General features: G+C 43.7%; 63 protein-coding genes, 1 riboswitch and 1 other annotated feature (2 of these 65 running past the window's edge). Of the genes, 39 read left to right on the top strand and 24 right to left on the bottom strand.

What is annotated here, in order from left to right; translation table 11 throughout:
* Positions 1-124, bottom strand: the 5' end (the start) of a protein-coding gene (locus tag ACH6CZ_RS06735) for a VOC family protein (RefSeq protein WP_374096662.1). 248 nt of this gene lie to the left of the window's left edge; the window shows 124 of its 372 coding nt (coding positions 1-124); it begins with the start codon at positions 122-124; the stop codon falls past the left edge of the window.
* Positions 125-370: 246 nt separating this feature from the next.
* On the opposite strand from ACH6CZ_RS06735, the gene ACH6CZ_RS06740 reads away from it, so the two are divergent.
* From ACH6CZ_RS06740 to rbsB, 6 genes are read left to right on the top strand one after another with little or no spacing between them, the layout of a single operon-like run.
* Positions 371-1342, top strand: a complete 972-nt coding sequence (locus tag ACH6CZ_RS06740) for a LacI family DNA-binding transcriptional regulator (RefSeq protein WP_374096663.1) — start codon at positions 371-373, stop codon at positions 1340-1342.
* An 11-nt stretch (positions 1343-1353) separates the two neighbouring features.
* The gene (gene rbsK, locus ACH6CZ_RS06745) at positions 1354-2229 is read left to right on the top strand and encodes a ribokinase (protein ID WP_374096664.1); all 876 of its coding nucleotides are present in this window, start codon (positions 1354-1356) and stop codon (positions 2227-2229) included.
* Positions 2216-2605 carry a D-ribose pyranase gene (gene rbsD, locus ACH6CZ_RS06750; RefSeq protein WP_374096665.1) on the top strand — a complete coding sequence of 130 codons (390 nt, stop codon included), beginning with the start codon at positions 2216-2218 and terminating at the stop codon, positions 2603-2605. The genes rbsK and rbsD overlap by 14 nt, the downstream gene beginning before the upstream one ends.
* Before the next feature lie 17 nt (positions 2606-2622).
* Entirely contained in the window at positions 2623-4092 is a 1470-nt protein-coding gene (locus tag ACH6CZ_RS06755) for a sugar ABC transporter ATP-binding protein (protein WP_374097441.1), read from the top strand.
* 1 nt (position 4093) lies between these two features.
* On the top strand, positions 4094-5026 hold the full coding sequence (locus tag ACH6CZ_RS06760) for an ABC transporter permease subunit (RefSeq protein ID WP_374096666.1): 933 nt from the start codon (positions 4094-4096) through the stop codon (positions 5024-5026).
* A gap of 33 nt (positions 5027-5059) precedes the next feature.
* Positions 5060-5995 carry a ribose ABC transporter substrate-binding protein RbsB gene (gene rbsB, locus ACH6CZ_RS06765; protein ID WP_374096667.1) on the top strand — a complete coding sequence of 312 codons (936 nt, stop codon included), beginning with the start codon at positions 5060-5062 and terminating at the stop codon, positions 5993-5995.
* A gap of 126 nt (positions 5996-6121) precedes the next feature.
* Here the strand turns inward: rbsB and ACH6CZ_RS06770 are convergent, their stop codons facing one another.
* Complete coding sequence (locus tag ACH6CZ_RS06770; RefSeq protein WP_374096668.1) at positions 6122-6697, bottom strand: TetR/AcrR family transcriptional regulator; 576 nt, start codon at positions 6695-6697, stop codon at positions 6122-6124.
* Positions 6698-6710: 13 nt separating this feature from the next.
* Complete coding sequence (locus tag ACH6CZ_RS06775; protein ID WP_374096669.1) at positions 6711-7430, bottom strand: MBL fold metallo-hydrolase; 720 nt, start codon at positions 7428-7430, stop codon at positions 6711-6713.
* A 143-nt stretch (positions 7431-7573) separates the two neighbouring features.
* Positions 7574-7786, top strand: a binding site (T-box leader).
* A gap of 48 nt (positions 7787-7834) precedes the next feature.
* On the opposite strand from ACH6CZ_RS06775, the gene argS reads away from it, so the two are divergent.
* The 3 genes from argS (at position 7835) to ACH6CZ_RS06790 (ending at position 10490) form a co-directional block, all read left to right on the top strand.
* Positions 7835-9523 carry an arginine--tRNA ligase gene (argS, locus tag ACH6CZ_RS06780; RefSeq protein WP_374096670.1) on the top strand — a complete coding sequence of 563 codons (1689 nt, stop codon included), beginning with the start codon at positions 7835-7837 and terminating at the stop codon, positions 9521-9523.
* A 110-nt stretch (positions 9524-9633) separates the two neighbouring features.
* Positions 9634-10032, top strand: coding sequence for a HipA domain-containing protein (locus ACH6CZ_RS06785; RefSeq protein ID WP_374096671.1), 399 nt, complete (start codon positions 9634-9636; stop codon positions 10030-10032).
* Positions 10029-10490: a hypothetical protein gene (locus ACH6CZ_RS06790; RefSeq protein WP_374096672.1), complete on the top strand. Its 462-nt coding sequence runs from the start codon at positions 10029-10031 to the stop codon at positions 10488-10490. Before ACH6CZ_RS06785 ends, ACH6CZ_RS06790 begins: the two co-directional genes overlap by 4 nt.
* Here the strand turns inward: ACH6CZ_RS06790 and ACH6CZ_RS06795 are convergent.
* Together ACH6CZ_RS06795 and ACH6CZ_RS06800 are read right to left on the bottom strand one after the other, a co-directional pair.
* Entirely contained in the window at positions 10474-10776 is a 303-nt protein-coding gene (locus ACH6CZ_RS06795; RefSeq protein ID WP_374096673.1) for a hypothetical protein, read from the bottom strand. The genes ACH6CZ_RS06790 and ACH6CZ_RS06795 overlap by 17 nt on opposite strands.
* A gap of 92 nt (positions 10777-10868) precedes the next feature.
* The gene (locus ACH6CZ_RS06800; RefSeq protein ID WP_374096674.1) at positions 10869-11681 is read right to left on the bottom strand and encodes a GNAT family N-acetyltransferase; all 813 of its coding nucleotides are present in this window, start codon (positions 11679-11681) and stop codon (positions 10869-10871) included.
* A 140-nt stretch (positions 11682-11821) separates the two neighbouring features.
* On the opposite strand from ACH6CZ_RS06800, the gene ACH6CZ_RS06805 reads away from it, so the two are divergent.
* The 5 genes from ACH6CZ_RS06805 to ACH6CZ_RS06825 all read left to right on the top strand — a co-directional run bounded on the left by ACH6CZ_RS06805 (position 11822) and on the right by ACH6CZ_RS06825 (position 19097).
* On the top strand, positions 11822-12280 hold the full coding sequence (locus tag ACH6CZ_RS06805; protein WP_374096675.1) for a DIP1984 family protein: 459 nt from the start codon (positions 11822-11824) through the stop codon (positions 12278-12280).
* 348 nt (positions 12281-12628) lie between these two features.
* Positions 12629-13024, top strand: a complete 396-nt coding sequence (locus ACH6CZ_RS06810) for a VOC family protein (protein ID WP_374096676.1) — start codon at positions 12629-12631, stop codon at positions 13022-13024.
* Between the two features lie 83 nt (positions 13025-13107).
* The gene (locus ACH6CZ_RS06815) at positions 13108-14145 is read left to right on the top strand and encodes a DmpA family aminopeptidase (protein WP_374096677.1); all 1038 of its coding nucleotides are present in this window, start codon (positions 13108-13110) and stop codon (positions 14143-14145) included.
* Between the two features lie 151 nt (positions 14146-14296).
* Entirely contained in the window at positions 14297-16207 is a 1911-nt protein-coding gene (locus ACH6CZ_RS06820; protein WP_374096678.1) for a 3'-5' exonuclease, read from the top strand.
* Positions 16208-16223: 16 nt separating this feature from the next.
* Positions 16224-19097, top strand: a complete 2874-nt coding sequence (locus ACH6CZ_RS06825; protein ID WP_374096679.1) for a DEAD/DEAH box helicase — start codon at positions 16224-16226, stop codon at positions 19095-19097.
* Between the two features lie 27 nt (positions 19098-19124).
* Here the strand turns inward: ACH6CZ_RS06825 and ACH6CZ_RS06830 are convergent, their stop codons facing one another.
* Positions 19125-19526, bottom strand: a complete 402-nt coding sequence (locus ACH6CZ_RS06830) for a (deoxy)nucleoside triphosphate pyrophosphohydrolase (protein ID WP_374096680.1) — start codon at positions 19524-19526, stop codon at positions 19125-19127.
* A 120-nt stretch (positions 19527-19646) separates the two neighbouring features.
* On the opposite strand from ACH6CZ_RS06830, the gene ACH6CZ_RS06835 reads away from it, so the two are divergent.
* The gene (locus ACH6CZ_RS06835) at positions 19647-20123 is read left to right on the top strand and encodes a hypothetical protein (RefSeq protein WP_374096681.1); all 477 of its coding nucleotides are present in this window, start codon (positions 19647-19649) and stop codon (positions 20121-20123) included.
* A 16-nt stretch (positions 20124-20139) separates the two neighbouring features.
* On the top strand, positions 20140-20529 hold the full coding sequence (locus ACH6CZ_RS06840) for a VOC family protein (RefSeq protein ID WP_374096682.1): 390 nt from the start codon (positions 20140-20142) through the stop codon (positions 20527-20529).
* 46 nt (positions 20530-20575) lie between these two features.
* Here ACH6CZ_RS06840 and ACH6CZ_RS06845 read toward each other — a convergent pair whose 3' ends face one another.
* Genes ACH6CZ_RS06845 through ACH6CZ_RS06855 form a run of 3 tightly spaced genes read right to left on the bottom strand, consistent with a single transcriptional unit; the run spans position 20576 to position 22273 of the window.
* Positions 20576-21331 (bottom strand): alpha/beta hydrolase, encoded by a 756-nt coding sequence (locus tag ACH6CZ_RS06845; protein ID WP_374096683.1) that lies wholly within the window; start codon positions 21329-21331, stop codon positions 20576-20578.
* Between the two features lie 25 nt (positions 21332-21356).
* On the bottom strand, positions 21357-21662 hold the full coding sequence (locus tag ACH6CZ_RS06850) for a nucleotide pyrophosphohydrolase (RefSeq protein ID WP_374096684.1): 306 nt from the start codon (positions 21660-21662) through the stop codon (positions 21357-21359).
* A 47-nt stretch (positions 21663-21709) separates the two neighbouring features.
* Positions 21710-22273, bottom strand: a complete 564-nt coding sequence (locus ACH6CZ_RS06855; RefSeq protein ID WP_374096685.1) for a sugar O-acetyltransferase — start codon at positions 22271-22273, stop codon at positions 21710-21712.
* A 140-nt stretch (positions 22274-22413) separates the two neighbouring features.
* Between ACH6CZ_RS06855 and ACH6CZ_RS06860 the strand changes: the two genes are divergently transcribed.
* The 9 genes from ACH6CZ_RS06860 (at position 22414) to ACH6CZ_RS06900 (ending at position 31511) form a co-directional block, all read left to right on the top strand.
* Positions 22414-23481 carry a M42 family metallopeptidase gene (locus tag ACH6CZ_RS06860; protein WP_374096686.1) on the top strand — a complete coding sequence of 356 codons (1068 nt, stop codon included), beginning with the start codon at positions 22414-22416 and terminating at the stop codon, positions 23479-23481.
* Positions 23482-23862: 381 nt separating this feature from the next.
* On the top strand, positions 23863-25014 hold the full coding sequence (locus tag ACH6CZ_RS06865; RefSeq protein WP_374096687.1) for an MFS transporter: 1152 nt from the start codon (positions 23863-23865) through the stop codon (positions 25012-25014).
* A gap of 158 nt (positions 25015-25172) precedes the next feature.
* Positions 25173-26162, top strand: a complete 990-nt coding sequence (locus ACH6CZ_RS06870) for an ABC transporter substrate-binding protein (protein ID WP_374096688.1) — start codon at positions 25173-25175, stop codon at positions 26160-26162.
* 62 nt (positions 26163-26224) lie between these two features.
* Positions 26225-27229 (top strand): FecCD family ABC transporter permease, encoded by a 1005-nt coding sequence (locus ACH6CZ_RS06875; RefSeq protein WP_374096689.1) that lies wholly within the window; start codon positions 26225-26227, stop codon positions 27227-27229.
* Positions 27226-28260 (top strand): FecCD family ABC transporter permease, encoded by a 1035-nt coding sequence (locus ACH6CZ_RS06880; RefSeq protein WP_374096690.1) that lies wholly within the window; start codon positions 27226-27228, stop codon positions 28258-28260. Before ACH6CZ_RS06875 ends, ACH6CZ_RS06880 begins: the two co-directional genes overlap by 4 nt.
* 36 nt (positions 28261-28296) lie before the next feature.
* The gene (locus tag ACH6CZ_RS06885; RefSeq protein WP_374096691.1) at positions 28297-28944 is read left to right on the top strand and encodes an IucA/IucC family C-terminal-domain containing protein; all 648 of its coding nucleotides are present in this window, start codon (positions 28297-28299) and stop codon (positions 28942-28944) included.
* Positions 28945-29055: 111 nt separating this feature from the next.
* The gene (locus ACH6CZ_RS06890) at positions 29056-29559 is read left to right on the top strand and encodes a hypothetical protein (protein ID WP_374096692.1); all 504 of its coding nucleotides are present in this window, start codon (positions 29056-29058) and stop codon (positions 29557-29559) included.
* Positions 29560-29592: 33 nt separating this feature from the next.
* Complete coding sequence (locus ACH6CZ_RS06895) at positions 29593-29775, top strand: hypothetical protein (protein ID WP_374096693.1); 183 nt, start codon at positions 29593-29595, stop codon at positions 29773-29775.
* 149 nt (positions 29776-29924) lie between these two features.
* The gene (locus ACH6CZ_RS06900; protein WP_374096694.1) at positions 29925-31511 is read left to right on the top strand and encodes a malate:quinone oxidoreductase; all 1587 of its coding nucleotides are present in this window, start codon (positions 29925-29927) and stop codon (positions 31509-31511) included.
* A gap of 248 nt (positions 31512-31759) precedes the next feature.
* Here the strand turns inward: ACH6CZ_RS06900 and ACH6CZ_RS06905 are convergent, their stop codons facing one another.
* Both ACH6CZ_RS06905 and ACH6CZ_RS06910 read right to left on the bottom strand, forming a co-directional pair.
* The gene (locus ACH6CZ_RS06905) at positions 31760-32653 is read right to left on the bottom strand and encodes a fructose bisphosphate aldolase (RefSeq protein WP_374096695.1); all 894 of its coding nucleotides are present in this window, start codon (positions 32651-32653) and stop codon (positions 31760-31762) included.
* Between the two features lie 131 nt (positions 32654-32784).
* On the bottom strand, positions 32785-33627 hold the full coding sequence (locus ACH6CZ_RS06910) for an aldo/keto reductase (protein ID WP_374096696.1): 843 nt from the start codon (positions 33625-33627) through the stop codon (positions 32785-32787).
* Between the two features lie 371 nt (positions 33628-33998).
* On the opposite strand from ACH6CZ_RS06910, the gene ACH6CZ_RS06915 reads away from it, so the two are divergent.
* The 3 genes from ACH6CZ_RS06915 to ACH6CZ_RS06925 all read left to right on the top strand — a co-directional run bounded on the left by ACH6CZ_RS06915 (position 33999) and on the right by ACH6CZ_RS06925 (position 36300).
* Positions 33999-34688, top strand: a complete 690-nt coding sequence (locus ACH6CZ_RS06915; protein ID WP_374096697.1) for a hypothetical protein — start codon at positions 33999-34001, stop codon at positions 34686-34688.
* An 86-nt stretch (positions 34689-34774) separates the two neighbouring features.
* A complete protein-coding gene (locus ACH6CZ_RS06920; RefSeq protein WP_374096698.1) occupies positions 34775-35686 on the top strand; it encodes an HD domain-containing phosphohydrolase in 912 nt (303 codons plus the stop codon).
* A 161-nt stretch (positions 35687-35847) separates the two neighbouring features.
* Complete coding sequence (locus tag ACH6CZ_RS06925) at positions 35848-36300, top strand: GNAT family N-acetyltransferase (RefSeq protein WP_374096699.1); 453 nt, start codon at positions 35848-35850, stop codon at positions 36298-36300.
* A 33-nt stretch (positions 36301-36333) separates the two neighbouring features.
* Here ACH6CZ_RS06925 and ACH6CZ_RS06930 read toward each other — a convergent pair whose 3' ends face one another.
* Positions 36334-36894, bottom strand: coding sequence for a DUF2179 domain-containing protein (locus ACH6CZ_RS06930; RefSeq protein ID WP_374096700.1), 561 nt, complete (start codon positions 36892-36894; stop codon positions 36334-36336).
* 166 nt (positions 36895-37060) lie between these two features.
* Between ACH6CZ_RS06930 and ACH6CZ_RS06935 the strand changes: the two genes are divergently transcribed.
* The 3 genes from ACH6CZ_RS06935 (at position 37061) to ACH6CZ_RS06945 (ending at position 38681) form a co-directional block, all read left to right on the top strand.
* Entirely contained in the window at positions 37061-37513 is a 453-nt protein-coding gene (locus tag ACH6CZ_RS06935) for a nucleoside deaminase (protein WP_374096701.1), read from the top strand.
* Positions 37514-37578: 65 nt separating this feature from the next.
* The gene (locus ACH6CZ_RS06940; protein ID WP_374096702.1) at positions 37579-37968 is read left to right on the top strand and encodes a hypothetical protein; all 390 of its coding nucleotides are present in this window, start codon (positions 37579-37581) and stop codon (positions 37966-37968) included.
* 209 nt (positions 37969-38177) lie between these two features.
* Positions 38178-38681 (top strand): LURP-one-related/scramblase family protein, encoded by a 504-nt coding sequence (locus ACH6CZ_RS06945; RefSeq protein WP_374096703.1) that lies wholly within the window; start codon positions 38178-38180, stop codon positions 38679-38681.
* 42 nt (positions 38682-38723) lie between these two features.
* Here the strand turns inward: ACH6CZ_RS06945 and ACH6CZ_RS06950 are convergent, their stop codons facing one another.
* A complete protein-coding gene (locus tag ACH6CZ_RS06950; protein WP_374096704.1) occupies positions 38724-39590 on the bottom strand; it encodes a pirin family protein in 867 nt (288 codons plus the stop codon).
* 156 nt (positions 39591-39746) lie between these two features.
* Here ACH6CZ_RS06950 and ACH6CZ_RS06955 point away from each other — a divergent pair, with 156 nt between their 5' ends.
* On the top strand, positions 39747-40187 hold the full coding sequence (locus ACH6CZ_RS06955) for a DUF2243 domain-containing protein (RefSeq protein WP_374096705.1): 441 nt from the start codon (positions 39747-39749) through the stop codon (positions 40185-40187).
* Positions 40188-40979, top strand: a complete 792-nt coding sequence (locus ACH6CZ_RS06960; RefSeq protein WP_374096706.1) for a cytochrome c oxidase assembly protein — start codon at positions 40188-40190, stop codon at positions 40977-40979. It abuts the gene before it with no gap.
* A gap of 187 nt (positions 40980-41166) precedes the next feature.
* On the opposite strand, the gene phnC is transcribed toward ACH6CZ_RS06960, so the two are convergent.
* From phnC to ACH6CZ_RS07005, 9 genes are all read right to left on the bottom strand, one after another.
* Positions 41167-41907, bottom strand: coding sequence for a phosphonate ABC transporter ATP-binding protein (gene phnC / locus ACH6CZ_RS06965; protein WP_374096707.1), 741 nt, complete (start codon positions 41905-41907; stop codon positions 41167-41169).
* A 12-nt stretch (positions 41908-41919) separates the two neighbouring features.
* Positions 41920-42672 carry a phosphonate ABC transporter, permease protein PhnE gene (gene phnE, locus ACH6CZ_RS06970; RefSeq protein ID WP_374096708.1) on the bottom strand — a complete coding sequence of 251 codons (753 nt, stop codon included), beginning with the start codon at positions 42670-42672 and terminating at the stop codon, positions 41920-41922.
* An 11-nt stretch (positions 42673-42683) separates the two neighbouring features.
* On the bottom strand, positions 42684-43586 hold the full coding sequence (phnD, locus tag ACH6CZ_RS06975; protein WP_374096709.1) for a phosphate/phosphite/phosphonate ABC transporter substrate-binding protein: 903 nt from the start codon (positions 43584-43586) through the stop codon (positions 42684-42686).
* A gap of 265 nt (positions 43587-43851) precedes the next feature.
* On the bottom strand, positions 43852-44547 hold the full coding sequence (locus ACH6CZ_RS06980; protein WP_374096710.1) for an energy-coupling factor transporter transmembrane component T family protein: 696 nt from the start codon (positions 44545-44547) through the stop codon (positions 43852-43854).
* The gene (locus ACH6CZ_RS06985) at positions 44519-45871 is read right to left on the bottom strand and encodes an ABC transporter ATP-binding protein (protein ID WP_374096711.1); all 1353 of its coding nucleotides are present in this window, start codon (positions 45869-45871) and stop codon (positions 44519-44521) included. Before ACH6CZ_RS06985 ends, ACH6CZ_RS06980 begins: the two co-directional genes overlap by 29 nt.
* A gap of 19 nt (positions 45872-45890) precedes the next feature.
* On the bottom strand, positions 45891-46463 hold the full coding sequence (locus ACH6CZ_RS06990; protein WP_374096712.1) for an ECF transporter S component: 573 nt from the start codon (positions 46461-46463) through the stop codon (positions 45891-45893).
* Positions 46456-47046 (bottom strand): YkoF family thiamine/hydroxymethylpyrimidine-binding protein, encoded by a 591-nt coding sequence (locus tag ACH6CZ_RS06995; protein WP_374096713.1) that lies wholly within the window; start codon positions 47044-47046, stop codon positions 46456-46458. The genes ACH6CZ_RS06990 and ACH6CZ_RS06995 overlap by 8 nt, the downstream gene beginning before the upstream one ends.
* An 81-nt stretch (positions 47047-47127) precedes the next feature.
* Positions 47128-47231: riboswitch (TPP riboswitch) on the bottom strand.
* A 287-nt stretch (positions 47232-47518) separates the two neighbouring features.
* Positions 47519-47701, bottom strand: a complete 183-nt coding sequence (locus ACH6CZ_RS07000) for a helix-hairpin-helix domain-containing protein (protein ID WP_374096714.1) — start codon at positions 47699-47701, stop codon at positions 47519-47521.
* 17 nt (positions 47702-47718) lie between these two features.
* Positions 47719-48219 (bottom strand): hypothetical protein, encoded by a 501-nt coding sequence (locus tag ACH6CZ_RS07005; protein ID WP_374096715.1) that lies wholly within the window; start codon positions 48217-48219, stop codon positions 47719-47721.
* A 161-nt stretch (positions 48220-48380) separates the two neighbouring features.
* On the opposite strand from ACH6CZ_RS07005, the gene ACH6CZ_RS07010 reads away from it, so the two are divergent.
* Both ACH6CZ_RS07010 and ACH6CZ_RS07015 read left to right on the top strand, forming a co-directional pair.
* Entirely contained in the window at positions 48381-49358 is a 978-nt protein-coding gene (locus tag ACH6CZ_RS07010; protein ID WP_374097442.1) for a ring-cleaving dioxygenase, read from the top strand.
* A 336-nt stretch (positions 49359-49694) separates the two neighbouring features.
* A complete protein-coding gene (locus ACH6CZ_RS07015) occupies positions 49695-51236 on the top strand; it encodes an esterase/lipase family protein (RefSeq protein ID WP_374096716.1) in 1542 nt (513 codons plus the stop codon).
* Positions 51237-51240: 4 nt separating this feature from the next.
* On the opposite strand, the gene ACH6CZ_RS07020 is transcribed toward ACH6CZ_RS07015, so the two are convergent.
* Together ACH6CZ_RS07020 and ACH6CZ_RS07025 are read right to left on the bottom strand one after the other, a co-directional pair.
* Positions 51241-51669 carry a hypothetical protein gene (locus tag ACH6CZ_RS07020; protein ID WP_374096717.1) on the bottom strand — a complete coding sequence of 143 codons (429 nt, stop codon included), beginning with the start codon at positions 51667-51669 and terminating at the stop codon, positions 51241-51243.
* Positions 51670-51683: 14 nt separating this feature from the next.
* On the bottom strand, positions 51684-52028 hold the full coding sequence (locus tag ACH6CZ_RS07025; RefSeq protein ID WP_374096718.1) for a hypothetical protein: 345 nt from the start codon (positions 52026-52028) through the stop codon (positions 51684-51686).
* A gap of 186 nt (positions 52029-52214) precedes the next feature.
* On the opposite strand from ACH6CZ_RS07025, the gene ACH6CZ_RS07030 reads away from it, so the two are divergent.
* The 4 genes in view from ACH6CZ_RS07030 to ACH6CZ_RS07045 are tightly spaced (at most 40 nt apart) and all read left to right on the top strand, a layout consistent with a single transcriptional unit that may run on beyond the window.
* Positions 52215-52880 carry an LSm family protein gene (locus ACH6CZ_RS07030; RefSeq protein WP_374096719.1) on the top strand — a complete coding sequence of 222 codons (666 nt, stop codon included), beginning with the start codon at positions 52215-52217 and terminating at the stop codon, positions 52878-52880.
* Positions 52881-52920: 40 nt separating this feature from the next.
* Positions 52921-53211, top strand: a complete 291-nt coding sequence (locus ACH6CZ_RS07035; protein ID WP_374096720.1) for a hypothetical protein — start codon at positions 52921-52923, stop codon at positions 53209-53211.
* Between the two features lie 16 nt (positions 53212-53227).
* On the top strand, positions 53228-53530 hold the full coding sequence (locus ACH6CZ_RS07040; protein ID WP_374096721.1) for a hypothetical protein: 303 nt from the start codon (positions 53228-53230) through the stop codon (positions 53528-53530).
* Positions 53527-55880, top strand: partial view of a multicopper oxidase domain-containing protein gene (locus tag ACH6CZ_RS07045; RefSeq protein WP_374096722.1) — the 5' portion only. 1303 nt of this gene lie beyond the right edge of the window; only the first 2354 of its 3657 coding nucleotides appear in the window; the start codon lies at positions 53527-53529; the stop codon falls past the right edge of the window. Before ACH6CZ_RS07040 ends, ACH6CZ_RS07045 begins: the two co-directional genes overlap by 4 nt.

Genomic DNA, 55880 nt, shown 5'->3' on the forward strand with positions numbered 1-55880 from the left:
TTAAAATCAGCCAGTTCTGTTCAATGTCGCCGCCCAACGCCTGAAAACCCAGTTTTTCATAAAACTCTTTTGACGCGTGAATATCTTTTACAGCCAAACTCATAGAAAATGCACCTAATTGCATATAATCGCCCCCATCTTAAATGATTTTGTGTTCTATACTATAAAGGTTTCGACAACAGGCGTTGGAAGTCCTTTCGTAATCAGGCTAATCATTGTCCAAATACAAATTGTAAATATATTCCCCTCTTGACACTTCTGAAAAGCCCTTATACAATACGTGTAACCGGTTACATAAAAACTCTTTTCAAGTAACCGGTTTTCTAAAACCAAACGTGTAACCGATTACATAAATTCGGGGTGTGGTGAAATGGCAACGATTAAACAGGTAGCTCAGCATGCGGGTGTATCAGTCGCAACGGTTTCAAGAGTGCTGAATGATAAAGGATATGTGCATGAAGATACGCGGAAGGCAGTGCTGAAAGCGATCGAGGAACTTCAATATAATCCGAACAGTGTGGCGAGGAGCCTTTTTAAGAAATCCTCGAACACCATTGGTCTTTTAATTCCTGACATCACAAACCCCTTTTTCCCTCAGCTGGTCAGAGCGGTTGAAGATGTGATGTATCCAAAAGGGTATACGACGATCCTTTTTAACAGTGATGAGAATATCCAGCATGAGCTTGATTATCTAAAAGGCATGACATCGAAGTATATTGATGGTGTCATTGTCGTTTCTAACACGCTGAAGTGGGAGCACCTGGAGTCACTTACCGTGCCAGTCATCGCACTTGACCGTCATATAGATGACAGAATTGCCTCTGTCACCATTGATAACTATGAAAGCAGTTTTAAAGCACTTGAATTTCTGGTTGAAAGGGGCTGCCGGAAGATTGCGCATTTAGCCGGTCCATCCCACGTTTTTACTTCAAGTGAAAGATTAAGAGCATACAAGGATTTCACACAGAAACGTGGTCTTGAAGAAATGATTCAGGAAGGTTCCTATGAGCTTCAGAGCGGGATGCTGAACACGATGCAGCTGCTGACAAAGCACCAGCAGGTCGATGCGATTTTTGCAGGGAATGATGTGATGGCAATCGGTGCACTGAAAGCGGCTGCCAAGCTTGGAATCGAAGTACCTAAAGAACTTTCAGTGATGGGCTTTGACGGTGTGGAATGGGGTACAGCGGTTACGCCGGAACTCAGCACCATGCAGCAGCCGATCTACCAGATTGGGAAGAAAGCAGCTGAGATGTTGCTCCAACGACTTGAAAATCCGGGATTGGTACCCGAGCATATTAGACTGAATGCAGAACTAACAGTCAGACAGTCAACGAAATAAGGAGTGATCACATGATTACAGTAGCAGGCAGTTTGAATATAGATCTTGTGACAGAAGCTGAGCGTTTTCCGCTTCCTGGAGAGACCATTTTAGGTACCGGTTTCTCCACTGTGTTTGGTGGAAAAGGCGCGAATCAGGCCGTTGCGGCAGCAAGGCTTGGTGGACAGGTGAAGATGACTGGGAAGGTTGGAAATGACCTTTACGGAGAAAGTTATCTTGAGTATTTAAAGAAAGAACGTGTTGATGTATCAAATGTGAAACCGGTTACACATTTACCTACAGGCACTGCATCGATTGTGGTGGCAGAGCAGGATAACCAGATTATTGTGGTGGCCGGGGCAAATGGAGATGTAGATGGAGACTTTATAAAAGAAGAAATGACCGGTTCAGAAAAAGGTGTTCTGCTGGTTCAGCTCGAGATTCCGGATGAAGCGGTTGAAGCAGCGATGAAGACGGCGAAAGAAAATGGCAGCATCGTGATTTTGAATCCGGCACCATTCAAACCGCTGCCTGCAGCATGGTGGGAGCTTGCAGACTATATCACACCAAATGAACACGAGGCAGCTGCCCTTAAGAAGGAAAGTAACTTTCATGAAGCATACAGAGAAAAGTTAATTGTCACGCGAGGCAGTGAAGGCGCAAGCTTTTTTGAAAACGGTGAAGAAGTGATGGTACCGGCACCAAAAGTAACGCCGGTTGATACAACAGGAGCTGGCGACACATTTAACGGAGCGCTTGCAGCATTTCTGGATCAGGGGCTTTCACTTAGGCAGGCTGTTGAAAAGGCAGTAAAGGCAGCGAGTATGTCAATTGCAGCGCTTGGTGCACAAAGTGCGATGCCAACACTCGAGCAGCTTGAAGGAGGCACGGATCATGCGGAAAAGTAACTTTTTAAACAGTGAGATTACGAAAGTGCTGGCTGATCTTGGTCATACAGATACAGTCGTCATTGCTGACTGTGGTCTTCCAATCCCGGATCACGTGAAAAGGATTGACCTGTCTCTCACACTTGGAATCCCAGATATCGAAACGGTTTTAAAAGCGGTCAGCAATGAGATGGAAGTTGAGTCGGTAACGATTGCTGAAGAGGCAGACGCTCAAAATCAATCATTTAGCCATTTAGTAAATGAACAATTCAAGTCAATAGAAAAAGTATCACACGAAGAATTCAAACAGCAGACCGCTTCAGCAAAAGCAGTCATCAGGACAGGAGAACATACGCCATACGCAAACATTATCTTGCACGCGGGGGTGATCTTTTGAGTAAGCCAATCATTGAAATGTCGGATATTCACAAATCCTTTGGGCCGGTTGAGGTGCTGACCGGTGTCTCGTTTGACCTGAAGCCTGGTGAAATTCACGCGCTGATGGGTGAAAACGGGGCAGGAAAATCAACATTGATGAAAATTCTCACAGGTATTCACCCGAAAGATAAGGGAGAAATCATTTACAAAGGAAAGAAAACAGCTTTTAAAAATCCAAAAGAAGCTGAAAAAGCGGGCGTCAGCGTGATTCATCAGGAGCTGAATATTATTCCTGAGCTGACCGTTGCAGAAAACTTCTTTTTAGGAAAAGAAAAAACGGCCGGTAAGACAGGTGTTTTGAGAAACAAAGAAATGAATGAAGAAGCAAAAGCGTGGCTGATGGAGCTTGGGATCAAGCTAGATCCTAAGAAATCGGCTGCTGAATGTTCAGTTGGTCAGCAGCAGATGATCGAGATTGCAAGGGCTGTATCTGCTGACAGTGAAGTCCTGATTATGGACGAACCCACAGCTGCGCTAACAAAAAAAGAAATTGATGTCCTGTTCAATGTGATGAATGGTCTCAGAAAGAAAAACGTCGCAATTGTGTACATTTCTCACCGGATGGAAGAGATCTTCAGTATGTGCGACCGGATTACTGTACTGAGAGATGGCGCTTCTGTTGGCACCAGAGTCATTAAAGAAACGAACTTTCAGGAAGTTGTCAAGATGATGGTTGGACGCGAGCTTGGTGAACAGTTTCCTGAAAGAAAGGTGACACCGGGTAAAGTGCGGCTGACGGTTGAAAACCTGACGTCATCCACCGGAGTCAAATCGGCATCATTTGATTTGAAAGAAGGAGAAATCCTTGGCGTTGCCGGACTCATGGGTGCCGGAAGAACAGAACTGATGAGAGCGCTGTTTGGTGCTGATAAAAGCTCAGGGCTCATTCAGATTGAAGGAAAAACGCTGAGTAAGCCGACGCCCAAAAAGTCAATCCGTGCCGGAATGGCATTTGTCACAGAAGACCGTAAAGGTGAGGGGCTGATTTTGAATCAGACAGTCAGAGAGAACCTGTCAACTGCTCAGTTCAACAATATTTCCAAATGGAGCCTGATGAACGCAAAGAAAGAACAGACTTCAGCTGTTGAACTGATTGAACGGCTCCGAATCAAAACTTCAGGGCCGGAGCAGGAAGCGAAGTCGCTCAGTGGAGGTAATCAGCAGAAGATCGTCATCGGCAAATGGCTTGCGACGAACCCTTCCGTACTGATTCTTGATGAACCGACAAGAGGTGTGGATGTCGGGGCGAAAAAAGAGATCTATCAGATTATGAATGATCTGACTGCAAAAGGTGTGTCTATCATTATGGTGTCATCAGAGCTTCCTGAAATCCTTGGTATGTCAGACCGGATCCTCGTGATGCATGAGGGGAAAGTGACCGCCATCATGAACCGGGCTGATGCGGATCAGGAAAAAATTATGACAGCAGCAACAGGAGGAGAGTAAATTGAAAAACTCAGGTATTATCCAAAAAATCGGTCCTTTCCTTGGATTGTTACTGATCGTTGTCGTGCTATCCATTTTAAGCCCGAACTTCCTTGATCTTAACAATATCCTGAATATTTTAAGACAGGTATCGATTAACGCACTAATCGCATTTGGCATGACGTTTGTTATTTTAACCGGTGGAATTGACCTGTCAGTCGGCTCGATGCTTGCGCTTGGTGCAGCACTCACTGCGGGTGCAATGACGTCAGGTTTTGATCCGATTCTGGCTATTTTAATCGGTTTACTGATCGGTGCAGCAATGGGTGCCTTTAACGGAATCATTATTACAAAAGGTAAGGTTGCGCCGTTTATTGCAACACTCGCAACAATGACGATCTACCGCGGGCTGACGCTTGTGTATACAGAAGGCCGTCCTGTGACGGGACTTTCAGATGCATTCTCTTTCCAGATGATTGGTAAAGGATATGTCTTCGGGATTCCATTCCCGGTTATTACGATGTTTTTAGCGTTTGGTGCTCTATGGTTCATCCTGAAGAAAACAACATTCGGCCGCGGTGTGTACTCAGTCGGCGGTAACGAAGAAGCTTCAAGGCTTGCAGGGTTAAATGTAGATCGCATCAAAATCGGTGTCTATACGCTGACAGGTGTGCTGAGCGTGCTGGCAGGAATTATCCTCACATCACGTCTGAACTCAGCGCAGCCGACAGCCGGTACTGCATATGAACTGGATGCGATTGCTGCTGTTGTATTAGGCGGAACTAGCCTGACTGGAGGCCGCGGGTGGATTGTCGGTACGTTAATCGGTGCTTTGATCATTGGTGTCCTGAATAACGGACTCAATCTAATGAATGTATCTTCTTTTTACCAACAAGTTGTAAAAGGCGGCGTGATTCTGCTGGCGGTACTGCTGGACCGGAAAAAAGCTGCTTAATTATAAAAACTATTTTAAAAGGAGTGTTTGAAAATGAAGAAAAGATTATTTCTAACGTTGATGCTGATGATGTCACTGGTTTTGGCTGCATGTTCTCTGGACTCTCCAGGTTCTGAAAGTGAAGGTTCAGGAAGCGATGAAGGTGGCAGTGAAGGAGCAGGCACAATCGGATTTTCGATTTCAACTTTAAACAACCCGTTCTTTGTGACATTGGCAGAAGGTGCTGAAGCCCAGGCTGAAGAAGCTGGTATGGAGATTACAGTGGTAGATGCACAGGACGATCCGGCAAAACAGGCGAGTGATATCGAAGACCTGATTCAGCAGGGAGTAGACATCATTCTTGTGAACCCGACTGATTCTGCAGCAGTAGCAACAGCGATTGAATCAGCAAACAATGCTGATATTCCGGTCATTACAGTAGACAGAAGTGCTGAAGGCGGAGAAGTTGTGACACACATCGCCTCTGATAACGTTGAAGGCGGACGTCTTGCAGGGAACTTTATTATTGAAGAGCTTGGCGGATCAGGTAACGTTGTAGAGCTTGAAGGAATTTCAGGATCTTCAGCAGCACGTGAGCGTGGAGAAGGTTTCAACGAAGTAATTGGTGAAAGTGATATTGAAATTGTTGCGAACCAGACAGCAAACTTTGACCGTGCAGAAGGACTTTCTGTTATGGAAAATATTATTCAGAGCGGTGCGGAATTTGACGCAGTATTTGCCCACAATGACGAAATGGCACTTGGTGCTGTAGAAGCACTTGAAGCAGCAGGCATGTCTGATGTGATGGTTGTCGGCTTTGATGCGACAAATGATGCAGTAGCTGCAGTAGAAGAAGGAACAATGGCAGCAACAGTTGCACAGAAGCCGAACGAAATCGGAATCAGCGCGATTGATACAGCACAGGCTGTTCTTAATGGTGAAACGGTAGAGGAATTTGTACCGGTTGAGCTTGAGCTTGTGACACAGTAAAGATTTGACCCCTTACATTCGTTTGGATGTAAGGGGGTTTTTGATACTGAAGACTGAGATTAGTGTTTTCTAAAAGTGATTCTTCTGTGTATAGGGGCAGGACTTATACAGAAGAATTAACCTGACTTATTTACTTTTCACTTTATCAATTCCTGCTATAAAAACGTCTATCATACGTTTTATGCTGATATCCAGATCAACCGGCAAACCAAACCCATGATGTTGATCTAAAGAAGCGAATCCATGCAGGATACTCCGTAAACCACGCGCTGCATGAATAGCGTCCTCACCCTCCAGTTGATAATCATTCAGCAACTTAACAGCCATGTCTACGATTCTGGTAGTGACTTTTTCAGCTTCGGGACTTACAAGGCCTTCTCCCGCCCAAAGCGTAGCCTCATATAAGCCAGGGTGTGTTCTGACAAATTGAATATAAGCCAGGCTGAAAGCGTGAATAGCATTATCACCTGACTGATCACCGAGTGAATGGGTGAGGTGATGGTGTAACGCTTCTAATCCATGAACGGCTAAAGCTTTTCGCAGTGCTGTCAGGCTTTCTATGTGATTATATAAAGATGGCGTACGAATACTGAGTTTTTTTGCAACTGTCGCCAACGTTAAAGCGTGTATGCCTTCTTCATCAACAATTTCTCTGGAAGTTTGTATAATAGACTGCAGTTCAATTCCCGGTTTCCGAGCCATAAAGGTCCTCCGTTTACGATTTCCTCAAAGTTTTTTCAAATGCAATGATCGCACGGTCAATCTCATCAGCAGGTTCTATCAACATAGGTCCGTGACCAACTGCTAGAAGGGATGGGTTCAGACTGTGGATCTTAACCGCACTAGCTAAAGCCTTTTCTTTACTCCAGGTAGCTAGTGCAGGAAACGGAAATAAGGGCTTTAAATGACCGGATACAGCAATTCCTCCCCGGGTTTGAAATGCGTCACCGGCAATGATTGCACCAGTCCGTTCATCAATCAATGATGTCGACCCTGGTGAGTGTCCTGGGGTTTGAATTGCCCTGAGTGAGCCGATTTTATCCCCTTCCTTTATAAGGAAATCAGGGTGTGTACGAATTTTCCCTGCCTTTGGAATGCCACCTTTTACCGGATTTTGTGTTTCATTTTCAACTGAAGAACGGTCCCCTGCCAGCAGTCTGCTTTCTTGTTCAGACATATACACTTTTGCATAAGGCAGGCTCTCCTTTAATCGATCCAGCGAACCAATGTGATCGCTGTGAGCATGGGTTAACACAATCTGTGAGATTGGCTTTCCGATTGACTCAGCTGCTTTTAAAATGGTTGAGCTGCTGTTTGGTAATGCTGTATCAATTAGTGTCAGTTCATCAGACTCTTCGATCAGATAACAATTAACCGGGAACAGATTCGGGTAAAAACTTAGCTGGTGAATAAACCCCTTACTGGTTAGTTTCATCTGTTTCTCCCCTTTAACTAATGGTATTAGTTCTATGTTAACTAATATCATTAGTTAACGCAAGTTAAAGTTTCTGATTGGTGTGGAAGTTATTTCAATTCAGGTATTGTTTTTCTTCTGTTTATGTCTATAATAGGTAAAAACAAACGTCAATGACAAAGAGAGTAGCTTGCTGTGGGTATGAAGCGAACCGGGGGTGGTGGGAGCCTGGTTGTGAAGCAGGGAGTGAAGCGCACTTTGGAGATGTAGGTCTGAAACAGAAGTAGGAGCTGCCGGGGAGAACCCCGTTATCAATTTGAGTGGTTGTGAAAACAATGAGAGTGGTACCACGGACGAATCAGACGCCCGTCTCTTTTCCTGTATGGAGAAGAGACGGGCGTTTTTTATTTTGAGGAGGAATGTTGATGGACTATCAATCGTTATTTGCAGCAGCGTTATACAAACAATTAAAGGAGCAGCTGGATCAGGAAAAGATCTGTCAGCTGATAGAAAAGCCTAAATATAGTGAGATGGGTGATTTTGCATTTCCGTGTTTTGAACTGGCGAAGATTTTCAGGAAGTCGCCTAATCAGATTGCGGGCGAACTGGCTGAACAGCTTGAATGTCCACCTCTTTTTGAAAAAGTTGAGGCAGTCGGGGGCTATGTGAATGTGTTTTTAAATCAAATGGAGGTATCAGCTTCAGTCGTTGCAAAAGTAATTCAGCGAAAAGAGCAATACGGCAGTCTAAATCATGGAAACGGGGAAGTCATTACAATTGATTTCTCTTCACCGAATATTGCAAAGCCCTTTTCAATGGGCCACCTGCGCTCAACGGTGATCGGTCATTCGCTTGCACGGATTGGTGAGAAGAATGGATTTGGTGTTGTGCGGATTAATCATCTCGGTGACTGGGGAACGCAGTTTGGCAAGCTGATTGCGGCTTATAAGCTCTGGGGAAATGAAGAGAAAATCCGTGTAAATCCAATTAAAGAGCTTCTGACGCTCTATGTAAAGTTTCATGATGAAGCGGAGCATGACGCGTCACTGATTGATGAGGGTCGCCTTTGGTTTAAGCGTCTGGAAGATGGTGATCAGGAAGCACGCGAACTCTGGAAGTGGTTCAGAGAGGAGTCACTGAAGGAGTTTAACAGTATTTATGAGCTACTCGGCGTGACGTTTGATTCAACGCAGGGAGAGGCTTTTTATAACAATAAAATGGAACGAGTTGTGCAGTTGCTTGAGGAGAAACAGCTTTTGAAGGAGTCGGATGGTGCGCTGGTTGTGGAGTCGGCAGAAGAAATGCCGCCTTGTCTGATTAAAAAGAAGGATGGTACGACGCTTTATGCGACGCGTGATCTGGCAGCAGCGATTTATCGTCACGAGGCTTACGGGTCATCCCGGTCGCTCTATGTCGTCGGCAATGAGCAGACGCTGCATTTCAAACAGCTGTTTGATGTGCTTGGAAAAATGGATTATGAGTGGAGTCAGGGTCTGAAGCATGTTCCGTTTGGCATGATGCTGAAAGACGGAAAGAAGATGTCTACGCGAAAAGGGAAAGTTGTGCTGCTTGAGGAAGTGCTGAAGGAAGCGGTAGACCTTGCGCGTCAGAATATTGCAGATAAGAATCCTTCTCTGACTGACAAAGAGCGGGTTGCATACCAGGTAGGAACGGGCGCTGTCATGTTTCACGATTTGAAAAATCACCGCCTGAATGACGTGGAGTTTTCACTTAATGCAATGCTTAAATTTGAAGGAGAGACAGGACCTTACGTTCAATACACGCATGCGCGGGCTTCTTCTATTTTGAGAAAAGGTGGCTATGAGGAAAACACTGAGGCATTGGCTTTTGTAGATGATCAGGCATGGCGAGTGGTTAAGGGTCTGATGGATTTTCCGGAGGCGGTCAAGCGTTCATTTGATGGGAATGACCCTTCTCAGGTAGCGAAATATATACTGGATTTAGCAAAATCGTTTAACCAGTATTACGGCAATGTGCGGATTCTGGATGCAGTTGAAGGAAGACAGGAGAAGCTGTCGCTGGTTCATGCTGTAAAGGTTGTCTTGAAAGAGAGTATGTATTTACTTGGGCTGGAGGCACCTGAGGAGATGTAAGGCTTATTCACTTTTAATTACTATTAAAAATTATTCTCGGTGGGAATATATGTTCTCATCAGAGGGAATTAAAGTAGTACTTATGAATTTTAAAGGAGGATGCGTGACATATGAAAGATGTATCAAGCTGGCCGATCATTGGTTACGGTGAGAATAGTACATTAGAAAAATTTGAAATCGTTTCTCCTGATGAGCGGTTGAAATCAATTATGAATTCTCCAAAATTGATGCACAACTTATATAAAAATACTCTGCTGAAAATTGGTTTAGATAATAATCAATCTCCAAAAATTAAAGTGTCTACGATTTTACATGCGTTGAAAACCAGTTATCCAGAGTTCTCAGGCTGCTTTGCGAAAAAATTAGAGAACTTTGACATGGAACAATTAAAAGGATATTGTGCAAACCTTCCGTTGATATCAGACGTTAGGAAAAAGTTTATCTTTGAATTTATATCATATAGACGGCAACAATTATTAAGTGAATTGAAGGGGGTGACTGAGAAATGAACAAAATTAAGTCCTTATTATTAGTCTGGAAAAACCATAAAAACGATTTGTATTATCATATCGGGACGCTATCGTTTAATGGTGAAGTGTACACATTTGAATATTCTTTCAATAGTGACTCCACCAGAAATGTAAAGGCTGCTATTGATAACGGGTATACTGGTCACCCTGCATTTCCATCTTTAGATAAGGTTTATACTTCCGATCATTTATTTGAGGCATTTAATCGCCGGATTCCAGATCAGTCGCGAATTGGATATGAGAATTTATTATCTGACCTTAATTTGACAAACGAAGCAGATCGTATGGATATACTTAAGGCTACCAGAGGTGCATTAGCCAATGATCCTTATACATTAATCACCTTCTTCATAAGGAATCAGCTTAGATATTTTGACCTTAATACAGGAAAGACAGAGTCAAAAATGCTCTGTCCTTCCTTTATGGATTCGTCTTAATCTTATCATTAAACAAATTCGGTTCGTCAGTCTGTACGATTTTATGACGGTTCGTTTCTTTTATAAAAATGCTTTTATACCGAACTTCACCGCCGTCATCTTTGAACAGAATGACACGTTCCCCGGTATTGTCCTCTGCAACTTCCGCCTGAACATGTTCCATATTTATGTACTGCGTCAGGTTTTCATATTCTGGAAAATCATTTAAGTCTCCTTCGCCTGCTGATGAGCTGCAACCGGCAATGAATAGTATACTGAATATGAACGCTAATACTAATTTTCTCATCGTTTCTCTCCTTTTAATCTCTCTCACTCTGTATATTAGTCTTCTATTATAAGATTAAACTGGGAATAAGATTAGAATTTGATGAGAAACCATCATTTGTATGTGTAATAATCCTGCGCATGATAAACCTGAAATCCACATGATTCGTAAAGCTTCAAAGGGCCTTTATTTTCTGCTTCCACTTCAAGGTGGATCTCGCGTCCGTCTTCCTGAAGCAGATGCAGCACGCTTAATAACGCATTTTTGCCAATGCCTTTCCCTCTTAATGAATTAGACACAACAAAACCGTAGAGCCAATACTGATCATTCATGACATGAACTCTAAGCTTACCTGCAGGCTGTCCTTCCCATTCAATCATATAGGAAGTGGTTGATTCATTTGCAGACTCTCCATCAAAGAACTGTTCGACTTCTTCACGCGGGATTGAAAAGCCGTCTGCGTCCAGGTCGATCTGGAATGCCCGGTCAGCTGGCTGCGCCTTACGCAAAGTGAGTTTTTCAGATGGAACAGCTATCACTGTTTGATCCCATTTCATCTGGTATTCTGTCATTTTGTATACAGCATCCGTTTTTTGAATAAATGCCTGTCCGGAAGCTGATGAAGCGGGTGTATTCAGTAAAACAGTCTTATATCCTGCTTCGCTCATAAACCTGAATGCTTTTGTCAAAAGGGCTGTGAAAATCCCCTGTCTTCTGAAATCAGGATGAACCATTCCGCACACTTCAGCAGTCGCACCAAGTTCATATACACCGAGAAATCCGATTAGCTGCCCACTTTCGGTATGGAGAAAGATTTTTACACCCTGCCCGCTTTCAATCGTATTTTCATTGAGCTTCAGCTGGACCCCATCGAATTGCTCGCATATCGTTTTCAGTACTGTGACTTCTTTCAGTATCTCTGACATGTGATCACTTCTTTTCTTTATAAAATACTCTACGTGGTCATTTTATTATACTTTGAAAATTGCCGGAAGATTTTTGTACTTATAAATGACATAATGCTAAAATAAGGGAATACATAATCAATGCTGAAGGAGAGATTCCGATGAAACTCGCAGAAGCACTTATTACCCGTGCGGATTATCAAAAGAGAATTGAACAATTAAGGCACCGTCTGATCCAGAACGCAAGAGTGCAGGAGGGTGAGGAGCCGAATGAAGATCCGAAAGAACTGCGGCAGGAGCTCGAACAGATCCTGAAACAGCTGAAAACGCTCATCCAGGACATCAACCGGACCAATTTACAAACACCATTTGATGACAAGCGATCACTGGCTGATGCACTGACAGAACGCGAGCTGATCGGACAGGAACGGCGTATTTTCAGTGAGCTTGCTGAGCAGGCTTCCGTGCGTCATGACCGTTATTCACGTTCAGAAATCAAATCGGTTTCTACCATCAATGTGAAGGAAACGCAGAAGCGTGTTGATGATCTTTCTCAGGAATATCGAAAGCTTGATACGAAAATTCAGGAGCTGAACTGGCTGACTGAATGTGTGAAATAAATGGTAGCAGGTAACGATTGAAAAGGCGAGTACCAACCCACCAATGGGTAAATTGGAAGCTCATTTTAATGGTACGGGTTCAGGGGCAGCCCTAATGGTTCGAGTCCTGTGTGACAATTCAAGCCCAGTACAATGTACATGATGACAATAACAATATACAAATCACTACCAGGTGCTGATTTTCATATCGTGAGGGTGGGTATGGGGCATAAAACTTCCGGCAGTTTCCGGGAGTTTTTTTATGTCTTAAGGGCTTTTTAGCGCTTGGAACATAGCTGATCACCAGGTATGATTAGAACGGAACTGATTTTACTGAAAAATCAATCAATTATCATCGGAGGTATAGGGATGGGAAGACTTGTACATTTTGAAATTCACGTTGAAGACATGGAAAGAGCAAAAAAGTTTTACGGTGAAGTGTTTGGATGGACATATCAGGACTGGAGTGAGTATGCGGGGATGCCTTACTATGGTGCTGTGACCGGTGATGATCGTGAGCTTGGGGTAAATGGTGCACTCATGCAACGCCAGGGTCCTGCGCCGGAACCGAACCAGCCGGTAAATGGCTTTACGTGTACGATGAATGTAGAGGATTTTGATGCCACTGAGCAAAAGATACTTGGTAACGGAGGCACGGTTGCCCTTGCGAAACATGCATTACCAGGAATGGCATGGCAGGGGTACTATAAAGATACGGAAGGCAACATTTTTGGCGTTCATCAGCCTGACGAGCAGGCACAATAACATAAGGGGGCTGTCTTTGATTAATCAGAGATGGTCCCTGATTTATTTTACAAAAGTTACTTTTAAATGATGAGGTGTTACATATGAAAATCCGAGAAAAAGGGGTTAATATCGGCAGGCTACAGGTTGGTAGGAAAAACTGTATCACAGATGTTAAAGGGATAAAAGTTGGTCACGTTACACTCGATCATGAAATAGGCGATAGAGGTGATCGCGCCTGTACAGGAGTGACCGCAATTCTTCCGCGCGAAGGCAACCTGTTCCGGGAAAAAGTAACGGCTGCAAGCTATGTCCTGAACGGCTTTGGTAAAACAACCGGACTAGTACAGCTCAATGAACTGGGCGTGCTGGAGTCACCCATCATGCTGACCAATACATTCGGTGTTCCAGCAGTCACTCAAGGAACGCTTGAATATATGCTTAATGAGAGTCCTGAAATCGGTGATACTACTGGCACTATTAATGTCGTAGTCGGTGAATGTAATGACAGCTACCTGAACTCGATTCGGAAGTTTCCGGTTAAGCCTGAGCACGCAATTGAAGCGCTTAGGCGTGCTTCTGCAGAACCTGCTGAAGAAGGTGCTGACGGAGCCGGAAAAGGAATGGTCTGCTTTGGTTATAAAGGTGGTATCGGTACTTCTTCGAGAGTTGTGCAGGAGGCGGATAACTCATACACGATTGGCGTGCTGGTCCTCAGTAACTTTGGTCAAAAAGAAGAATTCCTAAGTGGAAAATATGGAGTTTCATCAAAAGGAGAGGGCATAGTTGAAACACCAGACGGCTCCATTATGATTGTCCTTGCAACAGATGCACCACTCAGCGACAGACAGCTTCAAAGAGTAGCGAAGCGCTGCGGGATCGGTCTTGGCAGAACAGGCAGTTATTTTAGTCATGGCAGCGGGGATATTGTCATCGCCTTTTCAACCGCACATAAGATTCCGCATGAATCAGCTTCAGCCGTGGAGACAAGAAAGCAGCTGAGGGAAGATCATCCGGTGATGAATCAACTATTTACTGCGGCTGCAGAAGCGACAGAAGAAGCGATTTTGAATTCACTTTGTCAGGGCGAGACGACGCGGGGAAGAGATGGGCGTGTGGTTGAGGGGTATGAGTTTACATAAGGAATCATCAGTCAGTTCGAACAATCGAACTGGCTTTTCTTTTATATAAATAACGCTTAAGAAGTAATAGGTATTAAATCCAAAAATATGTAAAATAGAATCGGTTTATATAGTATAATAGACACAAATGTCGAAAAGTGGAGGGTTTCAAATGGCATATACAGTACCGGAAACGATTAGATCAACAGCGACTGCGGGCGAACGGCTGCTGTTCAGAACGTTAAAAGATTACCTGCCTGACGATTATATTGTGTACTACGAACCGAACGTGTTCGGACGCCGACCTGATTTTGTCATTGTGGGTCCGGACCTTGGGCTGGTTGTGCTCGAAGTGAAGGATTACACGAAAGGAACATTGTTTCAGCTGAATCAGGATGAGTGGATCATTGTATCTTCTTCAGGTGAACAGGTGAAAACAAAAAGTCCAATGCTGCAGGCACGGGAGAATATGTTTCATCTCGTTAATGCGTTAAAAAAGGACAAAAGTCTGCTTCAGCTGGAAGGGAAATTTGCGTCTTACTTAAAGTTTCCGTATGGATCAGGTGCTGTATTTACACGTTTGACCCAAAAAGATTTTATTCAACATGATCTATACCGTGTTGTAGATCCATCTCTTTCATTAACAAGGGATGAAATTAATCCGGATGATGAATCATTTTCAGAGGAAAATCTGATTGAAAAGATTTTAAATATGTTTACCGTACCTTATCGTCTGCGGGAGCCGTTATCGAAAGCAGATATTGATGCCATTCGCTATCACCTGTTTCCTGAGGTGCGGATCAGCGCAGAGTTTAAGCCGGCCTCACCGTATCAGGATCAGCTCCTGTTATCTTTACACAATGTAAAAGCAATGGACCTGCACCAGGAAAATATGGCCAAGCAGATTGGGGATCAAAACAGGCTGATCCGAGGTGTGGCGGGAAGCGGTAAAACGCTGGTACTCGCAAGCCGCGCAAAGCTGCTGACCAAAGATCATCCTGACTGGAAGATTCTCATTCTATGCCACAACATTTCACTCTCACGCTTTATTGAGCAAATGGTTTCTCAAATGATGACAGAACCGGATAACCTGTTTGATTTTGATGAAGAGTCTGATCGTACAAAACATCAGATTGAAGTGAGGAATTTCCATGCCTGGCTGAAGTATGATGTGAAGTGCAAAGAACAGGAGATTCCTGAACTGGTTAAGAAGCTACGGAATAAAGAAGCGATTTTACCAAAATATGATGCGATTTTGATTGACGAAGGACAGGATTTTGAGTCGGAATGGTTTGAGTTGGTCAGTGAGCTGTTGAATCCTGACACGAAGTCACTATTGCTGGTTGAAGACCGTGCCCAGTCCATTTATAAAAGAAAGCGCAGTTACGTTCAGGATACCGGCCTGGATTTTCGCGGTCGTTCAAAGATCCTGAGTATTAACTACCGTAATACTGCTCAGATTGTAAAGTTCGCCTGGGATTTTTATCAGTCCCAGTCTGCATTGAAAAATAAAGTCGTGGCAAAGGAGCTAGACGGTGAAATTATCGCACCGCAAAGCACAAAACGAAAAGGATTTGAACCGGCCATATTAAAAACAGATTCTTTTCAAAAGGAAGCAAATATTGTAGCAAGGCAGATGAAAAAGCTACATGAACAAAAGAAAATCCCTTATTCTGAGATGCTGGTGCTGTATCGTGTGAAGAAAACGTACGCGATGAACTACGTCGATGTTCTCAAGCATGAGCTCAAAAAAGCAGGTATCAGCTACTACTGGCTCACTGAAAACAGTGAATCCAAGCGCAATTTTCAAAAAGACGATCAAATGGTCAAAATCAGCACCATTGAAAGCAGCAAAGGACTCGACTTTCAGGCAGTATTCATTGTAAACGTTGATAATATGCCATTTGTGCTGCAGGACGATGTCGAGCGGGAGGCATCGCTTCTCTATATCGGGATGACGAGAGCAAAGGAGTATTTGTGTCTGTCTTATTCAGGTGAGTCAGTGTTTACAGAGTATTTTGATGAGGTGTTGACTGAACGTTCATCTCCTTTAACAACAAATAATAATGATGTGATCAATTAAGAAAGGGTGGCCGGATATGAATCAGATGATTAAGCAGCTGCAGCATTCACTTGAAAAAGGGTTTATAGATAAAAATCATACACAGTTCAGCCGCTTTAAACCGGAGCTTCTTGTGAATCAGCCTGGGAAGCGTCAGGATGTGCTGACTTCACTGACAGATGAACTGAAGTCATGTCAGTCGTTTCTGTTTTCAGTGGCATTTATAACAGAAAGTGGACTCGCGACACTGAAAGCTTATTTGCTAGATCTTCACGAAAAAGGGATACAGGGGAAAATCCTTACCTCCACTTATCAATATTTTAATCAGCCAAAGGTTTTCAGAGAGTTATTAAAGTTAAAGAACGTTGAAGTGAAAATTGCGGAAGTGGATGGTTTTCATTCAAAAGGATACATATTTCAGCACGATCAGTATTATTCTCTAATTGTCGGTAGCTCAAATCTGACGGCCAACGCATTAAAAGTAAACTATGAGTGGAATGTAAAGATGACTTCCCACGAAAATGGAGATATTGTTCATCATTTCAGACATCAGTTTCAGGATATGTGGGATCAGGCCATTCCTTTGAATGATCAGTGGATTGACCAGTATGAAAAAGCTTTTCGTGAAAAATTACCTGACCAGGTTGCGGATTTTCCTGGCAGTTATACAGTCAATAGGTTAAAGGATGCCCTTAAGATTGAGCCGAATAAGATGCAGGAGGCAGCGCTCCAGGGAATTGCGGATATTAGAAGCGCAGAGGAAAAGCGGGCACTGATTGTGTCAGCCACCGGTACGGGAAAAACGTACCTGGCTGCATTTGACGTCAGAAGAGTACGTCCAAAAAGAATGCTGTTTGTTGTACATAGAGAACAGATTCTGAAAAAGGCGAAAGCAGACTTTCAGCGGGTTCTGGGTGGAACTGACGACGAGTTTGGCATTCTTTCAGGCACAAGCCGCGATACGAATGCGAGATACTTGTTTGCTACTGTTCAGACAATGTCCAAGAATAAAACACTGAAACAATTCGAGCAGGAGACATTTGATTACATACTTATTGATGAAAGTCACCGTGCAGGCTCTGACACGTATCAGCGAATGATTGATTACTTTAAGCCTGCCTTTTTACTTGGCATGACTGCAACACCTGAGCGAACGGATGGATACGATCTTTTTAAGTTATTTCATTACAACATTGCCTATGAAATAAGACTTCAGGAAGCACTGGAAGAAGACATGCTCTGCCCTTTTCATTATTTTGGCGTAACAGATTTAGTGATCGATGGAAAAGAAAGCACAACTGAACTGTTTAATCACCTTTTATCTGAAGAACGAGTGAATCAGATTATTGAAAAGACAAATTATTATGGGCATTCAGGTGAGCGTGTCTGTGGATTGGTATTTTGCAGCTCAAAGCGTGAGGCATATGCATTGTCCCTCGAACTAAATAAAAGGGGTTTCAGAACTGTTGCCCTCACTGGTGATGATTCTCAGGAAAAACGATCTGAAGAAGTGACTAAGCTTGAAGAGGGACAGCTGGATTATATTTTGACAGTTGATATTTTCAATGAAGGTATTGATATCCCTAGTATTAACCAGGTTGTGATGTTAAGGCAGACGGAATCCAGTATCATTTTTATCCAGCAGCTCGGACGTGGTTTAAGAAAGCATGATACAAAAGATTATGTGACAGTCATTGATTTTATCGGAAACTATCAAAATAACTATTTGATCCCAATTGCGCTGTCAGGAGACCGCTCACAGAATAAGGATGCTGTTAGAAGAAAGATGATTGATCGAAGTTATATTAAAGGTGTTTCGACCATCAACTTTGAAGCCGTTGCAAAAGAAAGGGTCTACGCTTCTATTCAGCAGGCAAAGCTGACACATTTATCTGTAATGAAGGATGCTTATCAGGAGCTTAAAAACAGAATTGGGCGGATGCCAATGATGGAGGATTTTTATGATCATCATTCAATAGACCCGGTTGTCATTGCCGATAAAAAAGATCATTATGGAGCGTTTTTGACTGTAATGAAAGAAGAAACACCATCACTTTCACAGGTTCATCAGCGCGTGCTTACTTTTTTATCGAAAGAAATATTGTCGGGTAAAAGGATTCATGAGGCATTGTTGATTTTAAATCTGACTAAGTTGGGAACTCTCAGCCATGAAACTTTCCAGGCAATACTTGAACAAGAAGGCGCAAGGTCTGATCGTGACACTTTAAAATCAATGGAGAGAGTATTAAACCTTTCATTCTTTAAAACTGCGGATCAAGAAAAATATGGCGGTAACTCTCTTGTTGAAAGGGATGAAGAAAATTATCACCTTTCAAATCATATGAAAGAATTATTAACAGATAAATGGTTCCGCACACTTTTAACAGACGTCTTAATGGTTTCTTTGAAAAGAGGAAGGCGCTATGATCAAAGCGTGCCGTTGACCAGACTTGAGAAATACTCCCGTAAAGATGCGTGTTGGCTGCTGAATTGGGATAAAGATGAGCAGTCGACGATTTATGGATATAAAACGAAGCATAATACCTGTCCTATTTTTGTTACTTATCATAAACAGGAGGATGTTGAAGATAGTGTGAACTATGGTGATACATTTATTAATCCTGAAGTCTTTCACTGGTACACAAGAAGCCGTAGAAAGCTAAATTCAAAGGAAGTGTTAGATATCACTGAGTCTCAACAAAGAGGAAATAAGCTTCACCTGTTTGTGAAAAAAGACGATGATGAAGGTGGAGATTTTTACTATGCGGGTGAAGTGACACCTGATCAAGACTCAATAGAGGAAACCGTGATGCAAAGCGGAAATGAAAATTTGCCGGTGGTCACAATGAACCTGATGCTAAATGAAAGCATTGACCGCCAAATCTATGACTATCTCCATGAACAAGTATAAAAGCAAAGAGCTCATCGTTCTTTGCTTTTATACGTTCACCTGATTCATCACATCTTTAACTGCAGGAATATCAGCTGGTGCCCACACCAGTGATTCAAGGTGTTCACGTGGCATCCAGATTAACTTAGCGTGCTCTGTTGCTACAGGTACTCCTTTTACAAGTTCAGCTTTTAGTGAAATTAGCTCAATAATAAATGACTCATATTCATGTGTGTTTTTATTGATAACATCATAAGCTTTAATCTCGCATTCTAGTTCTTCAGCAATTTCTCTTTTAAGTGCCTCCTGTAAGTTTTCTCCTTCTTCAACTTTTCCGCCGGGAAACTCCCACATGTTCGGGATTGCCATATTGTGAGCACGTAAAGCACATAGTATCTCGTTGTTTTCATTTTCAATTACAGCGGCAACGACTTTTACTTTCTTTTTCATACTGACAACTCCTAACCCATATATTCATAAATTCATTTTAACATAGCGCACAGGTCATTAATTCCCAATCCATTCCTGTTATAATGAAAGCAATGATCTATCAAAAAAGGAGCCCATAACATGAAATCCCTCATCTCCTATCTCAAACAAAGAAGATTTCGCAACAAATTCATCAATACATTATATGAATTTCATAATCTATTACTATCAAACATAAATGAAAAAAAGATCAAAAAAGCGCAGAAGCAGAATAAGCCGATTGAGCCGCATGTGCTGACGATGATCAGAACAGCCCGGATTGTGTCAAAGGTGCAGAAGATTTCCGGCACGCGGGACGGGGCAGAGCTGCTTGCGAATCTGCTGTATTCTGAAACGATTCTGATGAGGCAGGTGCTTCAGGCGAAAAAGGATGGACTGTCGATCAGAAATGAGACGATTCAGGAGTCAATTGAGGAAATCGCGATTGGTTTTGAGAAAACGGTCGATCATTTTTATGAGCTGCGTACTGAGGGCATGAGAGAGGAAATGATGATCAGTCGTGAGCTGAGGGCGCAGCGGGAACGGATGACAGCCCACAAAAGATTAGATCATAAGTGAAAAGGGGAACAGTTTGATGTTGCATCATGTTGAACTATACGTATCAGACTTAAAAAAATCCACTGAATTCTGGGGCTGGCTGCTTGAGGAGCTTGGCTATGAATTGTATCAGGAGTGGGAGAGCGGGAGGAGCTGGAAGTACGGGGAGACGTACCTGGTGTTTGTGCAGACAGAAGACGCGTATCTGGACGTTCCTTATCATCGCAAGCGCACCGGATTGAATCACTTGGCTTTTCACGCAGATTCACGCGAGCATGTGGATGAGCTGACGGAGCAATTGAAGGCTAAGGGCGTCCGGGTTTTATATGAAGACCGGCATCCTTTTGCAGGCGGAGAAGATTACTATGCAGTATTTATGGAAGACCCGGACCGAATAAAAGTTGAAATCGTAGCGCCGAAAAATTGAAATATAAGTAGTAATCCCCTGTCTGCTTCAGACAGGGGATTACGATTCACAGCCACTCCAGTACCCGCGGAATCTTCATATCCCAATAAGCCCAGTTATGATCACCCGGCTCTTCTTCATAAGTCAGATTAAGGCTGTGCTCTTCAGCAAGCTTTTTAAAACGAATATTATCCTCATAAAGAAAATCTTCAGTCCCACACGCCTGAAACAGCCTTGGTAGCTCACCTTCAGCCGTCGTCATTAAATGAAACAAGTCGTTTTCCGTTCCATCAAGCATGGCATGATCGCCAAAAGCATTGTCATACTTACGGTCCTTCCGCACGCGGTCTGCCATATCAAGAGCGCCTGACAGGGAAGCTGCTGCCGCAAACTTTTCAGGCTTGCGCAGTGCAAGCTTAAACGCACCATATCCACCCATTGAAAGGCCTGCAGCAAAAGTGTCTTCTCTTTTAGTGGAAACGGGAAATGTCGCTTCTATAAAAGCGGGTAATTCTTCGCTAATATACGTCCAGTAGTTGTGACCATGCTTCATATCAGTATAAGCACTCAGGTCCGCACTCGGCATCACCACAGCAATTCCTTTTTCATTCGCATAACGTTCAATCGAAGACCAGCGCATCCAGCAGGAGTAGTCATCTGAGGCACCGTGCAAAAGATAAAGTACCGGGAATTTTGTGCTGCCGTACGAATATGTATCACCTTCTGATAAAGCTTTCTGATCTACGCTGATTGGCAACACAACATTCACAGCTGTCTGGATGCCCAGGGCTGCTGAAGAAAGGTTGATTTCAAATAAAGGCATTGTGATCGTTCCTCCCTGGTAAAAGCTACTTTTTAACCGGATACTTGATTCCGTTTTTCTTAATCTTTTCCCTGATAATCTCTTCAACATCCAGCTCAAGCACACTGCTGAGTGTAAGTGCATAGATCAATACATCCGCAATTTCATCTTTAATGTTCTCGATGTTTTGTTCAATCGCCTGCTCACTGCTTTTCCACTGGAAGTCCTCTAGCAGTTCAGAAGCTTCAATAGACAGAGAGATCGCTAAATCTTTTGGGTTATGAGCCTTTCCCCAGTTTCTTTCTTCACGGAAGTCATTAATAGATTGAATGATTTCATCGATTTGAGTCAACTTTGTCAGTCCTTTTCTCTTAATACTATCATATCGGCAACATGTTTCTATTTTACATCAATTTCCTTAATCACCCGCGCAGGATTGCCCCCAACCACCACATTTGCCGGAACATCCTTCGTTACAACAGCACCTGAAGCAATCACTGCATTATCACCAACCGTAATCCCGGGATTAATCACTGCATTGCCGCCAATCCAGACGTTATGTCCAAATGTAATCGGCTTGGCATACTCTCTTCCTGAATTTCTTTCAACCGGATCAAGTGGGTGAGTGGCTGTATAGATCTGAACGCCCGGCGCAAGCATACAGTTATCACCAAAGCGAACCTCACATACATCTAAAATCGTACAGTCAAAATTAGCGAAAAAATTTTCTCCGACGTGCGTATTGTAACCATAATCAAAGCGGATATTTGGCTCCATATAGACGTGACTGCCAGTTGAACCAAGAAGTTCTTTCAGCATTTCAACACGCTGCGCCCCTTCAGCTTCAGTCGTCAGGTTAAATAGTCGGACCTTCCTTCTTGCTTCTTCACGCTCTTTCATTAACACCGGGTCTGCAGGATCGTACATGTCACCTGCGAGCATTTTTTGTTTTTCAGTTTTCATTTAAGTCACCTTTTCTTGATAGCATTTCTTTTAGTTTCTCATTTTGGGGGTTGAGTGGCTAGTGCGATCTCCTATAAATCTTTCGCTTATCTAAATAAAAAGGTATAATACACCATAACAAACACAAAGGAGGAATCAGCATGCAGCAGCTTTTAGAACAGTTAACAGCCTTGCACGGCCCATGCGGCCATGAGCAGCCGGTCAGTAAATGGGTAAGGGATACAGTAAAAACACTGGCAGACGAGGTGAAGGTGGATTCGCTTGGTAATGTGATAGCAACGAAGAAGGGAACGAAGCCCGGTCCTGTGATGGTGATGACTGCTCATATGGATGAGGTCGGATTTATTGTGAAAAAGGTTGAAGAGAACGGTCTGCTTCGTTTTGAAAAGCTTGGGGAAAACGATGACCGTCTGCTGTTAACGCAAAAGGTACAACTGCGCACACGCACCGGGCTTTTAACTGGTGTAATTGGCAGTATTTCTGCACACTATTCAAAGTTTGATGACGCCGCAAAAGTACGTAATCATCGTCAGCTATACATAGATATCGGCGCAAAAAGCAAAGCACATGCGATTGAACTTGGTGTGGAAGTCGGAACGCCTGTTACGTGGAAGCCGGATATGGAGTTTTTGGGAAATGAAACGACAGGACGTTTTGTCGGCAAAGGTTTCGATGACCGAGCAGGCTGTGCGGTGCTGATTCAGACTTTGCAGGAATTGCAGAATGAACGTTTTGCCGGGACGCTTACAGCCGTTTTCACAGTTCAGGAGGAGGTAGGCTTACGCGGCGCACAGGTAGCTGCCAGACAAGTAGAGGCAGACGTAGCGATTGCCCTTGATACAACAGCAGTGAGTGATACACCTGAAGAAACCATGGATGCATCACTTGCACTCGGTGCCGGCACAGGCATTAAAGTTCTCGATTTCAGCCTGATTTCACACCCGGCTGTAAAAGAGAAGCTGATTCAATTGGCAAAAGAACAAAAAATCACCTACCAGCTTGAAGTTTTCCCGGGCATCGGAACAGATGGCGGGGCAATGAGCTTAACTAACTATGGTACTCCTACTGGTGTCCTGTCGATTCCTTCACGTTATGCGCATTCACCGGTTGAAGTGATTGATATGGAGGATTTGACTGCCACAAAGGAATTGCTGAAGGCGTTTGTTTTGGATTTGAGTGAGGAGAGTGGGTTTGAATTTATTGATTGATGGGTTTTATTAGGCGGCACACTGGGGTCAGAGTTAAGTGGTTCACTTTTAGAATCACTCTAAAAGTGGAGCAGTCAATTTGATGTGATCATGTTACTATTCGCCCTCGCTACTTTTTTAAAAATAAGGCTTTGAACAAGACGGGTACTGATTTACGCTCCAATCATTTCAACGATACTGACCATGTAATTAATCATAGAATCACTGTAATATTAAAAAGTCTGAATGTTTTGTCATTACTGGTATAATAGAAAGTAGTACTCACATTTAAAAGGAGGCACACTATATATGAACACACTACCGCGTCCACCCAGTTAAATAACAGCACGTGATCCGCCAGTCAGCCCTTCTCGCCATATTAAGAGAGGAGGCAACTGAGCGATGCACGCAAAACGGAATATAAAGGTTTTATATGTAATCAGTTTTTTCTTTTCATTAATCCCTGCCTATGTCATTGAACGATTGTTCTGGGAAATGCGCGGGATGTCAGTGCTTGATGTGGTACTGACCGAGATTATTTTTGGTTCAGTTATGCTGTTGCTCGAGGTACCATCAGGTGTTTTGGCTGACCGGATCGGACGAAAACCGCTGATTATAACGGGCGTTTTATTCGAGGGTTTGATGTTTGCCATTCTGATAACAGCAGATTCATTCTGGGAGTTCGGACTGGCAGTTGCATTTGCCGCGGCAGGCGCAGCGTTATTAAGCGGAGCTGAAAACGCCCTGTTATACGATTCGCTGGCAGCGGTTCATCAGGAAGAGCGCTTTGATGGGCATATTGGCAGACTGCAGGCAGTCAGAATGGTGTCATTGTTTATTGCCGCTATGTCAGGAAGCTTTTTAGCAGCGCGTGTGCCACTTGAGGTCAATTACTGGCTGTCACTAAGCAGTACACTCATCGCTTTTTTACTGACGCTTTTGTTAAAAGATGTCGAACAAAAAGGTGAAGAACCAGAGTATGCCATATCAGATCAGATCATTGAAGCGGTCAGGTTTTTCAAAAGGCAGCCTGCTTTAGTATACGTTCTATTTTTAGGAATCTCTGTCGGGCTTGCTGCTGGTTTTGTTGAAGAGTTCTGGCAGCTTTATCTTGTAGATGCAGGGATCAGTGTTTCATTCTTCGGTTTGTTTTATGGTGTCATCCTGATCGCACAAATACCAGGTGCGCTGGCTGCCCATTCTCTGAGAAACAGGTTTGACCGTGAAATACTGTTGAAAGGTGTGATCCTCATAGGGGCGTCTGCACTGACTCTATCAGCACTTCAGGTGAATTGGATAGGTGCTTTAGCCATCATCCTCTTTTTACTCGCTGCAGGCATGACAGAGCCATTAATCATGGGTGCTCTTCACGAAAAAGCAGACAGCAGGATCAGAGTCACCCTTGAATCATTCCAATCGCTCGTTTTCAATGCCGTACTGATTAGTGCAGGAATGGGGTTTGGCTACATCGCCACCAGTTTTACCCTTGCATCAGGCTTTCTGTTTCTTGCGGTTTTTAGTGTAGCTCCTATTTTGAGTAAATTAAAAAATTGATTAAAAAAGCAGTCTTCGGGCTGCTTTTTTCTATGGCAACACAGCTATGCTAAAAAGTACAATTGAAAATATTTCTCAATTAGCTATTGATAATGGTTTTCATTTATAATACAATCATATTGCAAATGAAAATCATTATCACTAAAGGAGATTGAAAAATGAATAAAAAGTTATTGTTATTGATTGTTGCATGTCTGGTTTCTGCTTTCGTACTGGCAGCTTGTGGCGGCAGTGAGGAAGAATCAACGGATGCAACTGAATCAGATAATGGCACTGCTTCAGAAGAAACGGAGTCTGAAGGCGGAGCGATTGAAGTTGAGCATGCAATGGGTACGACTACTTTAGAAGAAAAGCCGGAGCGTGTTGTATCACTTTATCAGGGAGCGACTGATACTGTGCTTGAGTTCGATGTAACGCCAGTTGGTGTTGTTGAATCATGGGTACAGGTACCAATGTATGATTACATAAAGGAAGATCTTCAGGATGTTACTTATGTGGGGCAGGAAACACAGCCTAACCTTGAAGAGATCGCTGCTTTAGAGCCGGATGTGATTTTTGCTTCTCAGATCCGTCACGAAGAGATTTATGAGCAGCTTTCTGAAATTGCACCAACGATTGTAAATGAAACGATTTATGATTTTAAAGAAACAACAAACCTGATTGGACAGGCTCTTGGAGAAGAAGAGAAGGCTGAGACGCTTCTATCTGACTGGGAAAGCCGTATTGCTGACTTCCAGGAAAAAATTAATGGTGATGAAAACTGGCTGATGAGTGCGGCTGTACTGAATTATCGTGCAGATCACGCGCGTATTTATGTAACTGGTTTTGCAGGTTCAATTCTTCAGGAAGCAGGTTTCCAGGAGCCAATCGAACTTCAGGGTGAAAATGAAGAAATCGTGATGTTAAATGATAAAGAAGCAATTCCGCAAATGAATGCAGATGTATTCTTCCAGTTCATGGAGGATACACCGGATGTGCAGAAGACATTTGAAGAGTGGACGGCTCACCCGCTTTATCAAAATCTTGAAGCTGTGAAGAACGACAATGTATTTACAGTAGATGAAGTTGCATGGAACATGGCTGGCGGTTTGCAGGCTGCAAACCTGATGCTTGATGATATGTACGAATATTTTGAGCTTGAGCAATAAGAATTGAGTGAAGGGGGAGGCATATTGCGTCCCCTTTTTCTCATGAAAGAAGAGGCGTTAAAATGTTACGTTCTACTATGTTAAAAATCACCGGTTTAATCAGCTTAATCGGAGCAGTTGTGCTTCTGTTTCTGACAAGTCTGGCAGTTGGACAGACTGCAATTCCTCTGTCAGAAACGTGGGAAGCGATTGTCAGCTATGACCCGAATAATACAAACCATCTGATTATTGGTACCTCACGGCTTTCCAGAGGACTGATTTCATTAGTGATTGGTATGAACCTCGCACTGGCAGGGGTTTTTGTACAGGCGTTAACTAGAAACCCGCTGGCCGCGCCTGACCTGCTTGGTATCAATGCAGGGGCCATTTTCTTTATTGTTTTTGCCATTACCTGGCTTGAAGTCTCTTCACTTTCAGGCTACATGTGGTTTGCGTTTCTCGGTGCTGCCATTGCCGGAGGAACTGTATTTTTCCTTGGGAGTCTTGGGCGTGATGGGCTTACACCCATTAAGGTGATTCTTGCAGGCGTTGCGCTCTCAGCACTGTTTGTATCATTTACTCAGGGAATGCTTGTGTTAGATGAACAATCGATTCAAACGGTTCTATTCTGGATCTCAGGGTCTGTTGCCGGGCGTGATCTCGACATGCTGTTATCCGTGTTGCCTTTTCTACTTGGTGCGCTGGTCATCAGTCTCTTTATGGCCCGTCCGATGGGTATTTTTTCATCAGGAGACGATGTAGCAAAAGGACTTGGTCAAAAAGTGTGGCTGACAAAGCTTGTCATGGGGATGCTGGTCATTATTCTTGCAGGCGGATCCGTTGCAGTTGTCGGCTCAGTCGGATTCATCGGTCTGATTGTGCCTCATATGGCTAAAAGTCTCGTTGGGAACGATTACCGCTGGATCCTTCCTTACAGCGGCCTTCTAGGTGCTGCTGTCTTACTTACATCAGATATTATTGCCCGGGTCATCATTGCACCGCAGGAAGTACCAATTGGTGTGATGACGGCTTTTATAGGCGGACCTTTCTTTATTTATCTTGCTAGAAAAGGAGTGTCGAAAAAATGAAACAATGGACATTCCGATTATTTAACGACCATGTATCAATTCAGCTTTCAGCACGCTGGCTGATTGTAACAGGCATCTGGTTACTGGCAGTTGTATCAGTCTTTTTATTAAGTCTCTCATCAGGAAGCAACTGGATTCCACTTACTGAAGTATTTATGCAGATCACAGGACAGATTGACCAGCATTCGTTTGTCGTAGAAACGCTCCGTTTACCGCGTGCGCTGATGGCGATCTTAGTTGGAGCGGCACTTGGTGTGGCAGGCTTGATCTTACAGAGTCTGGTCAGAAATCCGCTCGCTGCACCTGATATTATTGGGATCACAAGTGGTGCATCCCTTGGTGCTGTTACATTTATTTCTTTTGGTGCAGGGGTTATCAGTATGCAGTATCTGCCGCTTGCAGCAATTGGAGGAGGCTTGCTGGCTGCGCTTTTGATTTACCTGATCTCATGGAATAAAGGGGTCACCCCAATCAGGCTTGTGCTAATTGGGGTCGGATTATCCGCGATCATGAAGGCATGTGTGACGTTTATGCTGGTAATGGGTGATACGGCGACTACCACACAGTCCTACATATGGCTGACTGGCAGTATTTACGCAGCTTCCTGGAGTGAGGTCACTTCAATGATTTGGTGGCTGCTCATCCCGATTCCGTTTCTGATCGTATTTGGAAGAGGACTGAACGTAACAGAGCTGGGAGAAGATTTTTCTGTCAGTGTCGGAATACGTGTACAGCTCCAGCAATTTATCTTTTTAATGTGCAGTGTGATGCTCGCAGGAACGGCAGCCGCTTTTGCCGGGGGCATTGAGTTTGTCGGACTGATGGCGCCTCATATCGCAAGACGTCTCGTTCACCGCTCATTCCCGGGACTCGCTGTATTAACTGCTTTGATCGGTGCATTCCTTGTTCTTATTGCAGATCTTGTGGCACGTACAGTGTTTCTGCCGCTTGATATCCCGGCCGGCGTATTCACAGCTGCAATTGGCGCACCATTCTTCCTGTATCTGCTGTTTCGCTACCGGAATCAGTGATTCGACTACTTCATTTCTTTAAAAAGGAGACAGATCATGGACTTAGAACAATATCGGATTGAAAAACAACACGGCAGAGAAGGTGTACCGATTAAACAACTTGAGCATCCAGATGTCATCGCTGAAGTCGTTGGACGCTATGCCCGCGTTAGTGATATCAAGCTTGAATCAACTGCAGCTTCTTTAGTGATAAAAAGGTATGCCGTTATGACTGCAGCAGCAGCGCTTGAATATTACGGTCTTTATAAAGGAAATAAAAACTGGCTGAAGGACGCAGCATTTCACTTTGATCATTTTGTCTTAATTGAAGGTGATCAGTACCATGAAATGGATCAGGACTGGAAAACAGCTGTTTTCGCTGAACACCTGACGCCGATGGTTCAGCATTTCTCTAAAACCTGTAAAATTCCACAAAAGATTCTATGGGAAAACATCGCCGTACGCATGCAGTCAGTATTCCGTAAGAAAGCTGCTGAGTACCCTCAGGAACAACTTGAGTTACTATTTAACGAAATGACTGATCCGCATGCCACATGGACAGGAGTTGAAACAAACCCTTTCGCAAAATATCTACAGCGGCCTGAAAGCTGGGATATCGTGCCTGTCAGAGAAACCTGCTGTAGGCTGTATCAGATTAAAGAAGGGCAGGAGCAGCCGTATTGCGGGAATTGTCCTTTGAGGTGATGTGCACTGTGGGGAGGGAGGTTAAAGTGTCATCTCATGACACTTTAACCTCCCTCCCCACTTTTTGATATAATTGCCTAAAATCCTGTACTTAAGTAAAGGAGATGTCTCATGTTTGAAAACATAAAAAAAAGCATGGAAGACCAGCGATTTAGATCAACATTTGTCCAGACGTTACAGACGTTTGAAAAAACTTTGAGAAACGGTGTAGGGGAAACGAAGGTAAGAAAAATCATGAAGAAAAAGCTCAATCCTGACGCGATGACCGGCATGATTGTGCGCACGGTTGAGATGGCTTCAGAAATTAAAGGGATGGCTGCCAATAAGGAGTCTATTGAAACTTATGCCAACCTTTTATACGCCGAAACGATTTTAATGCAAAAGGTAAATAAAGCTACCCAGCAGGATAAAATTCCGATAACCCACCATACGCTGATTGAAGCGATTGATGAAGTGAATAGAGGATTTGAAAAAGCGATCGATCAGTATGTGAAGCTGAAAACGTCTGATGTAGAGGATGAACTGGTCATTACGCGTGAACTGAGAGGGCAGCGTGAGCGGTTAAAGAAAGAAATAGAAAGGCAACGAAGTACAGGAACAGAGAAAATCGAGTAGCATGGTCGTAATTGAGTGACAGAGGTGTTTGACATGGAGAAATTTCTATTCATATTTGGTCTCCTGGTGTTTGCAGGAGGCTTTATTTTTTTCGTGATGAATTTTATATCAGGATATGAATCTGTCGTATTCCTTATATCACTGGTCGTGATGCTGAATGCAGCGATTGCAATTGGTGTGGCAGAAATTCTCGGCATGTTAAAACAGCCTGGTTGAATAAAAGCAGGTGTGGACTGTGGGGACGGAGGTGAAAGTGCCATCTCATGATATTTTCACCTCCGTCCCCAACATGTGCATAAACAAATAAAGATTTGAAAGCAATCTTCAAAATGATACAATATTAATATGTAGAAATAGTTCGAAAAATGTTAATTATGCTTTTCAATCAAATCTTAGCATACAAAAGGACGGTAAAAATGAGTAACAAACATATTAAATCAGACGTTATCTTAATTGGCGCCGGTATTATGAGTGCGACGCTTGGGTCTTTGCTGAAGGAACTGGCTCCGGATTGGAATATAAAAGCTTTTGAACGCCTCGGCAGTGCAGGGGAAGAGAGTTCGAATGAGTGGAATAATGCAGGAACAGGGCATTCCTCTTTATGTGAATTGAATTATACGAATGAATTGCCTGATGGGACGATTGATGTAGCGAAAGCGAATAAGGTGAATGAAGAGTTTCAGGTTTCTAAGCAGTTTTGGGCACATTTAGTGAACAGCGGCCTGATTAAAAACCCGAAAGAATTTATTATGGCGCTTCCTCATATGAGCCTGGTTCATGGCGAGAAAGATGTGAATTTTTTAAAGAACCGATTTAAAGCGCTTTCAGATAATCTGCTGTTTGCGGGTATGGAGTACTCGGATGATCCTGAGAAGTTAAAGGAATGGATTCCGCTGATCATGGAAAATCGCCAGGTGGATCAGCCGATCGCAGCGACAAAGATTGATGCAGGAACGGATGTGAACTTTGGCGCGCTGACGCGTAAATTGTTCACTCATTTAGCTGATGAAGGTGTATCCGTAAACTATAAGCATCAGGTTGATGATATGAAGCGTACTGAAGATGGGGAATGGGAACTTAAGATCCGTGACCTTGAAAATGATCGTCTAGAGTACCATAAGACGAAATTTGTCTTTATTGGTGCCGGTGGTGGAAGCCTTCACCTGCTTCAAAAGTCAGGTATTCCTGAAAGTAAGAATGTCGGTGGCTTCCCGGTAAGCGGACTGTTCATGGTGTGTAAAAAGCCTGAAGTTGTTGAGAAGCATTATGCAAAAGTGTACGGGAAAGCACCGGTTGGCGCACCGCCAATGTCTGTACCGCACCTCGATACACGCCTGATTGAAGGGGAAGAATCATTATTCTTTGGACCATTCGCAGGCTTTTCGCCGAAGTTCCTGAAAACAGGTTCCAATATGGATCTGATCACTTCAGTGAAGCCGGACAACCTGACAACGATGGTGGCAGCAGGCATGAAGAATATGCCGCTGACAAAGTATCTGATTGAACAGGTGCTTCAGTCAAAGGAACAGCGTATGGAAGCATTGCGTGAATTTGTACCGAATGCAAAGAGTGAAGACTGGGAGCTTGTGGTTGCCGGACAGCGTGTTCAGGTCATTAAGGATACAAAACAGGGTGGCAAAGGGACGCTTCAATTTGGAACTGAAGTCATCAGTGGCGCAAACGGATCAATCGCTGCATTGCTTGGCGCGTCGCCGGGTGCTTCTACCTCAGTGTCCGTGATGCTCGATGTACTGAATCGCTGTTTCCCTGAGGAAATGAAGAGCTGGGAGCCGAAGATCAAGGAGATGATTCCTTCTTACGGAAAAAACCTGCTTGATGATCCGGATCTGATTAAGGAAATTAATGAAACGACTTCTGAGGCGCTCGGTTTGGTGAATGCCGGTGCTGTCATTGCGGAAGATCCGATTAAAGAAGAGACAACAACTGTATAATTTGACGATATGCCGCAGGCTTTTGAGTCTGCGGCGTTTTTATTTTGTGGTGGTAAAGGTTCGTAGTATTATTGCGGTGGTTCTTAGAATAGACGTGCGTGTTTTCAGAAAGACCATGATGGTTCTTAGAAAAAGTGGTGGTGTTCGTAGGAACGCATTCATCCTTCGTAGAAAAGTGTCATTTGATCTATCCCGCAACCATCAAAAAACTGCCTGGAGCATCCGGTGCTCCAGCCAGTATCCACAAATTATTTTTTATTCACTGATGCATCATAAATCGTATTAATGGCGTCCTGTAGACCCGCATCAAACTGTTCCTGAGTCTGTCCATGGCGCAGATCTGATGCAAGCGCGCGTGAGAAGCTGGCGATTAAGCCATCGTTTTCGCGGAGTTTTTCATTTGCCTCGTCACGGGAGTAACCGCCTGACAGTGCTACTACACGTACGACGCGCGGATGGTCAACGAGTTCTTTAAAAAAGTTCGCTTTTGTTGGAATCGAAAGCTTCAGCATAACGTTCTGATCTTCAGAAAGTTGATCCAGATGCTGTAGAATTTCATCCTTCATCATCGTTTCGCATTGTTCTTTATCTTTACTGTGAATATTTACTTCCGGCTCAATGATCGGCACAAGTCCTGCTGCAATAATCTGTTTACCGACTTCAAATTGCTGGTCAATGACTTCTTTAATGCCATGCTCATTCGGTTCATTGATCACTGAGCGCATTTTTGTACCAAAAATGTTTCTTTCATTTGCACGGCGCAGCGTTTCATCCAGGTCAGTAATCGGCTTCATCAGCTGAACGCCGTCTTTTTCATCGGCAAGCCCTTTATCTACTTTTAAAAACGGCACAACGCCTTTTTCTTCCCATAAATAATCACCTGTATATTTACCTTCAATATCGCGATCCATTGTTTGCTCAAACAGGATTGCACCAAGGATTTTGTCGGATGTAAAAGCAGGAGAAGTAATGATTCTTGTGCGCATTTCATGGACCATGTCGAACATTTCATCTTCATTTGAATAAGCACTTTCTTCGACCCCATAAGCTTTCAGTGCCTTAGGCGTACTGCCACCACTTTGATCGAGTGCTGCGATAAAACCTTTTCCATTCCTGACCTTGTCAAATTGCTCTTGATTCATTTTCTCCACTCCTTTGATATGTAATTTTTCTACCACCTATACTGTTCCCTTTTTAATAGATGATCTAACATGAAATTCAAGAAAATTTTTCCTTGGAAACTAAAAAGGTCAGCGCATGCTGACCTTTCAAATCAAAATTCTTCGTATTCACGCGGGTCCTGATTGGCAATTCTGCCATCTTCACGTGTGAGGCCGTTAATCTTTTTCACTTCTTCATCTGATAGTTCAAAATCAAATAGTGCCAGATTTTCGCGTTGCCTGTGGACATTTGAGGATCTTGGAAGTGAAATGGTATCAAGCTGATAGATCCATCTGAGAACAACTTGGCCAACCGATTTGTGATGCTGATTTGCGATATTTTGAAGTGTTTCATCGTTCAGGACGCTGCCTGCTCTTTCAAGCGGGCTCCAGGCCTGAGTGAGGATATCATGCTGGTTGTTATATGTGCGCTGCTCTTCCTGTGAAAAATAAGGGTGCAATTCAATTTGATTCACCACTGGTTTAACGCCAGTTTCTTTTTCGAGTCGCTCAAGATGCTCCGGCATGAAATTGCATACACCAATCGACCGGACCCATCCTTTTTCCTGTGCAGTGATCAGCGCTTTCCATGCTTCTACATATTTGTCCTGCTTCGGGTTAGGCCAGTGAAGCAGGAAGAGATCCCAGTAATTAAGGTTCGCACGGTACAGTGACTCCTGGATCATTTCAAGCGCACGGTCGTAGTCATAATATTGTGCGCGCAGTTTGGATGTAAGAAATAATTCATCTCTGGCAATGCCTGAGCGTTTCACAGCTTCACCCAGCGTGCCTTCATTATCATAGCGGATTGCAGAATCAAACAGACGGTAACCATTTTTAATTGCTGCTGTGATTGATTCAACTCCCTGCTCTCCTTTTAATGTATACGTGCCAAGGCCGGTAGCAGGAATGTTATGTCCATCATGCATAGTCCATACAGGTATAGTTGTCATCATAATCTCCTTCACATTTTTTAAAGGGTTTTCCCTTTCACATTCGATGTAAACATATTGAAAATGAGAAAAGCTTTTATCCTTTATTGATAAAATCGAAGAAATGAGCTTTAAGATGAAAAAATATGCAGCAGTACTATCATCTTATTGAGCGAAAACAAGCTTGTGTTTATGTACGGAGGCTTTTATAGTTACAATACAGATAAAGTGTATAAATATACAATAATGTTCGAAATTTTTTAAAAATAATAGCCTTATTGTCTTAGTGACTGTATAATAAAAGGGGGATAAAGTAGAGGTAATATTGGTCTAGATATTATTTCGAAAAAGAATTAGATTGATGCATTGCAATTAAATGGATAGGAGATGTGGGGATGAAAAAATTAACAACTGTATTATTTGGTCTTGTATTATTGTTTAGTCTCGCAACACCGGCATTTGCATCTGGTGATCCATCACTTTCAGCGGCATTAGAAAAAGTTGAACTCGCAAACGATGAGATTTATTCTGAGATTGATCATGGTGTGTCAGCTGTAGATACTTTGCAAAAGGATTACTTTAATAAAATCAGTAAAATTGAAGAAGTAGCACATATTTTAACATTGAAGAGGGAAAAGACAAATATTCTGATCGCGCTTGAAGCATCCGGACAGACAGATGAAAAGTTGAACGCTGCGCTTGCAGAAAAAGAAGCTGAGCTTGATGCTGCACATGTATTACTTTCAGTTAAGACAGAAAAATTGAAAGATCAGGCAGCGACATTTGCTGAAAATGCACTGAAAGCAGGAGGAAAGGGTCAGGCTGTTCAGCAGCAAAAAGCTGATGAGGCACTTGCGGCTTATGATCGGGTTCAGTCATATTTTACGTTGACTGATGAATATGAAGCTGAACGTGATGCAATTATCCAGTACGTTTATGATGTCACACTGACGTTAACTGAACAGGGAATTCAGGAAGCGGCTGAAAATGGATTACATGCTGAATGCAGCTGGATTCATGTACGCTTTGGTGATGTGAGAGAGTGGATTGACCCAATTGAGATTGTTGGTGGCGGCACTAAATAAGTGAAAGTCATTTCTTAAGTCACATAAAATAAAACGAGTTCTCCGGAGCTCGTTTTATTTTGAATAGGAGGAGGTCAGGTAACTAAATGAGAGGGTTTCATATTTCAAAAGCTAATCAGTATCTTGACCAGGCTGACTATGAATATACAAAGATAAATTTATTAGTTCATGCTCCTAATATGGAAATTATGCAACACGAAATACAAGAGGATAGAATGTTTTATATTTATCCTGGTGATCATCCAGACACATTAGAATTTTATTATGTGTTATCGGGAAAGCTTAGGTGTGAAGACTATCTTGGCGAAAAAGTTGAGCTCAATCCAGGTGATTATATTTATTCACAAGGACTGAATGAGCCTGTGCATTTTAAGACGCTGGAAGATGTAAAAATGCTGATTTTTTCGAATGAAGAATCGTTTCATCATATTAGCGATAAGCTCAAATCGTTAAGGGATGTAGCTATAAAGGTTGAGGCTAAAGATCGCTATACAGCTAAACACAGTCAACGGGTAGCTGAATATTCGGTCAGTATTGCCAGAAAAATGAAAATGGATACAGCTCATTTGAAAAAATTAACACGAGCTGCTTTTCTGCATGATATCGGCAAGGTCAACGTGCCTAAAGAAATCCTCAACAAACCCGAAAAACTAACAGATGAAGAGTATGAAATTATTAAAAAACATCCCGCAGATGGCGCAGCTATGGTGGCACAGACTTATTATAAAGACCTTGCGCCAATCATCCATCAGCATCATGAACGCCTTGATGGTTCCGGGTATCCGGATGGACTGAAGGGTGATGAGATTCTAATTGAGGCGAAAATTATCGCAGTCAGTGATACTTTCGATGCTCTAACAGAAGACAGGGTTTACCGGAAGGCATGGACTGCTGAAAGCGCGCTGGAAGAAATTAAGGCGCATAAAGGTGATTTATATGATGAGAGAGTCGTTGAGTTATTTGAGCAAGTGTTGCGTGAGGAAGGAAAAATAGATTGACACTTTTCTGATGATGACGTAAAGTAAACGTTGCGATGAGCTCGTTTGCATAAGACGTTCGGATGTTATCACGTTGTGGAGCGTGGTCCGGCGCCGCAAATTTTGAGGAACCCCCTGGTCTTAGGATCAGGGGGTTTATTTTATATCTGGAGGTATTAAATATGAATTTAAAAGCCGTACCGTTTGAAGAGAGGTATCATTATATTGACTGGCTGCTTTTAGCTGATGACAGTAAAGATGCGATTCTGTCATATATCGATTTTGGTGATTTATACGCGATACATATTGAAGACAAATTAGCTGGAGTCATACTTTTGATTCCGCTGAGTGAACAGGCTGTAGAACTGAAAAATATTGCGTTAGCGGATGATCATCGCGGAAAGGGAGTAGGAAAAGCGGCAATTGAAGCTGCGGCGAAATTATATAAGGATAATGGTTTTGAGCAGATGAATGTTGGGACTGCAAACTCCAGTATTGAAAATCTTGTCTTTTATCAAAAAGCAGGGTTTCGTATGTTTTCGATTATAAAAGATTATTTTGCGGACTATGATCCTCCGTTCTATGAGCATGGAATTCGCGGAATTGACCTGATCATGTTTGAACGTCATTTATAAAAAACCGGCCGGGAATGATCCCGAAGCCGGTTTTTAGGAATCTTTTAAAGCTTCTTTTTTCTGAAGACCGCGTTTTCTATTGCGTTTCATGGCTTTCGTAATATAACCGCCTTTAAAGTTCCGAGGTTCATAAGAGACAATAAATGCGTTCGGTTCGTGATGACTGACAATACTAATAAATTCACGCTCACGATCGCGGCGTGCTGTACAGTCCAGTCTGTAACGGCGTGCTTCATTCATACCTTCTACTTCAGAAGTAGATACGCTGAAGCCTTCGTTTCTCAGACTCTGAATTAATTCCTCATTCTTATTCATAATATTCACTTCTATAGAGACAAATCCGATTGCAAGACGCTGTTCAAGTATTTGGCCGAGATACACACCAATACCAAAGCCAAGTGCGTATGCTACCATATTCAGATAATTTGATAGATCACTAAACACAATGCCAAGGGCAATCACATAAATAAAACCTTCCAGAATACCAAGAGCAGAGGCTTTTCCTTTCATTCCTTTTACCATCATAATCGTACGAAGGGTCAGTACGGGAACAAAAATCAGCTGGGCAACAAAAATAATCAAGGCTTGTAGCAAGTGTGACACCTTCTTTCTAAAAACGTTCTGTTAAGTGTACCAAGCGTTGCTTCTTAAGAGCAAGTGACACAATTATGACAGTGCACATTTTTGGAAGCGTTTTATTCTGAAAATGGGTTGCCTTCCTCTATACTTAATTTGAAATGGAAAAGAGGAGGCAGAGATGATGAATACATTTATGAAACGGGCAGTTGAGTTAGCAACTGATAACGTAAGGGAAGGCGGACACCCTTTTGGTGCGGTCATTGTAAAGGATGGTGAAATTGTTGCTGAAGGTGTGAATGAGCTGCATCTTCACTATGATGTGAGCGGTCATGCGGAAATGCTTGCGATCAGGCGGCTTCAGGAACAAATTCAGTCACACGATCTGTCGGACTATACGATGTATGCAAGCGGTGAGCCGTGTCCAATGTGCTTTACAACAATGGCTTTTGCCGGGATGACGGATATTTATTACTGTGCTTCAGTAGAGGAAGCGGCTGACGCCGGTCTGGGTAAATCAGGAGAAATCTATGCAGATCTGCGAAACCCGCGTGAAGAGCGCTCGCTTCAAATGAAGAAGGTTGAGCTTGAAGCAGGTTTTGAAAATCCGATGAAATTGTACAAAGAATCACAGTGAGGGTGGCTTTCTTTTTAAAAAAGGGTATAGATAAGTAGAACCTTTTTTGAAAGGAGAGGCTGGCGATGAAAGCCCTGATAAAAGACATTCTATTCGGTTTCGTGATCTTTATTGTGGTGATGATCATGGAGTTTCTGATGACGCAGCCGTTTGGAACACAGGATATCCGGGCGCTTCCACAGGATGAGTATCGTCAGTATGTAAACCTTGCATTTCTTTTAACAGCGATACCTGCCGGATTGGTGACTTATCTATTCGCCAGATGGCAAAAGCCTGATCAAAAAGCTGGCTGGAGAAAAGCATGGACCTGGATGCTCGTGACGTTTGTGATATATGTTGCGATCGGCATTGGGAATGGAAATCTGGAAGATATTTTGAGCGTGCTTGGAATATACGTGCTGCTGGCGTTTATGTTTGCAGGGCCGCTCGTTTATGTGCTTTTTAAGAGTGATTGAGCCTTCGGTTGATGCTGGAGGCTTTTTTCGTGTGTGGGAGGGAGCGTGCGCTGCGATGGGAGGCGGATTTATTTATTATCTTTTGATTTTTTCAATCAGCAATCAGATTTATTCTTTCACCTATACATTTAATCCAACCCCATCTCCATCTCTTCTAAATGAAACATTTTCTATTTTCCATCGTATTACATATAAAGGGAGTGAAGGAAATGGAAGACAGAGTTTATTTTTCAGATCAATTCTTTTCATCAGGAAAAACAGATATTTACAATGGGGAGAAAGAAAAAATCGGCACACTGGATCATAAGAGTGCGTTTTCGTCGGGTATCAATATTGAAGATATTCTGGGTGAAACAGTAATTGAAGCCGGATTTGGTTTCTTTTCAAATAAATGGACAATTAAAAGAGGGGAAGTTGAGCTTGGATTTGTTAAAAATGCACTTTCCTTTTTTACGAAAAAGTATCGCTATTTTAAAGACGGACAGGAATATGAAATTGAGTCTCCGGTGATGTCTAAAGAATATACGATCTTTAACAGCGCGAGGGAAGAAGTGGCAGCGTTCCGCAAAGTCAGCGGCTTTTTTCAGACGGCAGCCTTTGAGCTGACGAATCACACAGATTTGTTTGAAGCGGATGAACTGATTGCAGTAATTATGGGTGTGAATGCGATTGAGAAACGGAATAATAGTGCAAGCGGAGCGGGGACACCGTGAGAAATAGGCTGCCTGTGAGATACAGGCAGCCTTAAAAGTTGTCTATTTCACAGCAGGTTTCCCAAACTTGCCTGACTGGAAATCGCGCATGGCATCACGGATTTCCTCCATGTTGCTCATCACAAATGGACCGTGTGCGACGTAGTCTTCTTTGATCGGAACACCTGAATACAGCAGCAGACGTGCGCGTGTTTTTGCGCGGATGGTCAGCTCGCTATCTGCATCTGTTCCGTCTTCTTTATAAGTCAATAAGCCGACATCAGTTTTCGCAAGTGGAACAGAGGATTCTCCTGCCTCAATCTCACCGGCAGTTACATAAAAGAACCCGTTATGATTTTCAGGAATCACATGCTTATATTCAGCGCCTTCTTGCAGACGGATTTCAGTCATGGTGATTGGCACAAGGCTCTCCATTGGTCCTTTCACACCTGCAACTCCTCCTGAATATACGCGTACACTGCCACCCTCAACCTCAGCGACCGGCGCATCTTCAAGGTAGACGTTCTGATAAGAAGTAGTGGTTGTCCGAAGCTCGTGCGGCAGGTTCAGCCAGAGCTGGAACGTATGAATCAGATCATCGTCCACCGCTTCCTCACCGTGGCGTGCAGCCCAGCCGGCATTCATATATTGAACATCTCCTGCATCAAGTACAGAATGTCCTCCGTGATTATCAATATGCTCAAGGCGCCCATCCACTACATAGGTGATTGTCTGAAATCCTCTGTGTGGATGATCTGAAAATGTCCCGCGCTTAAACCAGTCATCTGCCATTAAAATAAATGGATCAAATTCCTTCATACGCTCAGGCGGCAAAATCCATCCCTGCTGTACATGGGGATATCCATTCTGATTATAAGAAACTCTCCAATGATCTTTTATATCTCTTTTAAAGCGATTTTCTTCAGTCATTTGAATCACTCCTTCACCTACTACTGAACCATATTTACCTTGTAAAAACCAATCATTCAATAGGCTGAAGTTTTTGCTGGTAAACCATGAGAATTCCTGTTTCAGGGGAATCTGACAGGGTACGTGAAAAGCAATGATGTAAAAGGGGTGAGGAAAATGGAGAGAAAGCAGCACTTTTGGTCAGGTATCTTATTTGGTATCGGGCTTATGGTGATCGTTGATGAAGTTATATTTCATCAGCTTCTTCAATGGCATCATTTTTACGACCGTGCTACTAGTGGATTTGGTATTCTGACAGATGGACTCCTGACGTCCTTTGGATTTTTTGCAGCGGTGTTTGGCTTATTTTTGTTTGCAGACCTCAGGAAAAAGATGTCTATATATTGGATGAGTTGGATTGGGAGTGTTTGTCTTGGTGCGGGCGGTTTCCAGTTGTTTGATGGTCTGGTGAGCCACAAGCTGTTGCAAATCCACCAGATTCGCTACGGGGTTGATATTTTGCCGTATGACCTTGCATGGAACCTTTTTGCAGCTTTGCTCTTGATCATAGGAGCAGTCATGGTGAAGAAAACGACATTTGACAGGGAGGACAGCTAAGTGGAGCACATACATGAAGCTTCATTCCCGGGCCCTGAATTTGAAATCGCGGTTGTGATCACCGGAATTATTGCAATAACGTTATACTACCTGGCATTTGCGAAGCTATCAAGCTGGCCTGTCTATCGTTTCCTTTTATTCGTTGCAGGTATATTAGCAACTGTAACCAGTCTTGCAGGTCCGCTTGCAGGCGGGGCACATGAAAGCTTCACGTTACATATGGTTGTTCACTTGTTGCTTGGTATGCTGTCGCCACTTCTGATGGTGTTATCAAGACCGCTTAAGCTCATGATGAAATCACTTCCGGTACTAAAAGCGAGGCGCCTGTCAGCATTTATGAGAGAAAGCAGCTATATCCGCTTTCTCCATCTGCCAGTGACAGGGGCAGTTTTAAATATCGGTGGTCTGTACCTACTTTATATGACCGGTCTCTTTCACCAGATGCATTCTTCGCTGATACTTTTTATTCTTGTTCATCTCCATGTGTTTTTTGCAGGGTATTTGTTTACCCATGTAATATTGGAAATGGACTTCATTCTGCACCGTTATTCATTTTATCATCGTGCAGCAGTGCTAATTCTTACGCTTGCAGGTCATAAAATACTCTCTAAAATAATTTATGCCAATCCACCTGAAGGGATCAGCCGGACCGCGGGGGAAAGTGGTGCCATGCTGATGTATTATGGTGGCGATGTGATCGATCTATTGTTAATCATCTTCCTCTGCTATCAGTGGTATCTTGACCGTCAAAGATTATATGCGATTTCGACCAGGCCCTCACATTCTTTGTGAGGGTGTTCGGTGGTCATACTGGTATGTTCGGCGTAAAAGGTTCGATGTTCGAGGGAAAACCTGTGAACTTCGCCGCTTATGATCCTGACTTCGACGTATCTCAGCATAACTTCGCCACTTCGGGACTTTCGTATCGGCAATCGAATACAAAAAAACTGCCGGACACCACAATTGCGTCCGGCAGTTTTCATTTATCACCATAAGTCAGATCATATTCTCTGTCACCAAACATCTCGGGCAACCCATTAAAAATTACCTGACCGTCCTTCAACGCAATCACCCGATCAGCATACTTCTTCGCCAGCTGAAGGTCATGGACATTAATGATTGTCAGCAGTCCAAGGTCATCATGCATATTACGCAACAGTGTGAAAATCTGATTGGCCGTTCCCGGATCAAGAGAAGCAACCGGTTCATCGCCGAGCAGCACAGTTGGCTGCTGAACGAGCGCTCTAGCGATACCAACACGCTGCTTCTGTCCGCCTGACAGCTGTTCCACGCGGCGATTTTCAAATCCGCTAAGACCAACACTTTTAATTGCAGCATCTGCAGCTGCTTTTTCTTCTTTTGTAAAAAGACCGGCCAGATTTTTAAATGAAGAGCGGCTGCCAAACAGCCCGGTCAGCACATTGTGCATCACAGACAAGCGGGGGATCAGATTAAACTGCTGAAAGATCATGCCAGTATGCTGGCGGATCTTCCTAAGTTCAGCTTCACTCAGTTTTTTCAGAGACTGCTCATGATAGATCACGTCACCTTCAGTTGGTGACTGCAGGCCATTCAGGCAGCGGATAAACGTGGATTTACCGGCTCCGCTTTTACCAAGAACGCACACAAATTCCCCTTTTTGAAATGTCAGATTAACCGTCTGAAGTGCTTTCGTATGAGAACCCGGATAAGTGACTGACACATCTTTACATTGAATCATCCTGTTCCCTCCTTAAATCACACGGTTTCTGATATAGCTGGTGAGAAAATCAATCAGAATGACCATGATCATAATGATCAGGACATCAAGTGCAACTGCGCTATATTGAAACGTTTTAAAATCATTGAATAGACGCTGACCGATCCCGCCGCCGCCGATGAATCCAAGTACAAGGGATGTCCGGATCGCCACTTCAAAACGATAGAAGAAATGAGATAACACGTTTGGCCAGATCTGAGGCAGAATACTGAATAAGTGTGCGGTCCAGCGCTTCGCACCCACTGCACGCATGGCTTCCTGAGGTCCTGGATCAGCCGCTTCAATCAGCTCTGAAATCAGTTTGCCGAGTACGCCGACGTTATGAATCATGATGGCGATCACTGCCGGGAATGGACCAAGTCCAAGCATTGTCAGCAAAATCAATCCGATGACGATCTCAGGCACGGAGCGGATAAAGCTCAGGCTCGTTCTTAAAAAGTAAAAGAATCCTTTTGGCGCAGTGTTTTTAGCTGCGAGAAAACTGATTGGCAGAGCAATCAAAAGCGCCAGAAAGCTGCCGAGAAATGCCATCGCAAGCGTTTCTCCTGCATCTTCAAGCATCAGCGGCAGCTTTGACGTGTCCATTGGAAACCATTGACCAAGAAATTCAATCATATTTCCAAAGTCTCGGAATTTTGCAAGGTCAAACTCAGTCACGCGCATACTGAGCAACACAAAAGCAGTTAAAACAGGGGCAAGAGCAATGTGCTTTTTCTTAAACCACACAGCAAACAGCCTTACTCAGCATCTAAAATGCCTTGTTTTTCTGCTGCATCTAAAATACTGTCATAATCTTCAGGTGTAGCTTCTGTAAATCCTGATGCACCGAACGCATCTAAAATCTCAGGGTCTTCGATGGCTAGAAATGCTTCCTGTAGTGCAGTGATCGTTTCTTCATCCGTGCCTGCAGTGACAGCCCATGGATATTGGAAGAGCGGTTCTGACGTCCAGATCACTTTCAGCTGGCTATCATCAATTTTTCCAGATTCAATTAGCTGATTATAAATCGCGCTATCAATTGCACCTGCATCCACCTGTTCATTTTGCACAGCAAGCGCTGTTGCGTCATGGGAGCCTGTAAATCTTACCGTGCTGAATTCATAGCTGTCTTCAGATTCATACACACCGCGGTCCTGCAGTTCAATGGAAGGGATCAGTGAGCCTGATGTTGAGTTCGGGTCACCAAAAGCAAAGTCAATTGCTGAAGGGTCACTTAGCAGATCTTCAATCGATTCAAACGGCTGGTCCTGATGTGTGATGATATATGAATTGTAGAATGGTTCACCATTTATAAGCTGCGTAATAATTGCTTTTGCATCGCTTTTTTCCTGCGCAATGACATAAGTCAGCGGTCCAAGGTAAGCCATATCGATCTGATCAAAATTCATTGCTTCAACAACACCGTTATAATCAGGGTAAACGTCAATTTCCGTTTCCCTGCCGAGTGCGTCAGTCAGCACTCCCTGGAGCTTGTTCATCGCGCCTTCCATTTCCCCTTCAGTCTGGGCAGGGATGACGCCGATTGTAAATGCTTCATCGGAGCTTCGTTGGTCTGTGTCCCCGTTTTCTTCATCATTGCTGCATGCGGCAAGCATGAATACAGCAGAGATTGCTGCAGCTGATAACATCATTTTTTTCATTTCTTGATTCCTCTTTTCGATCTGATTTTGAACAATAGTTAAATTCTATGCTTATTTTGGTGAGGTGTAAAGATTTTGTGAAGCGGCTGGTTCGTAGAAAATGATGAGATGTTCACAGAATAGAGGATCATGTTCTTAGAAAAATAGATTATGTTCTCAGAAAAACAAGGATTGTCCATAGAAAAACAGCTAATGTTCTTAGAAAAGTGTAAATAGACCCGGGCGAGCTTCATCCAAAAAACAGCCGGCCCGCGCCAGCTGTTTTTCAGAAAAGCCCTGCTGCCATACTCCCGCACAGCAGGACTAAAAATAATCCTATCCCAGCCACGTCAGCACGGCCGACAGAAATCTTCCGGTAAAAGTCGCGATTGCCTTCGCCGGTAAAACCGCGTGCTTCCATTGCAAATGCCGTCCGTTCCGCTTTTCGCACAGCACCAGCGAGCATTGGGATCAGCACATGACGCATCGCGATCACTCTTTTAACAGGAGACTTAGGTACTTCAAGACCCCGCAGCTGCTGCGCCTGACGGATCTGGAAGAATTCATCTTTTAGTACAGGCAGGAACTGATAACCAACGAGTATGCTGTAGGCAATCTTTGGTGACAGCTTCAGCTGCTGCATGAGACTCAAAATGAAATCAACCGGTTTTGTTGTAAAGACAAATAGCAGAGACAAACTTGAAAACGCCAGCACCCGGAAGCTGAGTGATAATGCTGTACCAAGCGTGCTGTCTTCATTTCCAAAAACGAGTGTTGTCCAGAAGTAGCCGACTGCGCCAAGCAGGAAGGGTATCATCATCAGACTCCATGCTTTCCATGAAACGTTTGCGAAAAGCAGTTGAATCAGCACCACCCCAGTGAAAAATACAAGCGGTGTCCACGGATTAAAAAAGAAAGCCATCACAACCATTGAAACAGTGATTGCAACAAATTTAACCGAAGGATTCATATGGTTGATCATGAACTTCACCTCCGGACGGCGGGCATAAGCGGTGTTTCTCAAGCAGTTGCTGATCCTGCCAGGCTTTATGAGGAGTAAATGGACCACTTAGGCTTCCTGCGTGCAGTAACAGCAGTGAATCTGCCACGCGTTCTGCAAAATTCATATCATGCGTCACAATTAAGAATGTCATTCCTTCATTTGCCCGTGCCGTAATCAGGTTTTCAAGCTCCCGCAAAGCTGCTTGATCCTGGCCGGCAGTCGGCTCATCCATCACGATCACAGGCCGTCCGTCACAAAGCATGGCACCGATTGCAGTTCGTCTTTTTTGTCCATGACTGACTGCAAAAGGGTTAGCGTCCCTTACTTCATTAAGGTACAATCGCTCAAGAATATCTTCTGCATGTTGACCGCCACCAAATAAAAGCTCTTCACGAACTGATTTTGTCAAAAATAAAAATTCAGGCGACTGGGGCACGTAACCGATTCTTTTCGGATCGACAGTTCCTCCGGTGGATTTTAATCCGCATAAAGCCTTTAGCAGCGTTGATTTACCGCTGCCGTTTGGACCTGCTAGTACAGCAATTTCACCTTTTTTCAAATTGAGAGTAGCCGGCGAGACGATTGGCTCTACAGCCAGTTCTTTAGCAGAGAGCACAACTTCATCAGATTGTAGGGGCACTCTGGCGATTGAAGGTTCCACCGGTTTTGCTTCGACCATCTGCCATTCCCGGTCAAAGAAGTCATCCCACAAAGCAGCCTGATGATCAATCGCAATCACTGTCAGGTTTCTGGATTCATGAAGTCCGCGTAGCCAGGCGACAAACTCCTGAGCGGTCACCGGATCTAAATGTGTGAGTGGTTCATCAAGCAGTAGAATCTCAGGTTCCAGTACCCATGCACAGGCAGTTGCAACGCGCTGCTTCTGTCCGCCTGAAAGTGTCTGGATCACGGAATCCCTGAAGGCTTCAAGGCCTGTTTCTTTTAACACCTTTTGAATGCGGTGATTGATCTGAGCTGCTGGCACTTTCACATTTTCAAGTGTAAAAGCAAGCTCCTCTTCAACGGTCTGCATGCAAAACTGGCTGTCAGGATCCTGAAAAACAGTCGCAATCCGCTGATTAATTTCACCCGGCTCATAGTCAGCAGCCGCTTTACCAAACAGCTTGATCTGTCCGGAGACAATACCGTCACAGTTTTCAGGATAAAGCCGGTTGAGCAGGTATAAAAGAGAAGACTTTCCGCACCCGCTCGGACCTGTGATCACCACACGTTCACCCGCCTGAACATTGAAATGTACCTCTTTAAAAACAGTCCGTTCATCATCAGGAAATCGAAATGACACATCCTCCAAAGAGATGACATTATGCATGTACATCACGCTTAGTAATGGCATAGCCTCTCAGTGAGCCTGTTGCAAGCAGTGCGTCAACCAGATATTTACCGCCTACTCCTGCAATAATCGCGCCACTCATTACACGAATCACAAACATCAGTAATACATATTCAGTGCTGAGTGCTGCAAATCCACCCAGTAAGTAACCATACACAAAGCTGAATACTGCAGCCCCTGCTCCGGCCATCATATAAATGCCGAGGTTGAAATGACGATATCTTGTGGCTGCGAAAACTGCTTCTGCTCCCAGCCCCTGTATGACACCTGCTAAAATCAGACGGGGGCCGACTGCATTCCCAAGCATCACTTCAATCGCAGCAGCCATCGTCTCAGGAATGACTGCAGCGCCAGGCTTTCGGATGATCGCCATCACGATAATAGACACAATAAACCAGATCCCAAAGATCCACTCATAAGCAATCGGACCAATGAGTGAAGCCCAGATGTTTCCGACATGTAAGAACAATAGGTAAATAATGCCGAACACAACCGCAAACAGCGACATCATGACAACTTCTTTCAGTTTCCAGTTCTTAAGCATGATGATTCCCCTTATGAGACGGACTGTTGATACTCATTGAAACAGTCATCACTAAATGACGGTGTTCGTCAGACCTTGCTTTGCCAAACGTCTCCTCGTAAAAATCAAATACGTCATGAATATCTCCATGAATGCCGCTTGCATAATGCATGGAGTCATTGAAAACACCACGCTCCTTTGCGCGATCCACTTCCCGGTAAATGACACTCATGTAATCAGGGTTATTCATCGGATACAGCGCAAATTGTGAAGAAACGTACTGTCTTGTTTCATCCTGGTTATGCACGTTCGGATCAACGTCCATATAAGAATCACCTGCAGTATCACCAGGACAGCCGGCTGAAAAAGTTGCATTGATCGCAACATGTTCACCCGTTTTTGCAGCATGCAGCGTAATCGCTTTGATCACATTAAATACATGCTGTTCCTGTCCACGGATCACAGTTGAGACGTCATCTGTATGCTTCCAGACGCCCGTCAGATCTGTTGCCTCCAGCGCGCCTTTTATGACAGGGATAAAATCTCCGGTCATTGGGTGCAGCGAAAAGCGGCACCCCACAATGTTGCTAGTTCCACATTCCATTTTGTATTCCTCCCAAGAGCAGTTTTTGCACAAAAAAAGACCACATCTGCGAAAGATGTAGCCACTGCTCCTGATATAAAAAGAGAAGTCACTACACTTCCTCACGCAGGTATTATCCTGATCGAGTCATAAGGGATCGGAGCTATTGCTCACATCTCAGCTAATTCGCACCCCTAGTGCAGATAACGGTATTTAATTTTCTATGCACGACCACTATATCACCAGAGAATGGAATGTGCAACACCTCTAAAAACTAATTATAACCATATTATACCTTTTTATTAAAAAATCATTCCCTTGGTTCAAAAATGAGAACGCCAATAATTGCAATCACGAGGCTAAATAATACGGAGTAAAACCAGTGCCTGCCCTGCATCGTGTTATTGAGGATATTCATCAGGGCGCTGATACAAAAAGTAATAAAAAACACAAAAAGGATTAGTATGATGGTCATCATATGAATCGTCACCTCTTACGTATTTTTAAAAGAACCACCGGCTTCTTTCAACTGTCTGATTGTTTTTGGTCCAACGCCGTGAAGGGTAACCAGCTCGTTTTCAGTGTACTTGCTAATATCATCCATCGTTTTAATACCTGCCTGAGCGAATGCGCGCTGAGAGGGTTTGCTTAAGTTAGACGGTAATTCGGTCGTCATAGATGCATGTCTCCTTTTTAAAAAAGCATGGTTGGCAGTTCTTCAAGACGCTGGTCAGTGCTGCGTGTGATCTTAAGTGAATACCCGGGCTTCGAATGTGCACTTCCTCGAACAGTAAGTGTTCTTTTGCGGTCCGCCATTTCGATCGTCAGCCACTTCCGGCCGGATTCTGAGGTTTTAATACACTCTGAAACTTCGCTTGCTGTCAGTAAGATGATTTCAGTGTTCTGAAGGTCTTCTTCACCACAGATAAACGCAAACAGGTATTGGTTGTCATGCTGGCTGCGAAGTGTTTTTTCCATTTCTGTATCGTAAAAGGAGAAGGTCCAGATACGCGATTCTTTTTTAAAACGGGGGGTAAACGAGTATTTTGCATAGATGAAATAGCTGTCTATCTCATTTTCAAGCGCATAGATTCTGCGATCCTGCCCGCCTTCTTTCATGACAGGTGAGAATCCGCGGTTAACGAGATGTGAAAGCAGCGCGCCAAAGTAAAAATCCACTTTCGGAATACTCATATCATTGCTCCTCCTTTCATGCTGTTACTCCTTATTATGAAGCACTTTCAGGTGGATTTACATTTTAAACACTTGAGCAGTCATAATTCTTGCATTCAATATGAAATCATTAGATGCTATGGGTATGAACATTGCACTGGAGGAGGCTCATGAATATGTCGATTAAAGCATTAAAAGGCATTCACCACGTTACTGCGATCACAAGCAGTGCTGAAAAAAATTACGAGTTTTTCACTTATGTACTTGGTATGAGGCTGGTTAAAAAAACAGTGAATCAGGATGATATCCAGACGTATCATTTGTTCTTTGCTGATGATACTGGAAATCCCGGTACAGATATGACGTTCTTTGATTTTCCTGGTATCCCAAAAGGAAATCACGGAACGAATGAAATTTCAAAAACATCTTTCCGCGTGCCGAGTGATGCTGCAATTGATTACTGGGAGAAGCGGTTTGACCGTTTGAATGTGAAGCATAAGGGTGTGCAGGAGCAGTTTGGTAAAAAGACGATTTCATTCGTTGACTTTGATGATCAGCAGTATCAGTTGATATCAGATGAAAACGATCAGGGTGTGGAAGCAGGGACCCCGTGGCAGAACGGACCTGTACCGCTTGAATATGCGATTGCAGGGCTTGGACCGTTATTTGTCCGCGTTGACCGCTTTGATTATTTTAAAGAAATGCTTGAAAAGGTATTGTTATTTAAAGAAACGGCCGCTGAACAGTCATTTCATTTATTTGAAGTAGGAGAAGGCGGAAATGGTGCCAGTGTGATTGTTGAGCACAACACCTTTTTACCGCAGGCGCAACAGGGCTTCGGCACGGTGCACCATGCAGCTTTCAGGCTTGAAGACAGAGAGATGCTCGATGAGTGGGACGAGCGTATGAAGAGCTTTGGCTTCCCGACATCGGGATTTGTCGATCGTTTCTTCTTTAAGTCACTTTATTCAAGAGTGGCGCCGCAGATTCTGTTTGAGTTTGCAACGGACGGTCCAGGGTTCATGGGTGATGAGCCATATGAGACGCTTGGAGAAAAGCTGTCGCTGCCACCGTTTTTCGAGCCAAAACGTGAAGAGATCGAAAGTAAGGTGCGGCCAATTGATACGGTGAGAAGCACGAAGACGTTTGAAAAAGAATAGTGATGCTGAGCCGGATATCTGATGGGGTATCCGGCTTTTTTGGTTTGGAGCTGATGGATACGGCATTATAAACTTGGAATTGCTGCCGTAAGCAGGCTTGATTGCTACAAGTTGTCGTGGGATTACTACAAGTTCCCGGGTGTATCGCTACAACCTTAGAGGGGAATGCTACAACTTAAGAGAAAACAGCGACAACTACGCCTGCCTGCATTCAACCTTCACTCACATATAAATAAATAATAATTTAATTATAAAACATACAGGATTTACCTTCCGGGTGTCGAAATACATACATGGTCGGGGTTTCCCGATACAGTCTATAAAGGAGAGGATTGGATGAGAAAAACGCTATCCCTGTTTATTGCTGTGTTCCTGTTTTTGTCACTGCCGTCTGCCGCTTTTGCCGGAGGATTTAAGACACCGGGTAATTCACTTGTACCCGGTACGATCAGTATTGGTGAAGCCCCTGCCTACATAGACTCTGCAAAGCCTGCGATTGTATTTGTTCAGGGTCTGACAAATGATTCAACTGTCTGGTACAACGAAAATGATATGTACAGCCGTGCTGTTACAGCAGGCTATGAGACCGCTTTTGTCGAGTTGAATGACTCAGGTGGTACACCAAAAAGTTATTGGGATAATGGCGCCATGCTTGCAGGTCAGCTTGAAGAGATTTCTGCCCATTTTGGCGGGAAAAAGCTTGTCATTGTGGCATTCAGTAAAGGCGGCGTTGATACGCAGGTTGCCCTGATTTATGAGGGGAAATACCCGCTTGTATCGAATGTCATTACACTCAGCTCGCCTCACTATGGAAGTGAACTTGCAGATCTCGCAAATAGCACGTCACTCGGCTGGCTTGCCAGTCTGATTGGACAAAACAGTGAAGGGACGCAAAGTCTTCAGACGGGAACGATGAATTACTTCCGTTCCATTACGGATAGTCGATGGGAAGTCGCTCAGAACAGCTATTTTTCACTTGCTGGTACACGTACCGGACCATGGTTCAGTGCGTATTGGTTTGGAAGCGGTTTCATTTCAGGGCCAAATGATGGTGTTGTGTCTGTTGCGAGTGCTCAGCTGCCTTACAGCAGAAGCCTGGCTGTTGGGAACTGGAATCACGGAGAAATCAATAAAGGCTATAATACACTCTCGATCTTCCAGCCTTATTTAACAACACAGCGTGCAGCTGCTTTTTCAGCTTTTAGTATGATGGAAGAAAAGGAAGAAAAAATCAAGCCTCTTGATACGCTATTAAGAGGAGGAGAACAAAATGGTAAAGCATCTGAAAGTTTTTTCGTTGAAGACGGGGCAGAAAGTCTTGTGATTAACTGGATGAGTGCGACACCGCATGAGACTGTGACGTTAAAAGCACCACGCGGTCCTGCAAAAGACTATGAAGTGACTGCTGCTGAGGATGATACAATGTTTTTTAACGGTGCTTATCATCATACGATTGAAATAACTGATCCTGCAGCAGGAAAATGGATTGCAGAGACGGTAACGGATCAGAAATCTGCTTATGCACTTATGATAACGTTCGATTCTGATTTAAATGATCAGCTTGCGCTCGAGCCTTCTGATAGTAAGCGGAACTGGACGCTAAAGGAAAACATTGGGCTAAAAAACAAAGCACAGCGTCATGCAGATATTAAGATGTTCAGTGAAATTGGGTTTACGCCTGGTAAGGGCAAAAAAAACCGTGGAATTGGTCAGAAGATCCGCACTTTTAAACAAAGCGGAAAGGCTGTCACGCTTCCTTCTGAAAAGGGAACCTACAATATGACTGTTGAAGTCGAAGGCACGACACCGGACGGACAGAAATTTCAGCGTACGGTTATTGATTCTGTCTTTGTAGATGAAGAAGGTGTCGCCTACTAGAAGTTTAGTATCTGAATGAGAGGACGACAAGCACGCTCACCAGCATGAAATACATCATTGAAAAAATCGGCAGCATCATTTGCCATTCCTGTATAGGGAGACCGCACAGTGCCGGGCTTTGCATCACCTCGCCAAGCATTAGGCCCATTGCACTCCCTATACTGATGTGCAACGCCCCTGCAACCGCCGCTGACGCATAGCCTGTTTGAAACCCATACGTATAGCCTGCTGGAATAAGTAGCGCCAGAATCCATAAATATTCCCCGTTAAAAGTCATAAAAAATGGCAGTGCAGCGGTTAACCCTGCTCCTCCCGCGATTATACCAACCACTGTATTTGAAAATCGTTCCGCTACAATAACTTTCCTTTTTAACATGAAAACCATATGAAAGATAAAGAGTGCAACGGCTGATAGAAGAATGATCTCAGGCACATCATTCACGTCCTTTATAGTTTACCTGCAGCTATTAAAGCTGTTGCTGATAAAAAGATATATGCCATTTCAAGCATAATCGGCAGCATAACAGTACCTCCTGCAGCAGCTCCAATCATTGGACCCATTAACCCCATCATCCATCCATTTGCAAGCCCCGTCAGCGCTGTCTGCCCGTCATAAAAAAGACCGTTAACCCCTCCAGTCAGCGCTCCCGCAACAGCAGCAATGATCGTCACCCACACAAAATAAAACGGTAAGTAATCGATCAGCACAATCCCAATCATGAAGCCTGAAAATCCTCCGGAGATCATCGCGATATTCATACCCAGATGAAACCCTGTCTGGTCACGCAACATGAAAAATCGCTTTAAGCAGTAAGTAGTGACCATGAAATGCATGAAAAGTAAGATTGCTATAAGTATTCACTCCCTTTCATATCACCTTTTAGTGTATGACAGGTTTTATTTGTGCGTGCAAAACCCAAGCCAACAGGCGGCTCGTTGCATAAAATGATCATAAATTATATAGAAAGGAGGGGCCTCGTGTATTCAGATTTTGATGTTGAAAACTGGCTTGCATCTACTCCCAAGGCGGATACCTATCCATCTCCAGCCGGAAGAGGGACGTCAGAAGAGATCTTACTCAGAAAACGCTACATTGAGCTGGCTAATATCTTTCTGCAATTAAAATACAACCCTGATAAAGGAAAGATCTTATTGCTTCAGTCTTTTTTAGTTGAAAAAAGAAACCAGACGGTAGAAGTGATTCATCACAATCACTCAATGACAAAAGGCAGAGTGCAGGATATCGGCAGAGACCACTTGGTTCTGACAAGCTATTTCACAAAGTGCTGGATTCCTTTTGACAGCATTTCGGAGGCAAAGGTTCCTTATGGTGCACCTGAATTTGCAAATACGCACCAATACGTCTTTTTTGATAATCACCTTAGAAAAAAGCTGCTGAGAAACTTTGGTGCAACTGTATCAAAACGTTCAAAGTTAAAAGAGATGTTTTACCGTGAAACGTTAAAAACCAGTCTTTCCAGATGGAAAAATAGCAGCTTGAAATTGGAATTGTCAGATGGACAGAGCTATTACGGTAAACTGACCGGAGTAGAAGAAAAAAAGTTAACATTACGAGTCAAAGACGATGAGCAGAACATTGCTTATAAAGATATTAAAAGCATTAAAAAATCCCGTTTCTGGTAGCTGGTCTAAAAAGCAGAATTCAAAAGAAAGGATAGAGCATATGGCACAAACAAATGAACAGCGGGCAGAAGAGCTCGGGATGCTGATAGGAGAATCCATTTTCGTTGTGACCAGGTCAGATCAGCTTAATTTATTCGGTCAGACATTCAGACCGATCTTTGTAGGTACGCTGCACGAGGTAGGGGAAGGGCATCTGACACTTGATCCTGTCACGGTCAAGATGGTCACTGCACCTTTTTTTCAATTCCCGGTACCAATCAGTATTCCACTTGAAAATATTGCGCATTTTACGCGCAATTTTGCTGCGGATAAAGTGTTTCCACTAACGTAAAAAGGGAGGGAGAATAGTGGAGGGTCAACAAAAGAATATGACTTCAAATGACAGGCATGAAGAAGGAATGATTCAATTTGTCGCAGAACATGCAGGTGCTAAAATGCTTGCACTCACATCATCCTTTCCATATTTTTTTATCGGCAGAATCATAAAGGTGATGGATGACTATGTAGTGCTCGGGGTAGAAATAACGAATGTCGCAGAGCTTGAAAACCGTGAGTGGCACATTCACATTCATGATATCGAGGTGTTTTATATTGAACGGGAAGGCTGGCCACGTATTCCGCAGCTGAAGGAAACAGGTGGTGACAGGTGAAACGCTTCTTTCACATCGTAGCCATTCCGATCAGGATTGTCCTGAATCGATTTGGAGACCACAATCCAAATGGCATGGTGTATGTATTAAAAGAGAATGAAAAGAAGGTAAAGCGGCTTGTAAAAAAGAATCCGTTCACCCCGGTTGAGCTCGTTCAGCCTCTAATTATCAGAGCAAATGCCGGCGATGAGATTGAGATTCTGTTTGAAAATAAGCTGCCTTTTCCAGCAGGTATTCATATGGAAGAAGCAGATTATGACGTGATGGATTCAGATGGTGCGGAAGTGGGATTCAATCATTCCTCACTTGTGAAAAAGGGTAAGAAAAAGAAGTATTATTTCAAAGTGAATCGTCCGGGCACTTATCCATTTTCAGATCTCGGAAATCCTTTAAGTACCGAGAAAGGGTCCAATGGAAACGGCTTATTTGGCGCTCTTTTTGTTGAAAAAAGGGGCTCCTGGTGGACACATCCTGAGACGGGCAGACAGATTACAAGCGGTCCCTTCGCAGATATTCACCATCCGTTTTTACCTTCGTTCCGTGAGTATGCCTGGGTATTCCATGATGAAATGGAGACTGATGATTTAACAGGCAATCAGCCGCTCAATCCAATGACGAATGAGCCTGGTGAGTCAACGCATGCGGTGAATTACCGCTATGAGCCTCTTGGTAATCGTAAAAAGCTGATTGATGAAGGCGTTGTCTGTCCGGAATGTGACGGAGAAGAAGTTCATCATGATTCCTGGGTATTTGGTGACCCGACAACACCAATATTGAGAGGTTATAAGGGAGACCCGGCTGTGATCCGGCTGGTACACAGCGGCATAAAAGAAACGCACGTGTTTCATTACCATGTTCACCAGTGGCTGAAGGATCCATCCAATGCAGATTCTGAGATCATCGATGCGCAGAGCATCAGTCCGCAATCCTGGTATGATATTGAACCGCTTTACGGACTTGGCAGCCTTCAGGGGGCGATTGGTGACGCCATTATCCATTGTCATCTGTATCCTCATTTTGAAGCGGGCATGTGGGGGATGAACCGCGTGTTTGATACTCTTCAGGATGGTTCACAGTGTTATCCTGATGGCACGAAAATTAGAGCGCTAAAGCCGCTTCCGGACCGTCCTGAGCCTCCAAAACCAACATTGACTAAACCCGGATTTCCGAACTTCATTCCAGGAAAACCAGGTTTTAAAGCACCGCGTCCACCGCTTAGCATTGAAGGAGGCAGAGGATTGACGGAGCTTGAAAGACAGGCAGCGATACCTGAACCGAGGCCTGGTGCTGTATTTGCGGATCCATGCGGGTTCAATCCGGAGGCGCCTGTGGTGGAGTACAGTATTTCTGCTATTGAACTGCCGCTTATTTATAACCGGCAGGGCTGGCATGATCCAAAGGGGAGAATATTTGTGCTGGATGAGGATCTTGAGGCGGTCTTAAAAGGTGAAAAAGAGCCTGAACCGCTTGTCATTCATACGCCAGCAGGCACCTGCGTCAGAATTCATTTTACAAACCTTCTGCCGGAAATTTTAAGCGGGGACGTGTTCCAGCTGTTTGCACGCACATATGAAGCGGGCTTTCATATTCACTTCATGAAGTTCGATGTGCTTGTCAATGACGGGGCCAATGTAGGCTGGAATTACGATTCGAGTGTGCTGCAGGGACAGACGATCACCTATGAATATTATGCAGACGTTGAGTTGAAAGCCTGGTTTTATCATGATCACCTGTTTGCCGGGCACCACCAGCAGCACGGTGTTTTAGGATCAGGCGTCATTCATCCGCGATTCACAAAGTTTCTGGATTCGAAAACCGGTAATCCCGTGATAAATGGAACGGAAATTACAGCGGTTCATCCGATGATTCCTGACTATCGTGACCTTTCGCTTTTTGTGCATGACTTTACTCTTTTATACGAACGTGACGGTACACCGATTCAGCCTCCTGATTATCCGGGCTCATTGGATGATCCGGGCGTGTTCGGTGTCAATTATAAATGTGAGCCCCTCCAGTTCCGCCTTAAAGGACCGGGAGACCCGGCGTATTCTTTCAGCTCTTATGTGAATGGTGATCCGGTTACACCGGTATTTACATGCTATAAAGGAGATCCGCTCAGAATAAGGCTGATACAGGGTGCACATGAAGAATCGCACAGCTTCCATGTTCACGGCATGCGCTGGAAAGCAGAGCGTCCTGATGTGGAAACGAGGATGGAATCCCAAAAGCATATTGGGATCTCAGAATCCTTCACTTTAGAAACGTTCGCTACACATTCGGGAGATTATTTATGGACCTTTGCGACTGAAGAGGATTTATGGAACGGATTATGGGGACTGATCCGTGCATT

This window comes from Jeotgalibacillus sp. JSM ZJ347, from assembly GCF_044383825.1.
Classification (GTDB): Bacteria; Bacillota; Bacilli; order Bacillales; family Jeotgalibacillaceae; genus Jeotgalibacillus.

Excerpts from the sequence above, each read along its gene's own strand:
- ACH6CZ_RS06940 (WP_374096702.1), top strand. The coding sequence starts at position 37,579 with ATGAAAGCCCTGATAAAAGACATTCTATTCGGTTTCGTGATCTTTATT.
- ACH6CZ_RS06945 (WP_374096703.1), top strand. The coding sequence starts at position 38,178 with ATGGAAGACAGAGTTTATTTTTCAGATCAATTCTTTTCATCAGGAAAA.
- ACH6CZ_RS06950 (WP_374096704.1), bottom strand. The coding sequence starts at position 39,590 with ATGACTGAAGAAAATCGCTTTAAAAGAGATATAAAAGATCATTGGAGA.
- phnC (WP_374096707.1), bottom strand. The coding sequence starts at position 41,907 with ATGATTCAATGTAAAGATGTGTCAGTCACTTATCCGGGTTCTCATACG.
- ACH6CZ_RS06890 (WP_374096692.1), top strand. The coding sequence starts at position 29,056 with ATGTTTGAAAACATAAAAAAAAGCATGGAAGACCAGCGATTTAGATCA.
- ACH6CZ_RS06775 (WP_374096669.1), bottom strand. The coding sequence starts at position 7,430 with ATGAAACTAACCAGTAAGGGGTTTATTCACCAGCTAAGTTTTTACCCG.
- ACH6CZ_RS06755 (WP_374097441.1), top strand. The coding sequence starts at position 2,623 with ATGTCGGATATTCACAAATCCTTTGGGCCGGTTGAGGTGCTGACCGGT.
- ACH6CZ_RS06810 (WP_374096676.1), top strand. The coding sequence starts at position 12,629 with ATGGGAAGACTTGTACATTTTGAAATTCACGTTGAAGACATGGAAAGA.
- ACH6CZ_RS06895 (WP_374096693.1), top strand. The coding sequence starts at position 29,593 with ATGGAGAAATTTCTATTCATATTTGGTCTCCTGGTGTTTGCAGGAGGC.
- ACH6CZ_RS06840 (WP_374096682.1), top strand. The coding sequence starts at position 20,140 with ATGTTGCATCATGTTGAACTATACGTATCAGACTTAAAAAAATCCACT.
- ACH6CZ_RS06955 (WP_374096705.1), top strand. The coding sequence starts at position 39,747 with ATGGAGAGAAAGCAGCACTTTTGGTCAGGTATCTTATTTGGTATCGGG.
- ACH6CZ_RS06835 (WP_374096681.1), top strand. The coding sequence starts at position 19,647 with ATGAAATCCCTCATCTCCTATCTCAAACAAAGAAGATTTCGCAACAAA.
- ACH6CZ_RS06860 (WP_374096686.1), top strand. The coding sequence starts at position 22,414 with ATGCAGCAGCTTTTAGAACAGTTAACAGCCTTGCACGGCCCATGCGGC.
- ACH6CZ_RS06855 (WP_374096685.1), bottom strand. The coding sequence starts at position 22,273 with ATGAAAACTGAAAAACAAAAAATGCTCGCAGGTGACATGTACGATCCT.
- ACH6CZ_RS06915 (WP_374096697.1), top strand. The coding sequence starts at position 33,999 with ATGAAAAAATTAACAACTGTATTATTTGGTCTTGTATTATTGTTTAGT.
- ACH6CZ_RS06820 (WP_374096678.1), top strand. The coding sequence starts at position 14,297 with ATGGCATATACAGTACCGGAAACGATTAGATCAACAGCGACTGCGGGC.
- ACH6CZ_RS06900 (WP_374096694.1), top strand. The coding sequence starts at position 29,925 with ATGTTAATTATGCTTTTCAATCAAATCTTAGCATACAAAAGGACGGTA.
- ACH6CZ_RS06800 (WP_374096674.1), bottom strand. The coding sequence starts at position 11,681 with ATGTCAGAGATACTGAAAGAAGTCACAGTACTGAAAACGATATGCGAG.
- ACH6CZ_RS06980 (WP_374096710.1), bottom strand. The coding sequence starts at position 44,547 with ATGATCAACCATATGAATCCTTCGGTTAAATTTGTTGCAATCACTGTT.
- ACH6CZ_RS06845 (WP_374096683.1), bottom strand. The coding sequence starts at position 21,331 with ATGCCTTTATTTGAAATCAACCTTTCTTCAGCAGCCCTGGGCATCCAG.
- argS (WP_374096670.1), top strand. The coding sequence starts at position 7,835 with ATGGACTATCAATCGTTATTTGCAGCAGCGTTATACAAACAATTAAAG.
- ACH6CZ_RS07000 (WP_374096714.1), bottom strand. The coding sequence starts at position 47,701 with ATGACGACCGAATTACCGTCTAACTTAAGCAAACCCTCTCAGCGCGCA.
- rbsB (WP_374096667.1), top strand. The coding sequence starts at position 5,060 with ATGAAGAAAAGATTATTTCTAACGTTGATGCTGATGATGTCACTGGTT.
- ACH6CZ_RS06740 (WP_374096663.1), top strand. The coding sequence starts at position 371 with ATGGCAACGATTAAACAGGTAGCTCAGCATGCGGGTGTATCAGTCGCA.
- ACH6CZ_RS06870 (WP_374096688.1), top strand. The coding sequence starts at position 25,173 with ATGAATAAAAAGTTATTGTTATTGATTGTTGCATGTCTGGTTTCTGCT.
- ACH6CZ_RS06825 (WP_374096679.1), top strand. The coding sequence starts at position 16,224 with ATGAATCAGATGATTAAGCAGCTGCAGCATTCACTTGAAAAAGGGTTT.
- ACH6CZ_RS07015 (WP_374096716.1), top strand. The coding sequence starts at position 49,695 with ATGAGAAAAACGCTATCCCTGTTTATTGCTGTGTTCCTGTTTTTGTCA.
- ACH6CZ_RS06880 (WP_374096690.1), top strand. The coding sequence starts at position 27,226 with ATGAAACAATGGACATTCCGATTATTTAACGACCATGTATCAATTCAG.
- ACH6CZ_RS06920 (WP_374096698.1), top strand. The coding sequence starts at position 34,775 with ATGAGAGGGTTTCATATTTCAAAAGCTAATCAGTATCTTGACCAGGCT.
- rbsK (WP_374096664.1), top strand. The coding sequence starts at position 1,354 with ATGATTACAGTAGCAGGCAGTTTGAATATAGATCTTGTGACAGAAGCT.
- ACH6CZ_RS06925 (WP_374096699.1), top strand. The coding sequence starts at position 35,848 with ATGAATTTAAAAGCCGTACCGTTTGAAGAGAGGTATCATTATATTGAC.
- ACH6CZ_RS06905 (WP_374096695.1), bottom strand. The coding sequence starts at position 32,653 with ATGAATCAAGAGCAATTTGACAAGGTCAGGAATGGAAAAGGTTTTATC.
- ACH6CZ_RS06790 (WP_374096672.1), top strand. The coding sequence starts at position 10,029 with ATGAACAAAATTAAGTCCTTATTATTAGTCTGGAAAAACCATAAAAAC.
- ACH6CZ_RS06795 (WP_374096673.1), bottom strand. The coding sequence starts at position 10,776 with ATGAGAAAATTAGTATTAGCGTTCATATTCAGTATACTATTCATTGCC.
- ACH6CZ_RS07035 (WP_374096720.1), top strand. The coding sequence starts at position 52,921 with ATGGCACAAACAAATGAACAGCGGGCAGAAGAGCTCGGGATGCTGATA.
- ACH6CZ_RS06830 (WP_374096680.1), bottom strand. The coding sequence starts at position 19,526 with ATGAAAAAGAAAGTAAAAGTCGTTGCCGCTGTAATTGAAAATGAAAAC.
- ACH6CZ_RS06875 (WP_374096689.1), top strand. The coding sequence starts at position 26,225 with ATGTTACGTTCTACTATGTTAAAAATCACCGGTTTAATCAGCTTAATC.
- ACH6CZ_RS06865 (WP_374096687.1), top strand. The coding sequence starts at position 23,863 with ATGCACGCAAAACGGAATATAAAGGTTTTATATGTAATCAGTTTTTTC.
- ACH6CZ_RS06910 (WP_374096696.1), bottom strand. The coding sequence starts at position 33,627 with ATGATGACAACTATACCTGTATGGACTATGCATGATGGACATAACATT.
- phnD (WP_374096709.1), bottom strand. The coding sequence starts at position 43,586 with ATGAAAAAAATGATGTTATCAGCTGCAGCAATCTCTGCTGTATTCATG.
- ACH6CZ_RS06885 (WP_374096691.1), top strand. The coding sequence starts at position 28,297 with ATGGACTTAGAACAATATCGGATTGAAAAACAACACGGCAGAGAAGGT.
- ACH6CZ_RS07025 (WP_374096718.1), bottom strand. The coding sequence starts at position 52,028 with ATGTTGCGTGACCAGACAGGGTTTCATCTGGGTATGAATATCGCGATG.
- rbsD (WP_374096665.1), top strand. The coding sequence starts at position 2,216 with ATGCGGAAAAGTAACTTTTTAAACAGTGAGATTACGAAAGTGCTGGCT.
- ACH6CZ_RS07005 (WP_374096715.1), bottom strand. The coding sequence starts at position 48,219 with ATGAGTATTCCGAAAGTGGATTTTTACTTTGGCGCGCTGCTTTCACAT.
- ACH6CZ_RS06990 (WP_374096712.1), bottom strand. The coding sequence starts at position 46,463 with ATGCTTAAGAACTGGAAACTGAAAGAAGTTGTCATGATGTCGCTGTTT.
- ACH6CZ_RS06805 (WP_374096675.1), top strand. The coding sequence starts at position 11,822 with ATGAAACTCGCAGAAGCACTTATTACCCGTGCGGATTATCAAAAGAGA.
- ACH6CZ_RS06770 (WP_374096668.1), bottom strand. The coding sequence starts at position 6,697 with ATGGCTCGGAAACCGGGAATTGAACTGCAGTCTATTATACAAACTTCC.
- ACH6CZ_RS06815 (WP_374096677.1), top strand. The coding sequence starts at position 13,108 with ATGAAAATCCGAGAAAAAGGGGTTAATATCGGCAGGCTACAGGTTGGT.
- ACH6CZ_RS06785 (WP_374096671.1), top strand. The coding sequence starts at position 9,634 with ATGAAAGATGTATCAAGCTGGCCGATCATTGGTTACGGTGAGAATAGT.
- ACH6CZ_RS06995 (WP_374096713.1), bottom strand. The coding sequence starts at position 47,046 with ATGGAATGTGGAACTAGCAACATTGTGGGGTGCCGCTTTTCGCTGCAC.
- ACH6CZ_RS06935 (WP_374096701.1), top strand. The coding sequence starts at position 37,061 with ATGAATACATTTATGAAACGGGCAGTTGAGTTAGCAACTGATAACGTA.